The 55,894-nt window shown below is 63.7% G+C and carries 55 protein-coding genes and 1 pseudogene (2 of these 56 cut by a window edge); 27 read left to right on the top strand and 29 right to left on the bottom strand.

What is annotated here, in order from left to right; all coding sequences use genetic code 11:
- The 4 genes from JQ624_RS02675 to JQ624_RS02660 form a co-directional block, all read left to right on the top strand.
- On the top strand, nt 1-897 hold the 3' portion of the coding sequence (locus JQ624_RS02675) for an aminotransferase class I/II-fold pyridoxal phosphate-dependent enzyme (RefSeq protein ID WP_212417264.1). Its footprint begins 327 nt before the window's first position; 897 of the gene's 1,224 nt are visible here — the last part of the coding sequence; its start codon lies off the left edge, out of view; it ends in the stop codon at nt 895-897.
- A 12-nt stretch (nt 898-909) separates the two neighbouring features.
- Nucleotides 910-3,351 carry a DNA translocase FtsK gene (locus JQ624_RS02670; RefSeq protein WP_212417263.1) on the top strand — a complete coding sequence of 814 codons (2,442 nt, stop codon included), beginning with the start codon at nt 910-912 and terminating at the stop codon, nt 3,349-3,351.
- Between the two features lie 122 nt (nt 3,352-3,473).
- Nucleotides 3,474-4,280: an outer membrane lipoprotein carrier protein LolA gene (locus JQ624_RS02665; RefSeq protein WP_212417262.1), complete on the top strand. Its 807-nt coding sequence runs from the start codon at nt 3,474-3,476 to the stop codon at nt 4,278-4,280.
- A 74-nt stretch (nt 4,281-4,354) separates the two neighbouring features.
- Nucleotides 4,355-5,170 carry an exodeoxyribonuclease III gene (locus tag JQ624_RS02660; RefSeq protein ID WP_212417261.1) on the top strand — a complete coding sequence of 272 codons (816 nt, stop codon included), beginning with the start codon at nt 4,355-4,357 and terminating at the stop codon, nt 5,168-5,170.
- 3 nt (nt 5,171-5,173) lie between these two features.
- Here JQ624_RS02660 and JQ624_RS02655 read toward each other — a convergent pair whose 3' ends face one another.
- A complete protein-coding gene (locus JQ624_RS02655) occupies nt 5,174-5,614 on the bottom strand; it encodes a cyclic nucleotide-binding domain-containing protein (RefSeq protein ID WP_212417260.1) in 441 nt (146 codons plus the stop codon).
- Between the two features lie 51 nt (nt 5,615-5,665).
- The gene (locus JQ624_RS02650; RefSeq protein ID WP_212417259.1) at nt 5,666-6,352 is read right to left on the bottom strand and encodes a response regulator transcription factor; all 687 of its coding nucleotides are present in this window, start codon (nt 6,350-6,352) and stop codon (nt 5,666-5,668) included.
- Nucleotides 6,353-6,621: 269 nt separating this feature from the next.
- Here JQ624_RS02650 and JQ624_RS02645 point away from each other — a divergent pair, with 269 nt between their 5' ends.
- Together JQ624_RS02645 and JQ624_RS02640 are read left to right on the top strand one after the other, a co-directional pair.
- Entirely contained in the window at nt 6,622-7,191 is a 570-nt protein-coding gene (locus tag JQ624_RS02645) for a L,D-transpeptidase (RefSeq protein ID WP_212417258.1), read from the top strand.
- Between the two features lie 13 nt (nt 7,192-7,204).
- Nucleotides 7,205-7,990 carry a 2-keto-4-pentenoate hydratase gene (locus JQ624_RS02640; RefSeq protein WP_212417257.1) on the top strand — a complete coding sequence of 262 codons (786 nt, stop codon included), beginning with the start codon at nt 7,205-7,207 and terminating at the stop codon, nt 7,988-7,990.
- 48 nt (nt 7,991-8,038) lie between these two features.
- On the opposite strand, the gene JQ624_RS02635 is transcribed toward JQ624_RS02640, so the two are convergent.
- Complete coding sequence (locus JQ624_RS02635; protein WP_212417256.1) at nt 8,039-8,716, bottom strand: YggS family pyridoxal phosphate-dependent enzyme; 678 nt, start codon at nt 8,714-8,716, stop codon at nt 8,039-8,041.
- A 115-nt stretch (nt 8,717-8,831) separates the two neighbouring features.
- On the opposite strand from JQ624_RS02635, the gene JQ624_RS02630 reads away from it, so the two are divergent.
- The 4 genes from JQ624_RS02630 to holA all read left to right on the top strand — a co-directional run bounded on the left by JQ624_RS02630 (nt 8,832) and on the right by holA (nt 14,850).
- Complete coding sequence (locus tag JQ624_RS02630) at nt 8,832-10,523, top strand: diguanylate cyclase domain-containing protein (RefSeq protein ID WP_212417255.1); 1,692 nt, start codon at nt 8,832-8,834, stop codon at nt 10,521-10,523.
- Nucleotides 10,524-10,653: 130 nt separating this feature from the next.
- On the top strand, nt 10,654-13,278 hold the full coding sequence (gene leuS / locus JQ624_RS02625) for a leucine--tRNA ligase (RefSeq protein ID WP_212417254.1): 2,625 nt from the start codon (nt 10,654-10,656) through the stop codon (nt 13,276-13,278).
- The gene (gene lptE / locus JQ624_RS02620) at nt 13,265-13,816 is read left to right on the top strand and encodes an LPS assembly lipoprotein LptE (protein ID WP_212417253.1); all 552 of its coding nucleotides are present in this window, start codon (nt 13,265-13,267) and stop codon (nt 13,814-13,816) included. The genes leuS and lptE overlap by 14 nt, the downstream gene beginning before the upstream one ends.
- A gap of 5 nt (nt 13,817-13,821) precedes the next feature.
- Nucleotides 13,822-14,850: a DNA polymerase III subunit delta gene (holA, locus tag JQ624_RS02615; RefSeq protein ID WP_212417252.1), complete on the top strand. Its 1,029-nt coding sequence runs from the start codon at nt 13,822-13,824 to the stop codon at nt 14,848-14,850.
- Nucleotides 14,851-15,003: 153 nt separating this feature from the next.
- Here the strand turns inward: holA and JQ624_RS02610 are convergent, their stop codons facing one another.
- The 7 genes from JQ624_RS02610 to hemJ all read right to left on the bottom strand — a co-directional run bounded on the left by JQ624_RS02610 (nt 15,004) and on the right by hemJ (nt 23,386).
- The gene (locus JQ624_RS02610; protein ID WP_212417251.1) at nt 15,004-15,891 is read right to left on the bottom strand and encodes a ParB/RepB/Spo0J family partition protein; all 888 of its coding nucleotides are present in this window, start codon (nt 15,889-15,891) and stop codon (nt 15,004-15,006) included.
- 165 nt (nt 15,892-16,056) lie between these two features.
- Nucleotides 16,057-16,908, bottom strand: a complete 852-nt coding sequence (locus tag JQ624_RS02605) for a ParA family protein (protein WP_212417250.1) — start codon at nt 16,906-16,908, stop codon at nt 16,057-16,059.
- Nucleotides 16,905-17,603 (bottom strand): 16S rRNA (guanine(527)-N(7))-methyltransferase RsmG, encoded by a 699-nt coding sequence (gene rsmG, locus JQ624_RS02600; protein WP_212417249.1) that lies wholly within the window; start codon nt 17,601-17,603, stop codon nt 16,905-16,907. The genes JQ624_RS02605 and rsmG overlap by 4 nt, the downstream gene beginning before the upstream one ends.
- 172 nt (nt 17,604-17,775) lie before the next feature.
- Nucleotides 17,776-19,659 carry a tRNA uridine-5-carboxymethylaminomethyl(34) synthesis enzyme MnmG gene (mnmG, locus tag JQ624_RS02595; RefSeq protein ID WP_212417248.1) on the bottom strand — a complete coding sequence of 628 codons (1,884 nt, stop codon included), beginning with the start codon at nt 19,657-19,659 and terminating at the stop codon, nt 17,776-17,778.
- Nucleotides 19,660-19,789: 130 nt separating this feature from the next.
- Complete coding sequence (mnmE, locus tag JQ624_RS02590; protein WP_212417247.1) at nt 19,790-21,127, bottom strand: tRNA uridine-5-carboxymethylaminomethyl(34) synthesis GTPase MnmE; 1,338 nt, start codon at nt 21,125-21,127, stop codon at nt 19,790-19,792.
- A gap of 287 nt (nt 21,128-21,414) precedes the next feature.
- A complete protein-coding gene (gene rho / locus JQ624_RS02585; protein WP_108520089.1) occupies nt 21,415-22,680 on the bottom strand; it encodes a transcription termination factor Rho in 1,266 nt (421 codons plus the stop codon).
- A 259-nt stretch (nt 22,681-22,939) separates the two neighbouring features.
- Nucleotides 22,940-23,386 carry a protoporphyrinogen oxidase HemJ gene (hemJ, locus tag JQ624_RS02580; protein ID WP_212417246.1) on the bottom strand — a complete coding sequence of 149 codons (447 nt, stop codon included), beginning with the start codon at nt 23,384-23,386 and terminating at the stop codon, nt 22,940-22,942.
- 454 nt (nt 23,387-23,840) lie between these two features.
- On the opposite strand from hemJ, the gene JQ624_RS02575 reads away from it, so the two are divergent.
- The 4 genes from JQ624_RS02575 to dnaQ are packed head-to-tail and all read left to right on the top strand — an operon-like array spanning nt 23,841 to nt 26,660.
- Entirely contained in the window at nt 23,841-24,680 is an 840-nt protein-coding gene (locus tag JQ624_RS02575; protein ID WP_212417245.1) for a pyruvate, water dikinase regulatory protein, read from the top strand.
- A gap of 13 nt (nt 24,681-24,693) precedes the next feature.
- Nucleotides 24,694-25,302 carry a nucleoside triphosphate pyrophosphatase gene (locus JQ624_RS02570; protein WP_212417244.1) on the top strand — a complete coding sequence of 203 codons (609 nt, stop codon included), beginning with the start codon at nt 24,694-24,696 and terminating at the stop codon, nt 25,300-25,302.
- Nucleotides 25,303-25,329: 27 nt separating this feature from the next.
- Nucleotides 25,330-25,929 (top strand): dephospho-CoA kinase, encoded by a 600-nt coding sequence (gene coaE / locus JQ624_RS02565; RefSeq protein WP_212417243.1) that lies wholly within the window; start codon nt 25,330-25,332, stop codon nt 25,927-25,929.
- A gap of 20 nt (nt 25,930-25,949) precedes the next feature.
- Nucleotides 25,950-26,660 (top strand): DNA polymerase III subunit epsilon, encoded by a 711-nt coding sequence (gene dnaQ, locus JQ624_RS02560; RefSeq protein WP_283816895.1) that lies wholly within the window; start codon nt 25,950-25,952, stop codon nt 26,658-26,660.
- A gap of 145 nt (nt 26,661-26,805) precedes the next feature.
- On the opposite strand, the gene secB is transcribed toward dnaQ, so the two are convergent.
- Nucleotides 26,806-27,294, bottom strand: a complete 489-nt coding sequence (gene secB / locus JQ624_RS02555; RefSeq protein ID WP_212417241.1) for a protein-export chaperone SecB — start codon at nt 27,292-27,294, stop codon at nt 26,806-26,808.
- A gap of 439 nt (nt 27,295-27,733) precedes the next feature.
- On the opposite strand from secB, the gene JQ624_RS02550 reads away from it, so the two are divergent.
- The 3 genes from JQ624_RS02550 to JQ624_RS02540 are packed head-to-tail and all read left to right on the top strand — an operon-like array spanning nt 27,734 to nt 30,592.
- Nucleotides 27,734-28,438 carry a Tim44/TimA family putative adaptor protein gene (locus tag JQ624_RS02550; protein WP_212417240.1) on the top strand — a complete coding sequence of 235 codons (705 nt, stop codon included), beginning with the start codon at nt 27,734-27,736 and terminating at the stop codon, nt 28,436-28,438.
- Nucleotides 28,416-29,999, top strand: a complete 1,584-nt coding sequence (locus JQ624_RS02545) for a murein transglycosylase A (RefSeq protein WP_249129253.1) — start codon at nt 28,416-28,418, stop codon at nt 29,997-29,999. The genes JQ624_RS02550 and JQ624_RS02545 overlap by 23 nt, the downstream gene beginning before the upstream one ends.
- Nucleotides 29,996-30,592 carry a Smr/MutS family protein gene (locus JQ624_RS02540; protein WP_212417238.1) on the top strand — a complete coding sequence of 199 codons (597 nt, stop codon included), beginning with the start codon at nt 29,996-29,998 and terminating at the stop codon, nt 30,590-30,592. Before JQ624_RS02545 ends, JQ624_RS02540 begins: the two co-directional genes overlap by 4 nt.
- On the opposite strand, the gene JQ624_RS02535 is transcribed toward JQ624_RS02540, so the two are convergent.
- From JQ624_RS02535 to hslV, 5 genes are all read right to left on the bottom strand, one after another.
- The gene (locus JQ624_RS02535) at nt 30,589-31,719 is read right to left on the bottom strand and encodes a hypothetical protein (RefSeq protein ID WP_409334295.1); all 1,131 of its coding nucleotides are present in this window, start codon (nt 31,717-31,719) and stop codon (nt 30,589-30,591) included. The genes JQ624_RS02540 and JQ624_RS02535 overlap by 4 nt on opposite strands.
- A gap of 206 nt (nt 31,720-31,925) precedes the next feature.
- The gene (hslU, locus tag JQ624_RS02530) at nt 31,926-33,227 is read right to left on the bottom strand and encodes an ATP-dependent protease ATPase subunit HslU (RefSeq protein WP_212417237.1); all 1,302 of its coding nucleotides are present in this window, start codon (nt 33,225-33,227) and stop codon (nt 31,926-31,928) included.
- A 54-nt stretch (nt 33,228-33,281) separates the two neighbouring features.
- Entirely contained in the window at nt 33,282-33,893 is a 612-nt protein-coding gene (locus JQ624_RS02525; RefSeq protein ID WP_212417236.1) for a DUF2585 domain-containing protein, read from the bottom strand.
- A complete protein-coding gene (locus JQ624_RS02520; protein WP_212417235.1) occupies nt 33,890-34,375 on the bottom strand; it encodes a GNAT family N-acetyltransferase in 486 nt (161 codons plus the stop codon). Before JQ624_RS02520 ends, JQ624_RS02525 begins: the two co-directional genes overlap by 4 nt.
- A gap of 14 nt (nt 34,376-34,389) precedes the next feature.
- Entirely contained in the window at nt 34,390-34,941 is a 552-nt protein-coding gene (hslV, locus tag JQ624_RS02515) for an ATP-dependent protease subunit HslV (protein WP_171578775.1), read from the bottom strand.
- Nucleotides 34,942-35,122: 181 nt separating this feature from the next.
- On the opposite strand from hslV, the gene hisB reads away from it, so the two are divergent.
- The 7 genes from hisB to coaA all read left to right on the top strand — a co-directional run bounded on the left by hisB (nt 35,123) and on the right by coaA (nt 39,831).
- Complete coding sequence (hisB, locus tag JQ624_RS02510) at nt 35,123-35,716, top strand: imidazoleglycerol-phosphate dehydratase HisB (protein ID WP_212417234.1); 594 nt, start codon at nt 35,123-35,125, stop codon at nt 35,714-35,716.
- A 39-nt stretch (nt 35,717-35,755) separates the two neighbouring features.
- Nucleotides 35,756-36,289: a DUF2628 domain-containing protein gene (locus JQ624_RS02505; protein WP_212417233.1), complete on the top strand. Its 534-nt coding sequence runs from the start codon at nt 35,756-35,758 to the stop codon at nt 36,287-36,289.
- Nucleotides 36,286-36,936, top strand: coding sequence for an imidazole glycerol phosphate synthase subunit HisH (hisH, locus tag JQ624_RS02500; RefSeq protein WP_212417232.1), 651 nt, complete (start codon nt 36,286-36,288; stop codon nt 36,934-36,936). The genes JQ624_RS02505 and hisH overlap by 4 nt, the downstream gene beginning before the upstream one ends.
- A complete protein-coding gene (hisA, locus tag JQ624_RS02495) occupies nt 36,933-37,676 on the top strand; it encodes a 1-(5-phosphoribosyl)-5-[(5-phosphoribosylamino)methylideneamino]imidazole-4-carboxamide isomerase (protein WP_212417231.1) in 744 nt (247 codons plus the stop codon). Before hisH ends, hisA begins: the two co-directional genes overlap by 4 nt.
- The gene (gene hisF / locus JQ624_RS02490; protein ID WP_108520051.1) at nt 37,676-38,452 is read left to right on the top strand and encodes an imidazole glycerol phosphate synthase subunit HisF; all 777 of its coding nucleotides are present in this window, start codon (nt 37,676-37,678) and stop codon (nt 38,450-38,452) included. Before hisA ends, hisF begins: the two co-directional genes overlap by 1 nt.
- Nucleotides 38,453-38,535: 83 nt before the next feature.
- The gene (locus tag JQ624_RS02485) at nt 38,536-38,859 is read left to right on the top strand and encodes a phosphoribosyl-ATP diphosphatase (RefSeq protein WP_212417230.1); all 324 of its coding nucleotides are present in this window, start codon (nt 38,536-38,538) and stop codon (nt 38,857-38,859) included.
- 15 nt (nt 38,860-38,874) lie between these two features.
- Nucleotides 38,875-39,831 carry a type I pantothenate kinase gene (gene coaA, locus JQ624_RS02480; protein ID WP_212417229.1) on the top strand — a complete coding sequence of 319 codons (957 nt, stop codon included), beginning with the start codon at nt 38,875-38,877 and terminating at the stop codon, nt 39,829-39,831.
- Between the two features lie 111 nt (nt 39,832-39,942).
- On the opposite strand, the gene JQ624_RS02475 is transcribed toward coaA, so the two are convergent.
- From JQ624_RS02475 to rsmI, 9 genes and pseudogenes are all read right to left on the bottom strand, one after another.
- Entirely contained in the window at nt 39,943-42,177 is a 2,235-nt protein-coding gene (locus JQ624_RS02475) for an ATP-binding protein (RefSeq protein WP_212417228.1), read from the bottom strand.
- A 220-nt stretch (nt 42,178-42,397) separates the two neighbouring features.
- The gene (locus JQ624_RS02470) at nt 42,398-42,865 is read right to left on the bottom strand and encodes a hypothetical protein (RefSeq protein WP_212417227.1); all 468 of its coding nucleotides are present in this window, start codon (nt 42,863-42,865) and stop codon (nt 42,398-42,400) included.
- Nucleotides 42,866-43,646: 781 nt separating this feature from the next.
- A pseudogene (locus tag JQ624_RS38350) lies at nt 43,647-45,184 on the bottom strand (YifB family Mg chelatase-like AAA ATPase).
- A 196-nt stretch (nt 45,185-45,380) separates the two neighbouring features.
- A complete protein-coding gene (locus JQ624_RS02455; protein ID WP_212417224.1) occupies nt 45,381-45,692 on the bottom strand; it encodes a hypothetical protein in 312 nt (103 codons plus the stop codon).
- Nucleotides 45,693-45,934: 242 nt separating this feature from the next.
- The gene (locus tag JQ624_RS02450) at nt 45,935-46,750 is read right to left on the bottom strand and encodes a hypothetical protein (RefSeq protein ID WP_212417223.1); all 816 of its coding nucleotides are present in this window, start codon (nt 46,748-46,750) and stop codon (nt 45,935-45,937) included.
- 209 nt (nt 46,751-46,959) lie between these two features.
- Nucleotides 46,960-47,343 (bottom strand): nuclear transport factor 2 family protein, encoded by a 384-nt coding sequence (locus tag JQ624_RS02445; RefSeq protein WP_212417222.1) that lies wholly within the window; start codon nt 47,341-47,343, stop codon nt 46,960-46,962.
- A gap of 45 nt (nt 47,344-47,388) precedes the next feature.
- Complete coding sequence (gshB, locus tag JQ624_RS02440; protein WP_212417221.1) at nt 47,389-48,336, bottom strand: glutathione synthase; 948 nt, start codon at nt 48,334-48,336, stop codon at nt 47,389-47,391.
- A 91-nt stretch (nt 48,337-48,427) separates the two neighbouring features.
- Entirely contained in the window at nt 48,428-48,841 is a 414-nt protein-coding gene (locus JQ624_RS02435; protein ID WP_212417220.1) for a YraN family protein, read from the bottom strand.
- A complete protein-coding gene (gene rsmI / locus JQ624_RS02430; protein ID WP_212417219.1) occupies nt 48,828-49,781 on the bottom strand; it encodes a 16S rRNA (cytidine(1402)-2'-O)-methyltransferase in 954 nt (317 codons plus the stop codon). Before rsmI ends, JQ624_RS02435 begins: the two co-directional genes overlap by 14 nt.
- 224 nt (nt 49,782-50,005) lie before the next feature.
- Between rsmI and JQ624_RS02425 the strand changes: the two genes are divergently transcribed.
- Nucleotides 50,006-51,214 carry a penicillin-binding protein activator gene (locus JQ624_RS02425; protein WP_212417218.1) on the top strand — a complete coding sequence of 403 codons (1,209 nt, stop codon included), beginning with the start codon at nt 50,006-50,008 and terminating at the stop codon, nt 51,212-51,214.
- Between the two features lie 66 nt (nt 51,215-51,280).
- On the opposite strand, the gene hemW is transcribed toward JQ624_RS02425, so the two are convergent.
- The 3 genes from hemW to rph are packed head-to-tail and all read right to left on the bottom strand — an operon-like array spanning nt 51,281 to nt 53,800.
- Nucleotides 51,281-52,453 carry a radical SAM family heme chaperone HemW gene (gene hemW, locus JQ624_RS02420; protein WP_212417217.1) on the bottom strand — a complete coding sequence of 391 codons (1,173 nt, stop codon included), beginning with the start codon at nt 52,451-52,453 and terminating at the stop codon, nt 51,281-51,283.
- Nucleotides 52,446-53,075 (bottom strand): RdgB/HAM1 family non-canonical purine NTP pyrophosphatase, encoded by a 630-nt coding sequence (gene rdgB / locus JQ624_RS02415; protein ID WP_212417216.1) that lies wholly within the window; start codon nt 53,073-53,075, stop codon nt 52,446-52,448. Before rdgB ends, hemW begins: the two co-directional genes overlap by 8 nt.
- Nucleotides 53,076-53,086: 11 nt before the next feature.
- Complete coding sequence (gene rph / locus JQ624_RS02410) at nt 53,087-53,800, bottom strand: ribonuclease PH (protein WP_212417215.1); 714 nt, start codon at nt 53,798-53,800, stop codon at nt 53,087-53,089.
- Nucleotides 53,801-53,956: 156 nt separating this feature from the next.
- On the opposite strand from rph, the gene hrcA reads away from it, so the two are divergent.
- Both hrcA and grpE read left to right on the top strand, forming a co-directional pair.
- Nucleotides 53,957-55,045, top strand: coding sequence for a heat-inducible transcriptional repressor HrcA (hrcA, locus tag JQ624_RS02405; RefSeq protein ID WP_212417214.1), 1,089 nt, complete (start codon nt 53,957-53,959; stop codon nt 55,043-55,045).
- 217 nt (nt 55,046-55,262) lie between these two features.
- Nucleotides 55,263-55,868 (top strand): nucleotide exchange factor GrpE, encoded by a 606-nt coding sequence (gene grpE / locus JQ624_RS02400; RefSeq protein WP_212417213.1) that lies wholly within the window; start codon nt 55,263-55,265, stop codon nt 55,866-55,868.
- An 18-nt stretch (nt 55,869-55,886) separates the two neighbouring features.
- Here grpE and JQ624_RS02395 read toward each other — a convergent pair whose 3' ends face one another.
- A protein-coding gene (locus JQ624_RS02395) for a VOC family protein (RefSeq protein WP_312014369.1) crosses the window boundary here: on the bottom strand, nt 55,887-55,894 show its 3' end. 418 nt of this gene lie beyond the right edge of the window; only the last 8 of its 426 coding nucleotides appear in the window; its start codon lies beyond the right edge, outside the window — the gene reads right to left on this strand; the stop codon is at nt 55,887-55,889.

Below are 55,894 nucleotides of genomic sequence, written 5' to 3'. Positions count from 1 at the left end.
GGCAGCCGCGAGGGGCTTTTTTTCGCGGCGATCACCGCCGCCCGCTATGTCGGCCCACGCAAGGGCAGGCCCGCGATCCTGATGCCCAACCCGTTTTATCCGGCCTATGGCGCAGGCGCCCGCGCCGCCGGTTGCGAACTGGTCTACCTGCCGGCCACGCTCGCCAACGGATTTTTGCCGGATCTCGATGCGCTCGACGAGGTGACGCTGGCCAGAACCGTTGCGATGTTCATCGCCTCGCCCGCCAATCCGCAAGGCGCCGTCGCCTCGCGCGACTACTTCATCCGCTTGAAGAAACTCGCCGACCGCCACGGCTTCATGATCCTGAGCGACGAGTGCTATTCGGAAATCTACACCAGGCAGGCGCCGGGCAGCGCGCTGGAATGCGCCGGGCCCGACTTCACCAACGTCGTTGCGTTCCAGTCGCTGTCGAAGCGCTCGAACCTGCCCGGCATGCGCGTCGGCTTTGCCGCCGGCGACCGAAAGTTTCTCTCGGCCTTTCACGAATTGCGCAATGTCGCCGCACCTCAGGTGCCGGTGCCGCTGCAGCATGTCGCGGTCGCCGCCTATAGCGACGAAAAGCACGTCGAAGAAAATCGCCGGCTCTACCGTATCAAGTTCGATCTCGCCGACCAGATTCTCGGCAGCCGATACGGCTATGTGCGGCCCGCCGGCGGTTTCTGCGCCTGGCTCGACGTCTCCGGGCGCGGCGGCGACGAGGCGACGGCTATCAAACTCTATCGGGACGCGGGCGTCCGCGTGATCCCGGGAAGTTATCTGTCGCGGCCGCAGAACGACGGTTTCAATCCCGGCGCAGGCTACATCCGTCTCGCGCTGGTCTCCGACAGTGAATCAACGGCCGAGGCGCTGCACCGGCTGGTCGAAATTCTGGATTAGTCGCAGGGCCCCATGAGCATGCCAGCGATCGAACGTGTCATTCCCCTGGTCGGCCATCTGCCGGTCTCAATCCGCGACGCCCTCGCACGGCGCCTGCGCGAGCTTGCCGGCCTCAGCCTGATCGCGCTGTCCGGCGTGGCGGCGGCGGCGTTGATGACGTGGTCGGTGCAGGATCCGAGCCTGAGCCACGCCACGTCGCGTCCGATCCGCAACGTTCTCGGCTACCCCGGCGCGATCGGCGCCGATCTGCTGATGCAGATTCTCGGCCTCGGCGCGATCATGCTGATCCTCCCCGTCGCGGTGTGGGGCTGGCGCATGCTGACCCATCGCACCTTCGATCGCGAAGCGCTGCGCCTTGGATGCTGGATTCTCTGCGCGGTGCTCGCGGCAGGCTTTGCAAGCTGCTGGCCGCATGGCGGAGCGTGGGCGCTGCCAACCGGCCTTGGCGGCGTCGTCGGCGACGCGCTGGTGCGGGCGCCGGCCGTGGTATTCGGTCCGGCCGGCTTCACCTATCGTCTCGTGCTCGGCATCATCCTGTTCGCGGCGATGTGCACGGCCTTCCTGTTTGCCAGCGGCTGGGGCTCGCGCCCAAGAGATGAAGAGCTGACACCGATCGAGGACGATGACACGCCCTTCGAGGAAGAAGGCGATCGCAGTTCGGTTTCGCTCGGATGGGTGTATCACGCGCTGATGAGCGCGAAGGCGCGGCTCGCCTGGCTGATGAGCGCGGCCTATCGATCGCTGGTGTCGAGTTCGCCGCCGCCTCGCACGGCCTCGTTCGAACGTCAGGAACCGAGCCTCCGCGGCCGTGCTGCGCCGGCACTGGTCCCGCGGGACGAAGAATTGGAGGACGAGGAAGAAGAGGAAGACGAGGACGAGGAAGTCCCGGCCGCCCGCGCCCCGCGCAAGAAGGCCGCGCCGCGCGCCGCGGCGCGCAAATCGGAGAAATTCGAGCTGCCTTCGGTCTCGGTGCTCACGGCGCCCAAGGCGTCGGACCGGCAGCCCCTCAGCAAGGCCGAACTGGAGGCCAATTCGCGTGCGCTGGAAGGCGTGCTCGGCGATTTCGGCGTCCGCGGCGAGATCGTCAAGGCCAATCCCGGCCCGGTCGTGACGCTCTACGAACTCGAACCCGCGCCCGGCATCAAATCCTCGCGCGTGATCGGCCTTGCCGACGATATCGCCCGCTCGATGAGCGCGCTCTCGGCCCGCGTCGCCGTGGTCGCCGGCCGCAACGCCATTGGCATCGAACTGCCGAATGCGCATCGCGAAAAGGTTTACCTGCGCGAATTGCTGACCGCAAAGGACGAGTCGCACGCGAAGCTGCCGCTCTGCCTCGGCAAGAACATCGGCGGCGAGTCCATCATCATCGATCTGGCGCGCACGCCCCATATGCTGATCGCCGGCACCACCGGCTCCGGCAAATCGGTCGCGATCAACACCATGATCCTGAGCCTGGTCTACCGCTTGCGGCCGGATCAGTGCCGCCTGATCATGGTCGATCCAAAAATGCTCGAACTCTCCGTCTATGACGGCATCCCGCATCTCCTCACGCCGGTCGTGACCGATCCGAAGAAGGCGGTGGTCGCGCTGAAATGGGCCGTGCGCGAGATGGAAGAGCGCTACAAGAAAATGGCCAAGCTCGGTGTGCGCAACATCGACGGCTACAACCAGCGCCTCGTCGAAGCCAAGGGCAAGGGCGAAGAGCTGACGCGCACGGTGCATACCGGCTTCGACAAGGAAACCGGCAAGGCGATCTACGAGGAAGAAAAGCTCGACCTCGATCCGCTGCCCTATATCGTCATCATCGTCGACGAAATGGCCGACCTGATGATGGTGGCCGGCAAGGACATCGAAGGCGCGGTGCAGCGTCTGGCACAGATGGCGCGCGCCGCCGGCCTGCACGTGATCCTCGCCACCCAGCGTCCGTCGGTCGACGTCATCACCGGCACCATCAAGGCGAACTTCCCGACCCGCATCTCGTTTCAGGTCACCTCGAAAATCGACAGCCGCACCATCCTCGGCGAAATGGGCGCCGAGCAACTGCTCGGCCAGGGCGACATGCTCTATATGGCCGGCGGCGGACGCATCAGCCGCGTGCACGGGCCGTTCGTTTCCGACGAGGAGGTCGAGAAGGTCGTGCGTCATCTCAAGACGCAGGGCCAGCCGGAATATCTGGAGGCGGTCACGGCGGAAGAGCCGACTGATGAAGACGGCGCAGTATTCGATTCCACCGGCATGGGCGGCGATGGCGGCGGCGACCTGTTCTCGCAGGCGGTTGCGATCGTCAAGCGGGACCGCAAAGCCTCGACTTCCTACATTCAACGCCGCCTGCAAATCGGCTATAACCGCGCCGCGTCGTTGATGGAGCGGATGGAACTCGAGGGCATCGTCGGGCAGGCAAATCACGCCGGCAAGCGCGAAATTCTGGTCGCGGAGGAAGAGGGCGGATTCTAGATGTCGGCGCCGAACGGGCTCGGCGCAACGATTTCACGGAAAAACGATACCTCCTTTGGTCGAAAGCACGATAAAATGGTTGGTAGCGGGATGCCTCGTCTAATAGAGATCCGAAATACCTGATGACACAACAACCCACCCATCGCGGGCTGCGCTCCGGACTGGCCCTTTTGATCGCCACATCCATCGCAGGCTTCGCGACGCAGGCTCTCTCGCAGACCGTCCCGGTTCCGAAGCCCGCGCCCAAGGCCCGCGACGGCGGCGTGCAGATGAGCGCGCAGGACAGGGCGCCGATGACCACCGGCGCTACCCAGGCGCCGCCAAACCCGGTGATTCCCGACCCGCACCGCAATGTCCCGGCCAATATTTTTGCTACCTTCGACGCCAACCAGAAGGCGCAGGCTGCCCGGGTCAGTTCCTACCTGTCCTCGCTGCAGACGCTGGTCGGAAATTTCGTCCAGGTCGGCCCCGACGGCAGCAAGACCAAGGGCGATTTCTACATCCAGAAGCCGGGCAAGGTGCGTTTCGAGTACGATGCGCCCAGCCCGATCGCGATCATCGCCGACGGCTCGTCGCTGGCGGTGCGGGATACGAAGCTTGCGACCCAGGACATCTATCCGCTGTCGCAAACGCCGCTGCGCTTCCTGCTGTCGGACCGGATCGATCTGCTGAAGGACACCAATGTCGTCAACGTCATGGCCGATGACGTCTACATCAGCGTCACCATCGAGGAGAAGCAGGCCCTGATCGGCACCAGCCGGCTGATGCTGATGGTCGGCACCAAGGACGGCCAGCTCAAACAATGGACGGTGACCGACCCGCAGGGCTACGACACCACGGTTGCGGTCTACAATCTGGACTCGACCAAGAAGGTCGACCCCGGCATCTTCAAGATCGACTTCACCAACTACACTACACCGGCGAACTGAGCGGCGCGCCTTCTCCATTCTTTCTGTGGAGAGACGGAAATCCGCGTCGGGAACCGTGGTAATACACGGACCTCATGCGTTTTTCCCTGACAACGTGGAATATCAATTCGGTGCGCCTGCGCATCGACATCGTCGCCAAATTCCTCAAATCGGCGCGGCCGGACGTGCTGTGCCTGCAGGAAACAAAATGCATCGACGACGCTTTCCCGTTGAAGCGATTCAAGCGCCTCGGCTATGAGCATGTCGCGCTGAACGGGCAGAAGGGTTATCACGGCGTTGCCATCGTCTCGAAACTGCCGTTCGAGACCACCGATGTCAGAACCTTCTGCGACAAGATCGATTCGCGCCACATCTCGGTGGCGTTCGGCGAGAAGGCGCAGCTTGCAAAGCCGCTCGTGCTGCATAATTTCTACGTTCCGGCCGGCGGCGATATTCCCGATCCCGCGCTCAATCCGAAGTTCGATCACAAGCTGAAATTTCTCGACGAGATGAAGGCGTGCGAACCGCTGCATCCGCGCGGCGGCGACCGGCATATCCTGGTCGGCGACCTCAATGTCGCTCCGCATGAGAACGACGTGTGGTCGCACAAACAGCTTTTGAAGGTCGTTTCGCACACGCCGATCGAATGCGAGAAGCTCTTGGCGGCGCAGGCCCATGGCGAATGGTTCGACGTCGCGCGCGAGCGGATCCCGCTGTCGGAAAAGGTCTATACTTGGTGGAGCTACCGCGCCGCCGACTGGACGGTGGGCGACCGCGGCCGGCGGCTCGACCACATCTGGGTCTCGCGCGCGCTAAAAGACGGTGTCAGCGATTTCAAGATTACCCGCGACGCCCGCGGCTGGGAGCGCCCGTCCGACCACGTGCCGGTGACGGTGACGCTGGAAGTATAGCGATCAGATACTCAGCTTTGCGCCGGCCATCAAAATATCGCTGGCGAGCTGGCTGGTGCGGGTGGCGAGTTCGTCGCGCAGGCGGCGCGCGGCGCCGGGATCGCTTTCGAGCACGCGTTGAAACAGGCTGCGCGCCACCCGGATGACCGAGGAATGATCAAGCGCGACCGCGCTGGACGGCCGCTTCATCGCAACGATCAGCGCCAGTTCGCCGATCAGGGCACCGGGGCCCGCAACGACTTCGGCGCCGCCATCCTCGACGCGGATCGCGCCGCGCTGGACGATATAGCCGGCATCCGCATCGTCACCGGCGTTGAACAGATAATCGCCGGGCGAGAAATCGCGCTGCTCCGAGCCGATCGCCAGCATGCGCAGAGCGGTCGTTCCCAACAGGCGCAATGTCGGGACCCGCTCAAGCAGGGCTACATCATCTTCGATCGACATGGACCTGTGACCGGGATGCGCAAAAATTACGAATCGTGGCTGCGAATCGTATCACGGCACCAGCTTGTAGCCACCGGCTTCCGTCACCAGGATTTCCGGATTGGCCGCATCCTTCTCGATCTTCTGCCTGAGACGGTAGATATGGGTTTCCAGCGTGTGCGTGGTAACGCCCGAATTGTAGCCCCAGACTTCCTGCAACAGCGTCTCCCGCGACACCGGCAACTGGCCGGCCCGATACAGGAAACGCAGGATCGCGGTTTCCTTCTCGGTCAGCCGCACTTTTCTGGCATTGGCGGCGGTCAGCATCTTGGAGCCCGGCCTAAAGCTGTAGGGGCCGACGGAAAACACCGCGTCCTCGCTGGCCTCATGCTGGCGGAGCTGCGCCCTGATCCGGGCGAGCAGGACGGCGAACCGGAACGGTTTTGCGACGTAATCATTGGCGCCTGATTCGAGCCCCAAAATGGTATCCGAATCGGTGTCGTGGCCGGTCAGCATGATGATCGGCGCCTTGAAGCCGCCCTTGCGGAGGCTGCGCACGACTTCCCTTCCGTCGGTATCCGGCAAGCCGACATCCATCAGCACCAGATCGGGCGAGTTGGCCTTGGCGGCGCTGACGCCCTTGGCGCCGGTATCGACTGCGGAAGCTTCAAACTCTTCGTGAAGCGATAATTGTTCGACCAGCGTGTCGCGCAGATCGGTGTCGTCATCCACGATCAGGATCTTGCGGGCGTTAGGCATAGGATACGATCCTCTTGAGGCAGGCGGCGGACACAGGGGGAAGCGTCTCAAGCCGGGTCTTGGTCGATGACAATCTGATTCGCTGGCAAACTTCGCTAGCAAGCCGGGTCGTCAGGCACTGATTCGCATTGAGGTAAGAAATTGTTACAGATTCACAAGCCGAACCGAAGTCTATCCCAAATTTGAGCCGCGTTTGGATGAATGTCCTGTAATGGCGTCAAATAGGGCAGTTATGGCCGGACAGGCAACCCCAGGATTCGGGCATTGGCATGGAAAGCAACGCCATTTCAATCACTTATAAGACAGCTGCGCGTGATCGGCCGTTTGCGGCAATTCGGGTTCACAGGGCTGCCGGCGACCCGCGCCGTGGCTGGCTGACGGCGGACGGCTGGACCGTACCGGTGGCACTTGGTCGCGGCGGCATCCTCGCCAACAAACGGGAGGGCGACGGCGGCACCCCGAGGGGCACGTATCGTCCGCTGCAATTGTGGTGGCGCGCCGACCGCTATCCTCGACCGCGCACCTATCTGCCGGTCCGGCCGATCCGGCCCGAAGACGCCTGGTGCGAGGACCCGCGGGACCGCCACTACAATCAGCCGATCCGCCTGGTCCGCGACCAGCCCGGCGACCGGTTGACCCGCGAGGACCACCTCTACGATTTCATCGTCGAGATCGATCACAACGCCCGCCCACGAATTGCCGGCCGCGGCAGCGCCGTGTTCCTGCATCTGGCGCGCTCCAATTTCTCGCCAACCGCCGGATGCGTTTCAATGACGAAATCCGCCATGCTGCGGCTGTTGCGGCGAATGGGCCCGCAGACGAAAATCACGATCGGCTGATGGGGGATCAAACATGCTCGACAAGAACGCGATAGCAGCCGCATCAAAGACGCTGCACGACCACTGGCGCGCCGGCACCAAATTCTCCGACCTCGACGATCAGCTGCGGCCGCGCGACCGCATCGAGGCCTATGCGATCCAGGCGCAAATCGAAAAATATTCGTCCGATAGTTTGTTCGGCTGGAAGATCGCGGCCACCAGCGAGGCCGGCCAAAAGCACATCAACGTCGACGGCCCGATGGCCGGGCGCATCCTTGCCGAGACCGTAATCCCCGACGGCGGAACGGCTTCGATGGCGGGCAACGAAATGCGCGTCGCCGAACCGGAATTCGCCTTTCGCATGCGCGTCGATCTGCCGGCGCGCACCACGCCCTATACGATGCAGCAGGTGCTCGATGCCGTCGATACGCTGCATCCGGCCATCGAGATTCCGGATTCGCGGTTTGCCGATTTCGTCAGCGCCGGCGCCGCGCAGATCATTGCCGACAACGCCTGCGCGCATCTGTTCGTGTTGGGGCCTGCCGCAACCGCTGACTGGCGTTCGATGAACCTCATCGAGGAACGGCCCGTCATTACGATGCGCGGCCAGCAATTCACCGGTCACGGCAAGAACGTGCTCGGCGATCCCCGGATCGCACTGACCTGGCTCGCCAATGAGCTGCGCCAGCTGGGCGTGACGCTGAAGGCCGGCCGTGTCGTCACGACCGGCACCTGCCACGCACCGCTGCCGATTCAATCGGGTGATTTGTGCACCGCCGATTTCGGTTCGCTCGGAAAAGTGTCGGTCGGGTTCAAGTAGATTCTCCCCCCGTCATTGCGAGCGAGGCGAAGCGAGTGAAGCGCGCGTTCAGCGGTGTCCGAAAATCGCCGACCCCACGCGCACATGCGTGGCGCCGAGCTGGATCGCCACCGCGAAATCGGCGCTCATGCCCATCGACAGGTTTTTCAGCCCGTTGCGCGCGGCGATCTTGGCCGTCAACGCGAAATGCGGCGCCGGCGCCTCGTTGACCGGCGGGATGCACATCAGGCCGGAAATGACCAGGCCGTATTTGTCGCGGCAGCTCGCGATGAAGGCGTCGGCCTCGCCGGGCGCGACACCGGCCTTCTGCGGCTCCTCGCCGGTATTGAGTTGAACGAACAATTCCGGCCGTTTGTTCTGGGAATTGATTTCCTTGGCTAACGCTTCGCAAATGCTGGGACGGTCAACCGAATGGATAGCGTCGAACAGCGCCACGGCCTCCTTTGCCTTGTTGGATTGCAGCGGTCCGATCAGATGCAACGTAATCCCGGGACAGGCCGACACCAGCGCCGGCCACTTCGCCTTGGCTTCCTGCACGCGATTTTCGCCGAACACGCGCTGCCCGGCATCGATGACAGGCGAAATGGCCGCGGCGTCGAACGTCTTCGACACCGCGATCAGCGTCACCGACGCGCGCTCGCGGCGCGCTTCCTTGCACGCGCGCGCGATGTCCTGCTCCACCTGAGCCAGACCGCTTGGTAAAGACTTGGTTAGCGGCGTCGCCATCTCTCTCGCATCATGCTGGATTCCGGCCGGAAATTTTACGGCATTTCCTCTAATTTTACCAAGTTCGGGAAAGGCTTTTTGAAACCTTCGCTCTACCTTCCGGCAGGGGGGCAGGATGGCTGGCGTTACTTTCAACCGCAATCGGGTCAAACTCAAGAAGCTTCTGGGAATCCGGGCGCGGCTTGCGATGCTGGCCGTGATGCTGGTGGCGCCCTTGATGCTGGAGCGCGTCCGCTCGCTCGAAGACACGCGCGCCAAGCAGATCGCGATAGCTTCGGAAGAGTACGCCAATATCACCCACCACAGCGCCGAGACCCAGCGCGAGGTGATCTCCTCCGTCGAGACGATGCTGAAATCCGCCGCCTATATCCGCGCCTCCAGCGGCATCGGGCGCAGTTGCGAGATCCTGCGCGCCAGCCTGCCCGCCAACCTGCCCTGGATCCGCAGCATCATGCTCGTGAGCAAGGAAGGCGTGGTGCAGTGTTCCACGCTGAACGTTCAGGTCGGCCTCAACATCGGCGATCGCGACTACTTCAGGAAGGCGCAGGAAACCCTCGATTTCGTTTTCAGCGACTATCTGTTCGGCAAGACCAACAACCGGCCGATGATGATGGCGGCCTACCCGGTCTCCGCGATCAATCCGGAGGAAGATTCGGTAGCGGTCGCCGGCATCAATCTCGACTGGCTGTCGAAGATCATGGCCAATCTCGGCGGACGGCCGGGCATTTCAGCTCTGTTGATCGACAGCACCGGCGTCGTGCTGGCGGCACCGCCCGACCAGGCCAGCATGATCGGCCGGCCGCTCGACAACGTGCCGCTGCTGTCGGCCATCACCTACAAGGCGCTCAGCTCCAACTCCGATACGGGCTCGCTTTCCTTTACCGCTAACGACGGCTCCAAGCGCGCCATCAGTTTCGCGCGCATTCCCGGAACGCAATCGCGCCTGGTCGTCAGCGTCGAGGAGGCCAAGGTGACGGCCGCAATCAATCGCGAGATCCGCACCGCCTATCTGCAATTGGGATTCGTCTGCCTGTTCGTGCTGCTCGGCGCGCTGATCGGGGCGGAGAAGCTCATCATCAATCCGATCGAGCTCATGACCGGCATGGCCAAGCGGTTCGGCGAAGGCGACTGGTCGGCCCGCGTCGCGCGCAGCCGGCTGCCGTTGGAATTCATGCCGCTGGCCCGCGCCTTCAACGCGATGGCCGCGCAACTCAGCCAGCGCGAGCGCGAACTGGTCGCCACCAATGACCGGCTCACCGTGATGGCCTCGATCGACATGCTGTCGGGCCTCGCCAACCGCCGCGGCTTCCAGAGCCGGCTCGATTTCGAATGGATGAAGGCGCAGCAGTATCATTGCGAGCTGTCGCTATTGATGATCGATGTCGACCACTTCAAGCTTTACAACGACACCTATGGCCACCCGGAGGGCGACGCCTGCCTCACCCGGATCGGCGAAGCGCTGGCCGGCATTGCCGGCGACACGCTGGGCTTTGCCGGGCGCTATGGCGGCGAGGAATTCTGCCTCCTGCTGCCGAACACGAGCCCGCAGAGAGCGCTCGAGATCGGTGAAACCGTGCGCGCGACCGTGCAAGACCTCGGCCTGCCGCACATCACCTCCAGCCACCGCACCGTCACCGTCAGTGTCGGCGTGGCCGCAACGCTTCCGAGCGACGCCCAAACCCCCGGCGAGCTGATCGAGGCCGCGGATGCCGCCCTCTACGCCGCCAAACACCGCGGCCGCAACACCGTCGTCGAGCACGGCTTTGCCAAGCTGGTCGACGAGGCCGGCATGGCGATGGCGGGGTGAGCGGACGCTCCGCGCCTCCGGTCAAATGGCCGTTCTTACCTCCCCAACCCGTTGACCCCGCAGCCGCTTTTGTGGCCTAGTCCGCCGTCCTCTGGACGGGACCCGAATCCACAAAAAGCCCTGCGATTTCATGACCTCCGAACGTTACAACGCCCGTGATTCCGAGCCGCGCTGGCAACGCCAGTGGGACGAAAAGGCGATATTCGCCTCGAAAAACGACGACCCGCGGCCGAAATATTACGTGCTCGAGATGTTCCCCTACCCGTCCGGGCGCATCCATATCGGGCACGTCCGCAATTACACCCTGGGCGACGTGCTGGCGCGGTTCATGCGCGCCAAGGGGTTCAACGTGCTGCACCCGATGGGCTGGGACGCGTTCGGGCTGCCGGCCGAGAATGCCGCGATTGAGCGCAAGGTCGCGCCGAAGGCCTGGACCTACGACAACATCGCCGCGATGAAGAAGCAGCTGCGGTCGATCGGGCTGTCGCTGGACTGGTCACGCGAGTTCGCGACCTGCGACCCCAGCTACTACAAGCATCAGCAGAAGATGTTTTTGGACATGCTGCGCGCGGGGCTGGCCGAACGCGAGAAGCGTAAACTGAACTGGGACCCCGTCGACATGACCGTGCTCGCCAACGAGCAGGTGATCGACGGCCGTGGCTGGCGCTCCGGCGCTGTCGTCGAGCAGCGCGAGATGAGCCAGTGGGTCTTCAAGATCACAAAATACTCGCAGGAACTGCTGGAAGCACTGGACGGGTTGGATCGCTGGCCGGACAAGGTGCGGCTGATGCAGCGCAACTGGATCGGCCGTTCGGAAGGCTTGCTGATCCGCTTCGCGCTGGACCCGGCCACCACGCCGGCCGGCGAGAGCGAGCTGAAGATTTTCACGACGCGGCCCGACACGCTGTTCGGCGCCAAATTCATGGCGATCGCGGCCGACCATCCGCTGGCGATAGCTGCGGCCGCGAAGAACCCGAAGCTCGCCGAATTCATTGCGGACGTGAAGAAGATCGGCACCGCGCAGGAAATCATCGACACCGCCGAGAAGCAGGGTTTTGACACCGGCATCAAGGCCGTCCACCCCTTCGACCCGAACTGGAAGCTGCCGGTCTATGTCGCAAACTTCGTGCTGATGGAATACGGCACCGGCGCCATCTTCGGCTGCCCGGCGCACGACCAGCGCGACCTCGATTTCGTCAACAAATACCATCTCGGCAACGTCCCGGTGGTCTGCCCCGAGGGCCAGGACCCGACGACGTTCGTCATTACCGACACCGCCTATGACGGCGACGGCCGCATGATCAACTCCCGCTTCCTCGATGGCATGACCATCGAGCAGGCCAAGGAAGAGATCGCGAAACGGCTGGAAAAGGAAATGCGCGGCAATGCGCCCGTCGGCGAGCGGCAGGTGAACTTCCGCCTGCGCGACTGGGGCATTTCACGGCAGCGCTACTGGGGCTGTCCGATCCCGGTGATCCACTGCCCGAAATGCGACGTGGTGCCGGTGCCCGACGCCGATCTGCCGGTGACGCTGCCGGAGGACGCGACCTTCGACAGACCCGGCAACGCGCTCGACCATCACCCGACCTGGAAGCACGTCACCTGCCCGAAATGCGGCGGCAAGGCGCAACGTGAAACCGACACCATGGACACCTTCGTGGATTCGTCCTGGTACTTTGCGCGCTTTACCGATCCCTGGAACGAGAAGGCGCCGACCACGCCCGAGGTGGCCAACCGGATGATGCCGGTCGACCAGTACATCGGCGGCGTCGAGCACGCGATCCTGCATCTGCTCTACAGCCGCTTCTTCACCCGCGCGATGAAGGCCACCGGCCATATCGGCATGGACGAACCGTTCGCCGGCATGTTCACGCAGGGCATGGTGGTGCACGAGACCTATCAGAAGGCGGATGGATCCTACGTCACGCCGGCCGAAGTGAAGATCGAAGCCGGCGGCAACGGCAAGCGTGCCGTCCTCCTTGAAACCGGCGAAGACATCACCGTCGGCCCGATCGAGAAGATGTCGAAGTCGAAGAAGAACACTGTCGATCCCGACGACATCATCGCGACCTATGGCGCCGACGTCGCGCGCTGGTTCATGCTGTCGGATTCGCCACCCGACCGCGACGTGATCTGGAGCGACGAGCGGGTGCAGGGCGCCTCGCGCTTCGTTCAGCGGCTGTGGCGGCTAGTGAACGAATCAGCCGAGATCGCCAAGTTGGCTCCGGCCGGCCGGCCGGCCGCGTTCGGCGCGGACGCGCTCGACCTGCGCAAGGCCGCCCATGGCGCGCTGGACAAGGTGTCGTCCGGGATCGAACGGCTGCATTTCAACGTCTGCCTCGCGCATATTCGCGAATTCGCCAACGCGCTGGCCGAGGTATTGGGGAAGGACGGCGAGCCGGCCGCGGACACCGCCTGGGCGGTTCGGGAAGCCGCAATCATCCTGGTTCAGCTTTTCGCGCCGATGATGCCGCATCTGGCCGAGGAGTGCTGGCAGGTCCTGGGGCAGTCCGGGCTGATCTCGGAGGCTAACTGGCCCCAAATCGAACGCGATTTGCTGGTTGAAGACACCGTGACGCTGGTGGTCCAGGTCAACGGCAAGAAGCGGGGTGATGTTACCGTGCCACGGGTCGCCCAAAATCCGGAAATTGAGGCTGCCGTTTTGGCGCTCGATGCGGTAAAACTCGCTCTCGGCGGCAAGGCCGTCCGCAAGGTAATCGTAGTTCCCATGAGGATCGTGAATGTCGTTGGCTAGGACCCGGATCGCCGTTCGGCTCATCGCCGTCGCCGCTCTGGCGGCGCTCACGGCCGGCTGTTTCCAGCCGATGTATGCCGAACGTAATGACGGCAAACCCGGCCTGCGGGAAAAGCTGATGGGCGTGGAAATCCCGCCGGTTGAAAAGGCCAACGCGTCGCGGGAAGCTCGGATCCAGGTGGAGATCCGCAACGCGCTGGCGTTCAAGCTCTACGGCAACGCCACCGGCATGCCGCCGACCCATCGGCTGGTGCTGCGCTTTACCACCTCGCGTTCCTCGCTGATGCTCGATCCCGCCACCGCGCTGCCGTCGAGTGAAAACTACGGCATCGACGCGCAGTACAATCTGATCGACCTTACCACCAACAAGTCGGTCATGACGGGCACGACCTTCTCCCGCGTGTCCTATGACATTCCCGGCCAGTTGCAGCGCTTCGCCCGCGCCCGCGCCTTCCGCGACGCCGAGGATCGCGCCGCCAACGAGATCGCGGAAAACATCCAGACCCGGCTGGCGTCGTTCTTCTACGCCGGCACCTGATCCCGTTGGTCGCGCTCCGCGGAAAAGACATCGACGCTTTTCTCGCCCGGCCCGATGCCGGCCGCCCCATCATCCTGCTTTACGGTCCGGATGCCGGCCTGGTCCGCGAGCGCGCCGACGCGCTGATCGCCTCCGCCGTCGACGACCCCAACGATCCCTTTTCGCTGGTGCGGCTGGACGGCGACGAACTGTCGGCCGAACCGTCGCGGCTGGTCGACGAGGCCATGACGATCCCGATGTTCGGCGGACGCCGCGCCATTCGCGTGCGCGCCGGCTCCCGCAATTTTGCCAGCGGCGTCGATACGCTGGCCGATTCGGCCGTGAAGGACTGCCGCATCGTGATCGAGGCCGGCGAGCTGCGGCCGGAGTCGCCGCTGCGCAAGGCCTGCGAGCGCGCCAAGACCGCGGTCGCCATCGCCTGCTATCCCGACACCGAGCGCGACCTTGCCAGGCTGATCGACGAGGAACTACGGACTTCCAATTTACGGATCGCCGCTGACGCGCGCGCCGTGCTGATGTCATTGCTCGGCGGCGACCGCCAGGCCTCGCGCAACGAGCTTCGCAAGCTGGCGCTCTATTCCCACGGCAAGGGCGAGATCGCGCTCGACGATGTCATGACCGTCGTCTCCGATGCCTCCGAGCTGAAGCTGGACCCGATCGTGGATGGCGCCTTTGCCGGCAAGCCGGACCTGGTCGAAAGCGAGTTTGCCAAGGCGATGGTCGCCGGCACCTATCCCGGCGTGATCATCTCCGCCGCGCAGCGCCAGGCGGCATGGCTGCACAAATCGGCGCTCGCGGTGGCCGAAGGCACGCCCGTCTCGACCCTGCTCGAAAGCGGATATCCGCGCCTGCATTTCTCGCGCAAGGGCGCCGTCGAAATCGCGCTGCGCAATTTCAGCGTGGCGCGGCTGGCTGGGATCATCGATCAGCTCGGAACCGCCGCGCTGGATATGCGCAAGCAGGCCTCGCTGGCGTCCGCGATCGCGCAGCGCACGCTGCTCTCGATCGCGGTCAATGCGAAGCGGCGGGGGTAAGCGAACAGTACTTCAGCAGCCGTCATTGCGAGCGAAGCGAAGCAATCCATAGCTCCGCGAGCGGAGGAATGGATTGCTTCGTCGCTTCGCTCCCTTGCGCAAACGCTTCGCGTTTGTCGCAGGCAATGACGAGGAGAGAGAGGCTTTATTAATTCAGCTCCCCTTCGCCAGCCGTCGCATCACCTCATCGAGCTGTTCGAGGTTGCGGTAGCTGATCTGGACGGTGCCGCCGGGGTCGCGGTGGTTGACGGTCACGGCAAGACCTAGTGCGTCGCTGACGCGCTTCTCCAGCGCGATCGTGTCGGGATCCTTGACCTTCCCGCCGCCACTGCTCCGCGCCTTCTGCGGCTTGCGTTCTGGCACGCCTTCTTCATGCGCGAGCGCCTCGGTCTGGCGCACGTTGAGGCCCTCCTCGACGATGCGCTTTGCCGCGGCCAGCGGATCCGGCACGCCGATCAGGGCGCGGGCGTGGCCCGCCGTCAATTGGCCGTTGGCGATAAAAGCCTGCACCTCCGCCGGCAGTTTCGTCAGCCGCATCATGTTGGCGACGTGGCTGCGGCTCTTGCCGACTTCCTTGGCGATGTCTTCCTGGCTGCGTTTGAACTCGTCGGCCAGCGCGTGATAGCCCTGCGCCTCTTCCATCGCGTTGAGATCTTCGCGCTGCACGTTCTCGATGATCATGATCTCGAGCGCGTCCGAGTCGCTGACGTCAACGGGAACGATCGGGACTTCGTGCAGGCCGGCGAGTTGCGCGGCGCGCCAGCGGCGTTCGCCGGCGATGATCTCGTAACGGTCCTGCGCGCCCTTCACCGGCCGCACCACGATCGGCTGGATCACACCATGCTGCTTGACGGAGGCCGCGAGCTCACCGAGCTCGGTATCGGAAAAGGTCCGGCGCGGGTTGCGCGGATTGGGCTTCAGGAACTCGATCGGCACCTTGCGCTGATTGCGCGGCCGGTCGACATGCGCGGCCTCGCCGCCGACGTCCCCGATCAGACTTGCAAGGCCGCGGCCCAGTCGCGAACGCGTTTCGTCGGCCATCGCCGCCAACTCCCTAGGATTCACTTACGCCACTCCGGAACTAGAAATTCGACTCTGTTGGTCCGATCGTAGAGTGGGCAAAGGCGCGCTTGCGCCGTGCCCACCTCGGTCCAACCGCGAAACAAAGCTGGTGGGCACGCTTCGCTTTGCCCACCCTACGCCCGACTAATGCGTCCTCAGCTCGCGCTCGCGCTGGATCACTTCCGTCGCCAGCTTCAGGTAGGCTTCGCTGCCGACACATTTGAGATCGTAGACCAGCACCGGCTTGCCGTAGGACGGCGCCTCGGAGATGCGCACGTTGCGCGGGATCATGGTGTCGTAGACCTTGCCGCCCATGAACTGCCGCACGTCGGCGACGACCTGGTTGGACAGGTTATTGCGGGAGTCGAACATGGTCAGCACAATGCCGTGGATCGACAGGTTCGGATTGAGCGTCGAGCGTACCTGCTCCACCGTCTGCAGCAATTGCGACAGACCTTCGAGCGCGAAGAACTCGCATTGCAGCGGCACCAGGATCGCGTCGGACGCCGCCATCGCGTTGACGGTGAGAAGGTTGAGCGACGGCGGGCAATCGATCAGCACATAGGTGTAGTCGGTGTCCGGCGCCGCGTTCTTGTTCAGCGCAGCGATCGCGTCGCGCAGGCGGAAGGCGCGGCCGGGTGTCGTTCCGAGTTCAAGCTCGAGGCCCGACAGATCCATGGTCGAGGAGGCGATGTGCAGCCGCGGCACCGCGGTGGCAACCACCGCCTCGCGCAACGGCGCTTCGCCGATCAGCACATCGTAGGTCGAGCAGTTGCGGCTGCGGCGATCGATGCCGAGACCGGTCGAGGCATTGCCCTGCGGATCGAGATCGACGATCAGCACGCGCTCCCCAATCGCGGCGAGTGCCGTGCCCAGATTGATCGCCGTAGTAGTCTTGCCGACGCCGCCCTTCTGGTTGGCCAGCGACAGGATGCGTGGATGAGGCGGTGGAGTGGGATCCCTATCCTCTTGATATAGTTCATCTAATTCGTTCATGCCCGATCGCCATATGTGATCGCGGAGGGGTTGCGCCGCTCGATCCGATCGAGTTCGACGATCCAGCCGTGCCCGCCCGTGCGGCTGGAATGGAGTCGCGGTTTAATATTCCAATATTTAGTGGCTTCGGTCAATTCAGCCTCTACATCTTGGCCTTTGAGAAACAACGCTTTTGCGCCACTGCTCACAAACGGCTCCGCGAAACCGACAAGCTGATGTAACGGAGCCAGCGCCCGCGCAGTGACGCAATCGACGCGACCGCCAATTCTATCCACAATATCCCCGATTCCCGCCAAATGCACGGTCGCTGCTGCGGAAGTTACGCGCACCGCTTCGCGCAGAAAGGCCGCCTTCTTGGCGTTACGTTCGACCAAATGGACATTGGCGCCTGGCGTCTCAGCCAATGCGCAGGCGAGAACCACACCCGGAAAGCCGCCACCACTGCCGAGATCGACCCAGATCTTCGCCGTCGGGGCCAGGTCCAGGAGCTGCAGCGAATCGGAGATGTGTCGAGTCCAGAGATGCGGGAGGGTCGAGGGCGCGACGAGATTGGTCTTGGCCTGCCACTCCACCAGGAGGCTGACGTAGCGATCAAGCCGCGCCTCCGTTTCACGTGAAACGGGGGTGAGGGCGAGCGCCGCCGCTCTGTCATCGGCGGAGGGGGAATGACCTATCTGCGTCGTTGCTTTTGCCATGCTTGGATGCTGCCTGCGTTCGGCCGTCATTGCGAGCGAAGCGAAGCAATCCAACTGGCCGCAAATGCGCAGAGTGGATTGCTTCGTCGCTTGCGCTCCCTTGCGCAAACGCTTCGCGTTTGTCGCAGGCAATGACGATGGGGTCCCGCCCCGTTTCACGTGAAACAGATTCTTAACCCGTCGCCTTCGCCGTCTTCCGCCGAGCTTCGCGACGCAGATAGGCCGCGAGAATTCCCAGCGCCGCCGGCGTCAGACCATCGAGCCGACCCGCCTGCCCCACTGTCCGCGGCCGCGCCGCCTCAAGCTTGGCGCGCGCCTCGTTGGAAAGCCCGGGCACATCGGCGTAGTCGATATCGGTCAGGACCAGCCCCTCGTCCCGCCGGAAGGCATCGACGTCGGCGGTCTGGCGCTTGAGATAGACATCGTACTTAGCGTCGATCTCGAGATGCACGGCGATGGATGGATCGACGGCCGACAGCTCCGGCCAGATGCCGCGCAACACATCCCACTCGATCTCGGGATAGGCCAGCAACTCAAACGCCGTACGCCGATGGCCATCCCGGTTGAGAGCCAGGCCATGTCTGGCGGCTTCGTTGGGAGTCATCGTCAGGGACTTCGCCAGTGCCTTGGCCGCAGCTAGCGCGGCCATCTTGTCGCGATGGCGCTCCGAACGAGCCTGCCCAACGCAGCCCAGAGCGATCCCCTTGTCAGTCAGGCGCTGGTCGGCATTGTCCGCCCGCAGCGTCAAACGGTATTCGGCCCGCGAGGTGAACATCCGATACGGCTCGGTGATCCCTCGGGTCACGAGGTCGTCGATCATCACTCCGAGATAGCCATCCGCACGGTCGAACACGATCGGATCAGCGGCGCCCGCTGCCAAGGCCGCGTTGAGGCCAGCGACAATTCCCTGCGCCGCAGCCTCTTCGTAGCCCGTCGTCCCGTTGATCTGTCCGGCCAGGAAAAGACCCGGCAGACGTCTGGTCTGCAATGTCGGCTCGAGTTCACGGGGATCGACATGGTCGTATTCGATGGCATAGCCCGGCCGCACCATCTTCACTCGCTCGAGCCCGGGAATGGTCGCGAGGATCGCGAGCTGAACCTCTTCCGGCAGCGAGGTCGAAATGCCGTTGGGATAGACTGTGGAGTCGTCGAGGCCCTCGGGCTCCAGGAAGATCTGGTGGCCGTCGCGATCGCCAAAGCGGACGATCTTGTCCTCGATCGAAGGACAATAGCGCGGGCCACTGCTCTTGATCTGGCCGGAATACATCGGCGAGCGGTGCACGTTGGCCCGGATTACTTCGTGGGTTGCCGGGATCGTACGAGTGATGCCGCACTGGATCTGCGGGGTGATGATCCGGTCGGTCATGACCGAGAACGGCTCCGGCGGGTCGTCGCCGGGCTGCATTTCAACGGCGGACCAGTCGATGGTCGTGCCATCAAGCCGCGGCGGCGTGCCGGTCTTCAATCGTCCGAGTGTAAAGCCAACCCTCTCGAAGGAGGCCGAAAGCCCCATCGCCGGCGCCTCCCCGACCCGTCCGGCCGGCCAATTCTTTTCGCCGAGATGGATCAGGCCTCGCAGGAAGGTCCCTGTGGTGATGACCACGGCACCGGCCTTCAACTCACGGCCGTCGCCCAAACGGATTCCGGTGACCCGGCCATTCGAGACGATCAACTCATCCGCCTCGCCCTCGATCACACAGAGATTGGCGGTCTCCCGGATCGCGCTCTGCATGGCGGTGGCGTAAAGCTTGCGGTCCGCCTGGGCCCGCGGTCCGCGGACGGCCGGACCCTTGCGGCGGTTCAGCATCCGAAACTGGATCCCACCGGCATCGGCCACCCGGCCCATCAGGCCATCCAGGGCGTCGACTTCGCGGACCAGATGTCCCTTGCCGAGCCCCCCGATGGCAGGATTGCAGGACATCGCCCCGATGGTCGCAAAACGATGGGTCACCAAGGCAGTCTTCGCACCCATCCGCGCAGCCGCGCTCGCGGCTTCGCAGCCGGCGTGGCCGCCACCGATAACGATGACGTCGAAGGGGTCCGCTTGGGAAAGCATGCGGGGAGTTCTATCCCGGAGTTGCCGGTCCCGAAAGCAGAAGTTTGTGGAAAGTGTTTCACGTGAAACACGGGTTACGACTGGGTTCCATGTTTCACGTGAAACATGGTTAGCAAAAGGTAAGGAAACTTCACTTACCTACACAGAACTCCCGGAAGATGACGTCGAGAATGTCTTCGACATCCACCCGCCCGAGCAACCTTCCCAGTGAATGTGCCGCCGCCCGGAGTTCTTCTGCCGCCAGCTCCTCTCCCTGCCCGATCACCGCGATACAGCGCTGTAGCGAAGCCGCGGTCTCCTGCAAGAGTTTCCGTTGACGGGCCCGGCTGATCAGTCCGCCCTCGGTGCCGCCAAAGTAGCGTTGGGCGAAACCGACCAATGCAGCGATCAGCTCCGGTACTCCATCGCCGCGGCTCGCCGATATCTGGAAGCTTCCTTGCTTCAGCGTTTCGACCTCGGCCAATGGCCGACCCGCCGCTTCGAGATCGATCTTGTTTCGCACCGTCCAGATTGGCGCAGCGCCATCGTGCTCGATCCCTACTTGCGGCGCGTCGGAAAGCCACAACACGAGATCCGCATCCGCCGCCCGGGCGCGGGCGCGCCGTACACCCTCCTGCTCCACCGGATCATCGGTCTCCCGAATGCCTGCGGTATCGATCACGGTCACCGGATAGCCGTCGAGATCAAGCTGCACCTCGATGACATCGCGCGTAGTGCCGGCATGCGGCGATACGATCGCGACCTCACGGCGCGCGAGCTGATTCATCAGCGTCGACTTGCCGACATTCGGCGGCCCGGCAATCGCGACGACGAGACCGTCGCGAAGCCGTTCGCTCCGCCCCTGCCCCGCCAGGACTTCCTCGATCTCGGCAAGCAGCACTTTGACCTTTGCCAAGGCCGGCGCGATCAACTCCGCCGGCACATCGCCCTCGTCCGAAAAATCAATGCCGGCCTCGATCAACGCAGACGCTTCGATGATCCGCGCGCGCCAATCGCGCGCTCTGTCGCCAAGCAGTCCCTTCAATTGGCGCAGCGCCTGGCGTCGCTGCCGATCGGTGTCGGCATGGATGAGATCGTCGAGACCTTCGGCCTCCGTCAGATCGAGCTTGCCGTTCTCGAAAGCGCGCCGGGTAAATTCCCCGGGCTCGGCCGGGCGAACCTCTTCGAATGCGGACAGCGCGGTGAACAAAGCCGCCAGCACCGCACGCCCGCCATGAACGTGAAATTCCGCGACATCTTCCCCGGTCGCGCTGGCTGGACCCGGAAACCACAGCACCACCGCATCGTCTATCGGCCGCTGGCCGACATCCCTGAGCAGCGCGCGGGTAGCCATTCGCGGCGACGGCAATTTGCCGGCAAGCGCCGTCACGATCTTTCCAGCGTGCGGACCCGAGACGCGCACCAAGGCAATCGCGCTCGGCAGCCGGCCCGACGACAATGCGAAGATGGTCTGATCCCGTGGATGCATGGCCTATTTGTGCGGGAGGTTTTGAAAAGGCAACGCGATTCGATTCGGGGCCTGAACGCGCAGGCGGCATCGCGTGACAGGTGCGGCAAGAATGCTGCAAAATCCGGAGAGGTACCCTCCCCCTGACACCCGGATCCAAATAAATTATATAAAAATCAAGATGTTATATAGTTAACCAATTGCTAAGGCGGATTTTCCAATGCTGCATTCGCATCGCAGCGACGACCGCAGCATGAAAAAGGCGCCCCGCTTCCACGAGGCGCCCTCTTCAATCCTGGCCTGACGGCTCAGGTGTTCATGGAATCGAAGAATTCCGAGTTGTTCTTGGTGTTGCGGAGCTTGTCGAGCAGGAAGTCGATCGCATCCATGGTGCCCATCGGATTGAGGATCCGACGCAGCACGTACATTTTCTTCAGGAGCTGCGGATCGGTAATCAGCTCTTCCTTGCGGGTGCCGGAGCGCGAGATGTCAATCGCCGGGAAGGTCCGCTTGTCGGAGACCTTGCGGTCGAGGATCAGTTCGGAGTTACCGGTGCCCTTGAATTCTTCGAAGATCACTTCGTCCATGCGGCTGCCGGTATCGACCAGCGCGGTCGCAATGATCGTGAGCGAACCGCCCTCCTCGATGTTTCGCGCCGCGCCGAAGAATCGTTTCGGCCGCTGCAGCGCGTTGGCGTCGACACCGCCGGTGAGCACCTTGCCGGATGACGGCACGACGGTGTTGTAGGCGCGGCCCAGACGCGTGATCGAGTCCAGCAGGATCACCACGTCGCGGCCGTGTTCAACGAGCCGCTTGGCTTTCTCGATCACCATCTCGGCGACCTGGACGTGACGCACCGCCGGTTCGTCGAAGGTCGACGACACCACCTCGCCCTTCACCGAGCGCTGCATGTCCGTGACTTCTTCCGGACGCTCGTCGATCAGCAACACGATCAGATAGCATTCCGGATGATTGGCGGTGATGGAGTGCGCGATGTTCTGCATCAGCACCGTCTTGCCGGTGCGCGGCGGCGCTACGATCAGCGCGCGCTGGCCTTTGCCGATCGGGGCGACGATGTCGATAACCCTTGCAGAAAGGTCTTTTCGCGTCGGGTCCTCGAGCTCGAGGCGGAAGCGCTGATCCGGAAACAGCGGCGTCAAATTGTCGAAATTGACCTTGTGCTTGGATTTTTCCGGATCCTCGAAATTGAGGGTATTGACCTTGAGCAGCGCGAAATAGCGTTCGCCTTCTTTCGGGCTGCGGATGTGGCCTTCGATGGTATCGCCGGTGCGAAGGCCGAAGCGGCGGATCTGCGAGGGCGAGACGTAGATGTCGTCAGGGCCGGGCAGGTAGTTGGCATCGGGCGAGCGCAGAAAGCCGAAGCCGTCGGAGAGAACCTCAACGACGCCTTCGCCGATAATATCGATTTCCTGGATCGCGAGCTGCTTGAGAATGGCGAACATCAGCTCCTGCTTGCGCATGGTGCTGGCATTTTCGACCCCGTTCTCTTCCGCGAACGAGACGAGCTCGGCCGGCGTTTTCGATTTGAGGTCCTGGAGTTTCATTTCCCGCATTGGGGTGGTCCTGTGGAGTGTTCTTTAGGGAAGGGGTGCGAGGTGGCTTGAAGAAAAAGCGGACACGAAAAATGGAAGGTCCGCAGGTCTAAGCAAGGAAAGCGCCGGTGAGGCTTCAAACCTGATGCGGCGGCCGGTCCAATGAAGGAGCCGGAACGCAACCACATCCGCCTGCGTGGGGTGGGATTTGGACAATATAGAAAATCGCCCGGCGCTTCGCAAGCAGGTGGAAAACCGGATCATCGTTGAAAGCTCAGGCCTAGAACGGCTTCACGATCACCAGAATGACGATGAAGACCATCAGGACGGTCGGCACCTCATTGATAATACGATAGAATTTCTGGCTTCTGGTATTCCGGTCGGCGGCGAAATCCTTGACCCAGCGGGAAAAAAAACCGTGGACACCCGACAGGATGAGCACCAGCGTCAGTTTGCCGTGAAACCAGCCGGACGTGTACCAATGCCCGCTCCAGGCCAGATAAAGCCCGGCCAGCCAGGTGACGATCATCGCCGGATTGATGATCGCCTTCAGCAAACGCCATTCCATCACCTTGAAGGTTTCGGACTGCTTCGATCCGACCTCGGCGTCGCAATGGTAGACGAACAGCCGCGGCAAATAGAGCATGCCGGCCATCCAGGAGATGACAGCGATCACGTGCAGCGCCTTGATCCACGGATACGCCGTGATCGTGATCCACTCGTACATTGCAGTCGCCCGACCTTGCTCGTCCCTGAAACCTTCCGACGCTCGCAGCGTTGCGAAGAAGCGCTGCCAGCCAGGGGACGCAAGACATATCCGCAAAGCACCGCTTCTCTAAACTAATAATTTTAGAATCTTAGGTTTGAGTCTAAGTGGCGGTGATTATGACTCACGCAAAACGATGCCGCATGTTTGCGAGGCTTGTTCACAGCCGTCCCCATTTTCGGCCGGACATTGCCCCATCCCGATAACGCCACGCGCATCAACTGCTTGCGTCGTTTCGTGGCCAGCTTATGAAGAGACAAATCCACACCTTCCCACTATCATGGCGATGAGCCGGCGGACTTGTCCTCTCGCGGGGCCCTGTGAAGAAAAGTCCGGGTTATCCCTGACGTGACGACCCAGGGCGAAATATCTTGGTTAAGCTCCACAGGGATTCACAGGATACACAGGGGTTCTGGTGCCCACGACCGGCAATTATTTTCATCTTCATCTGGTCTCCGATTCGACCGGCGAGACGCTGATTACGGTGGCGCGCGCGGTGGCCGCGCAATACGCCAATGTGACCGCGGTCGAACATGTCTATCCGCTGGTGCGCAGCCAGAAGCAGCTCGACCGCGTGCTCGACGAGATCGAGGAGGCGCCGGGCATCGTGCTGTTCACGCTGCTGGAGAAGGATCTGGTCGGCCGGCTGGAGGCCAAGTGCAGGGACATCAACATCCCGAGCCTGTCGATCATCGGACCGGTGATGCAATTGTTCGAGGCGTATCTGGGCGCAGCAACGACGGGCAGGGTAGGCGCCCAGCACGTTCTCAATGCGGAATATTTCAAGCGCATCGACGCCTTGAACTACACCATGATCCATGACGACGGCCAGCACGTCGAAGGTCTGGAAGATGCCGACGTGGTTCTGGTCGGCGTGTCCCGCACATCGAAGACGCCAACCTCGATCTATCTCGCCAACCGCGGCGTCCGCACCGCGAACGTACCGCTGGTGCCGGGCATTCCGCTGCCGCACCAGCTGGAGACGTTGAAAAAGCCGTTGGTCGTCAGCCTTCATGCGACGCCGGAGCGATTGATCCAGGTCCGGCAAAACCGGTTGCTGAGCATGGGCGCCGATACCCCCAACGATGATTACATCGATCGTCAGGCGGTGGCCGATGAAGTCGCCTACGCCCGGAAACTGAGTGCCAAATTTAGTTGGGCGCAGCTCGACGTGACGCGCCGCTCGATCGAGGAAACCGCCGCGGCCGTGCTGAAACTGTTCACCGATCGCCAGCGGCAACGATTACTGGAATGATGAAACGCCCGCGATGACCATCTGGCGTGGAAAATATCGACTGATTCTGGCTTCGCAGAGCCGGGCACGGCAGGTCCTGCTCGCCAATGCCGGTATTCCATTCGACGCCGTTCCCGCCCGTATCGACGAACGCGCCGTGCAGGAGGATTCCGGCCTTTCGGCGCCGAGTGAAGTTGCAGGCCTGCTGGCGCGCGAGAAGGCACTGTTTGTGTCGTCAAGAAGCCCCACACGCTATGTCGTCGGCGCCGACCAGACGCTGGCGTTTGGAAACCGGCTGTTCAGTAAACCCGGCGGCCGGGCGCAGGCTGCAGAACAATTGCGCACGCTGGCTGGCAATACGCATGAACTTCACTCGGCTGTTGCCGTTGCGCACGACAGCAAGATAGTGTTTGCCGATGTCAGCATTGCCAGGATGACCATGCGGCGCTTGGGTGAAGGCGAGATCGAAGCCTATCTGGACCAAGCCGGAGAGGCGGTCACGACCAGCGTCGGCGCCTATCAGCTCGAAGGGCTGGGCGTGCATTTGTTCGAACGCATCGAGGGCGACCACTTCACTATTCTCGGCCTGCCGCTGTTGCCGCTGCTGGCGTTCCTGCGCGGCGAGGGGCTGCTCAGTGTCTAGAATGATCACTTTGGAAACGGCGATCTGATGCGCATTCTCGGACTGACCGGCTCGATCGGGATGGGAAAATCCACCACCGCAAAGCTGTTCGCTGAGGCGGGCGTGCCGGTTTACGACGCCGATGCGGCCGTCCACAAAATCTATGAAGGCGAGGCGGCGCCCGCGATCGAAGCGGCATTTCCCGGCACCACCGTCGATGGCAGGGTTGATCGCGCCAAGCTATCCGCCAGAGTGGTCCATGATCCCGCGGCCATCAAGCAGCTCGAGCAGATCGTTCACCCGATGCTCGGCGCGTCCCGCCAAAAATTCCTCGAAGAAGCCGAACGGTCCGGCGCGCCGGTCGTAGTGATGGATATCCCGCTATTGTTCGAGACCGGCGGCGAGAAGCGCGTCGATGCCGTGGTCGTGGTCACGACCTCGCCGGAAGCACAGCGCGAGCGAATCCTGGCGCGCGGTACCATGACATCAGAGGCGCTCGACGCCATTCTGGTGCGGCAATTGCCCGATGCCGAAAAGCGCAAACGCGCGGATTTCGTGGTGGATACATCGCACGGACTGGACCCGGTGCGCACGGCCATCCGCGACATTCTGGCCGAGGTCGTTAAGATGCCGCAGCGGCGAACCTGATTCGCCTTAAGCTCCGGTCCCTGAAATCCATGCGCGAAATCGTTCTCGATACCGAAACCACTGGCCTCGATCCGCTGCGCGGCGACCGGCTGGTCGAGATCGGCTGCATCGAGATCTACAACCGGATGCCGACGGGGCAGACCTTCCACCGCTACATCAATCCCGAGCGCGAAATGCCGGCGGAAGCGTTTGCCGTGCATGGCCTGTCCAGCGAGTTCCTTTCCAGCAAGCCGCTGTTCACGGAAGTGGTCGAGGAGTTCCTCGAATTCATCGGCGATGCGCCGCTCGTCATCCACAACGCCTCGTTCGACATCAGCTTCATCAATGCCGAACTCGACCGCATCAAGCGGCAGGCGATTTCGCGCGATCGCCTGGTCGACACATTGTTGTTGGCGCGCCGCAAGCATCCCGGCGTGTCGAACCGGCTGGACGATCTCTGCTCGCGCTATGCGATCGACAATTCCCGCCGCACCAAGCACGGCGCGCTGCTCGACGCCGAACTGTTGGCCGAAGTCTATATCGACCTGATCGGGGCGCGGCAGTCGCAACTGATCCTGGCGTCAGAAACCCGCGTCACCGTCAGCAACGGATTTGGCGAAACGCCCCGGCGCCAGCGCGAGGTGCCGCTGGCGCCGCGAATCACCGATGCCGACCGCGAGGCCCATCGCGCCTTCATCGCCACTTTGGGCGACAAGCCAATCTGGAACGATTTTCTGCCGGCGGCTAGCTAGCGCAGGCCAGGCTCATGTCGGGCCGTGAAGGCGGACCCTCTCGTTTCCCCGACACCAGCGGCGTGAATGCTGCAAGCCAGGCCCCATTCTACTTTGTATGGGGTTGTTTTCACGATTTGGAGTCTGCGCCCTGTGTTCGCTTGCTTTAGCTTGGCTTTGCGCCGGAAGCGGCCTGTGCCGCGGCCTGCCGCTCCATGTTCTGGCGGTACAGGCCGACGAAATCGACGGGATCGAGCATCAGCGGCGGGAAACCGCCGTCGCGCACCGAGGTCGCGATGATTTCGCGCGCGAACGGGAACAACAACCGCGGGCATTCGATCATGACCAGCGGATGCAGGTTTTCCTTCGGCACATTGACGATGCGGAACACGCCGGCATAGGCCAGTTCGAAGCTGAACATCACCTTGTCGGCGTTTTCAGCCTTGCCCTCGATCGAAAGCGTCACTTCGAACTCGTTTTCCGAGAGATTGTTCGCGGAAACGTTGATCTGGATGTTGATCGCCGGCTGCTGCTGCTGCGGCGCCAGGGAGGAGGGGGCGTTCGGATTTTCGAACGACAGATCCTTGGTGTACTGGGCCAGCACGTTGAGCTGGGGAGGGGCCTGTTCGGGAGGTGCGCCGTTGCCGTTGGTCATGAAACTCTCTCCTGAAGCTGGCGAGCGGAGCCCGTTTTCGTCTGAATTCGCTCGATGGGCGGGATGCCTTTTCCGGGCGAGTGGCTATCATAGCCCCGCCTCGTTCCACAAGGACGACGGACCGGCCGACTGGACCCTCGGCGAAATGTGGCAGATATGCCTAATGGGCCCTGCCGGCCGCCCAATACGTGCCCTAAATAATTGAATATGCGTGATTTCCGGACACGATCGGGTTTCCCCTCGCCCCCAAAACGCGCTACAATTCACCCGCGCCAAAACGCGCCATTGGCCGGGCGTAGTTTCATGCCTACATGCTGCAGTCTCAATCGATGATGTAATCTCTGCCGTTCCCAGGGAAAACTCGTAAGAGAGCTTCTTATCAGGGAACGCTCGACCGCCGGGCCCGTTGCCGGCGTTAGAACCAGAAAGCGAATACGACGTGGATATTTACACCATCATCTTCCTGGCGCTGGCGGTCTTTATCTTCCTGCGCCTGCGTAGCGTCCTTGGACAGCGCACCGGAAGCGAACGGCCGCCCTACGATCGCGCCGCGCCCAACGTCGTGCAGCGTACGCAGGACAACAATAATGTCGTTCCGATGCCGGGTGCGGTGATCGACCAGGCGCCACTGGCGCCGAGCGCCGATGTCGCGCCGGCCGACCGCTGGAAGGGCATTGCCGAGCCGGGTACGCCGCTCGCCACAGGCCTTGATGCCATTGTCGCCCAGGACTCCTCGTTCGATCCGCGGCATTTCATCTCCGGCGCCCGCAGCGCCTACGAGATGATCGTGCTGGCCTTCGCCAATGGCGACCGCCGCGCGCTGAAGGATCTCCTGTCGAGCGAGGTCTATGACAGCTTCGATGCTGTAATCAAGGATCGCGAGAAACACGAGCAGAAAACCGAAACGCGGTTTGTTTCAATCGACAAGGCCGAACTGGTGAGTGCGGACGCCCGCGACCGGTCGGCGCAGCTGACGGTTCGTTTCGTGTCGCAGATGATCTCGGTCACCCGCGACAAGACCGGCGCCATTGTCGATGGCAACCCCGATAAGGTCGCCGATATCACCGATGTCTGGACATTCGCCCGCGACACGAGCTCTCGCGATCCGAACTGGAAGCTGGTTGGCACCGGAAGCGCTGCCTGAGGCGCGACGCCTTGCGAGGCTCGCGTTTGGCGTGATCGCTTTGGCGTGTTCGCTGGCTCCGCTGGATGCCGTTGCGGCACGTCATGCGCGCTCGCAAAAGCCTTCGCATCCGCCGTCCGTCCGTCACCTGCCATATCCACAGCTTGAATTCCCGTTTCAGATTAGCGGCGGCCAGTATGCGCCGGTCGCCTGGTCCGAGATCGCGGGCTGGAGCGAGGACGATCATCTCGCCGCCTACAAGGCGTTTCGCGTGAGCTGCAGGCCGATATCGGCGCAACGAACGCTGCCGGCCGATCCGAAGGCGCTCGGCACCTCGCTGCGCGATCCCTGCCAGATCGCGAGAGGCCTCGAACTGTCCGACGGCCTGAAGGCAAAAGCTTTCTTCGAGGCGCATTTTCTCCCCTTGCGCATTTCGCGGCTTGGCGAAGGCGAGGGTTTTGTCACCGGCTATTACGAACCCATCGTCGACGGCTCGCGGACGGAGAACGAGGTCTACAAGGTGCCGGTCTATCGCCGGCCGTCCAATCTGTTCGTCCGCGGCACCACCCAGAGTTCGGCCGGTCTGCCCAACAAGGGCCAGGTATTCCGCAAGATCGGCCGCCGCAAGCTGGTGCCGTATTACGATCGCGCCGAGATCGAGGATGGCGCGATTGCCGGCCGCGGGCTCGAAATCTGCTGGCTGAAGGAACAGACCGACCTGCTGTTCTCGCAGATCCAGGGTTCGGCGCGGGTCAGCCTCGACGACGGCTCGACCGTTCGTATCAATTACGATGCCCATAATGGCTATCCCTATACGGCGGTCGGCCGCATCCTGATCGAGCGCAACATCGTCCCCAAGGATCAGATGTCGATGCAGAAGATCCGGGAGTGGATGAAAGAGAATCCCAATGAGGCCGACGAGCTGCGGCGGCAGAACAAGTCCTACGTCTTCTTCCGCGAGGTGCAGCTTGCCGACAAGGACGAGGCGGTCGGCGCCCAGGGCGTGCCGTTGACGCCGGGCCGCTCGATCGCGGTCGACAAATCGCTGCATGTCTATGGCACGCCGTTCTTCATCGAGGGCGAGCTGCCGATCGAATCGGCGGTATCGAAGACGCCGTTCCGCCGTCTGATGATTGCGCAGGACACCGGCTCCGCCATCGTCGGTCCCGCGCGCGCCGATCTCTATTTCGGCGCCGGTCTCGAAGCCGGTAAGGTTGCCGGCCGCCTCCGTCACAATGCGCGCTTCGTGATCCTGGTACCGAAGAGCCTCGATCCGCTCGCGCGCGGCCGCAAGATGCCGGTGCCCGACGCCCGGCCGTCGGAGACGATCGCAAAACTGTTCCCGCAAGCCGATCCGTTGAAGGACCAGAAGAACGCCGCGAAGCCGCCGGAGGTGACCTCGGCGACCAACACCAGGCCGTCGGCGGCGGCGGCACCGCCCGCAGCCGGGCCTTCGCAAACCGCGGCTATCCAGGCGCCCGTGGCGAAGCCGGTGCCGCTTCCCGAGCCGCGGCCCAAGGTTGAAGCGGTCTCCGTAAAGCCGCATCAGCGTCACCTGCACCGATATCGACATCGTCGATGAAACGCCGGCGGCCTGATTTGATTCCCGAATTGCCGGAGCCGCCGCGACGCAAGCGCGGCCTGAGCGAAGAGGACCGCGCGCTGTGGGAGAGCGTCGCCAAGCAGGTCAAGCCGTTGCGCAAGCGGCCTCGCGCTTCGAAGCCGTCGGTCGCCTCGACGGAAGCCGATAGCAAAGTCGCGCCGAAACCCGCCGCTTCGCCGAAGCACGTCGCGCCGGCGCGAATCGTTGCTCCCTCAAAACCGGAGCCGCCGCCGCTGGCGCCGATCGGCCGCCGCGAGCGCTCGCATCTCTCGCGCGGGCGCAAGGAGATCGATGCCCGGCTCGACCTGCACGGCATGACGCAGACGCGCGCGCATCGCGCGCTGTTCGGCTTCCTGCAGCGCGCCCATCATGACGGGCTGACCTTCGTGCTCATCATCACGGGCAAGGGCAAGATCGGCGCTGAGTCCGAGCGCGGCGTGTTGCGCCGTCAGGTGCCGCAATGGCTCGGCCTGCCGGAATTCCGCGCTCTGGTGGTCGGTTTCGAGGAAGCGCATACCGGCCATGGCGGCGAGGGCGCCCTGTACGTCCGGGTGCGGCGGGCGCGACTTTAAAATGGCCGCACGATCCCGACGCGCGGGATCAGCGTCACGATCCAGCCGAGCACCGTGGTCTTCCGGTCAGCCGCCGAAATCAGCTCGACTTCCTTTGAAGCCGGCAGCGCCTTCACCGCATGCAGGATCAGGAACAGGCACACCGCCCAATTCGAAATCCAGCGGGAATAATCGAACACGATCGCAAACATGACGAGATAGCCGAGGCTGACCATGATGACCGCGGCGGTGATGATGCGGCGATGGGCGTCAACGGAAAGTGCGGCGACCAGATTGCGAAAATATCGCCACACCGGCGTGTGCAGCCAGATCAGTAGCGCAAACACCGGCACGCCGAGCAGGTTGTGCGGCAGGCGAGCCCAAGTATCCCAAATTTCCTTCGAGAGCGGCTGGTACCAGATGTATCCGAAGCTCAGCAGGTTCGTTTGCGACGGGTCGGCCATCCGGCCGTGCAGATGCGCGACAAATTCCGCCTCCGGCACTGGAACGGTACCGTAGAACTGCGCGGCAACGAAAAGCGCACCCACCGCTCCGAGCGATGCAATGCCGACGGCGACGTTCTGCCGGCTGGTTCCGTGAACAAGATAATGGCGCAACGCCACGATGGCGGCGATCGTCGGCACATACATCAGGAGATGAATATGGTGGATCAGAACGAGCACGATCGAGAACATCGCGGCAAGCATCACATAGGCAAGCGAGCGCGCCGGAATCAGCAGCAGGCAGATCGCCAACAGGCATCCGTAGATGTCGAAATGCCCGAGCGTGTGCATGAAATTTTTCAGGAAAAACGGCGAGGCCGCCATGAACACGAACAGCGGCAAATGCCTTTGATCAAAACCGAACGTTCGGCGGAATAACTGGACGAATAGACCGGCCGTCACCAGCCACACCATGCCGCTGAGCGCAAACACCAGCCACACCGGCACCTTGGCCGTAAACAGCGAGACGATCGCACCGATCAGGGCGCGCTTGGTGAAGCCGAAATGATAGTCGACCAGCAGATGGATGTAGGGGACGTAAGGGGGCAGCGCGATCTTGTGCCAGAAGATCCCGATCAGCACGGCGGCATTGACGGCAAGCATCAAGCGCCAGGGGTTTTCCCATAGCCGCAAATTCAGGTTCATCGTCGTCCCGGCTAAGCGATAGCGCGAGCCGGGACCCATAACCACAGGCCGGCGTTACAGACGGGATAGCGGCCCCAGCCTGAGGGCACAATGAAGATTTGTGGCCATGGGCGTAGCCGGATGGAGCGCAGCGCAATCCGGCCTTGCCGCAAGCGGATTCACCTTTCCCGGATTTCGCTAACGCTCCATCCGGGCTACGAAATTCACTACAGAATAAACCGGCTCAAATCGGCGTTCTTGGCGAGATCGCCGACGTGTTTCTGCACGTAATCGGCATCGACCTTGATCGTCTCGCCATGACGGTCCGGCGCGGCGAACGAAATCTCGTCGAGCACCCGCTCCATCACCGTCTGCAGCCGCCGCGCGCCGATGTTCTCGACCGTCGAATTGACGGCGACTGCGACGTCGGCCAGCGCGTCGATGGCGCCGTCGGTAATGTCGAGCGTCACGCCTTCGGTCTGCAGCAGCGCGACATATTGCTTGATCAGCGAGGCCTCCGGTTCGGTCAGGATCCGGCGCATGTCGTCGCGCGTCAGCGCTTCCAGCTCGACGCGGATCGGTAGCCGCCCCTGCAATTCCGGCAACAGGTCCGAGGGCTTTGCGATATGGAACGCGCCGGACGCGATGAACAGGACGTGGTCGGTCTTGACCGCGCCGTGCTTGGTCGAGACCGTGGTGCCTTCGATCAGCGGCAGCAGGTCGCGCTGCACGCCTTCGCGCGAGACATCGCCGCCAGTACGGCCGTCGCGCACGCAGATTTTGTCGATCTCGTCGAGGAACACGATGCCGTTGTTCTCGACCGCGTTGATCGCTTCCAGCACCAACTGGTCATTGTCGAGCAGCTTGTCGGATTCCTCGTTAATGAGGATTTCGTGCGAGCTTTCGACCGTCAGGCGGCGGGTCTTGGTTCGCCCGCCCATCTTTCCGAAGATATCGCCGATCGAAATCGCGCCCATCTGCGCGCCGGGCATGCCCGGGATTTCGAACATCGGCATGCCGGCGGACGATTGCGTCTCGATCTCGATTTCCTTGTCGTTAAGCTCGCCGGCGCGCAGCTTCTTGCGGAAGGAATCGCGGGTGGCGGGGCTCGACGCCGGTCCGACCAGCGCATCCAGCACGCGGTCTTCGGCGGCCTGCTGCGCGCGGGCCTGCACGTCCTTGCGCTTGCGCTCGCGGACCTGCACGATCGCGACCTCGACGAGGTCGCGGATGATCTGCTCGACGTCGCGGCCGACATAGCCGACCTCGGTGAACTTGGTGGCTTCGACCTTGATGAAGGGCGCGTTGGCAAGCTTGGCCAGCCGCCGCGCGATCTCGGTCTTGCCGACGCCGGTCGGCCCGATCATCAGGATGTTTTTCGGCAGCACCTCTTCGCGAAGCGAGCCGGTGAGCTGCAGCCGCCGCCAGCGGTTGCGCAGCGCGATCGATACCGCGCGTTTGGCGTCGGCCTGGCCGACAATGAAGCGGTCGAGTTCGGAGACGATTTCACGGGGGGAAAAGTCGGTCATGTGTCCTAGGTAGGCGTCCAATGTTGCGAGAACAAGTCGTGGATGAGGGGCACCTCAAATGATCGGCGGCCCACCCTGCCATAGCTTGATCGCGTCGAAGGGGTGAATCAGCATGATGATGTTGAGCGTCAGATTGTCGCGAATGTGGAACGCCATCGCGAGCTCGAACAGCAGTGCGAGCGCGACGGTGATGGCGACCGGAAGTCTTTTTGCCAACAGGAACCCGCCGATCATCGCGAGCGTGTCGGAAATCGAATTGACGATGGTGTCGCCAAAGTAATCCAGCGAGATCGTGCCGGCGCGATAGCGGTTGATGATCCAGTCGGAATTTTCGACCAGTTCCCAGCCGCCTTCCAGCAGCATGGCAAGGATCAGGCGGCCTTGCCAGGCGAGGCGAGGGAAGGCGAGGAAGGCCGCGCCATAGAACAGGATGCCGTGCAGGATGTGGGACAGCGTGTACCAGTCGGCAATGTGCTGCGAGTTTTCCGAACTCTGCACCACGCCGTGCCAGAGTTTTACGTAGCCACAGGCGCAGATCGGCAGGCGGCCCATCGCATACAGGATGGCGGCCTGCGTTGCGAGAATGCCGGCCGCGATCAGCGTCCAGTGCCAGGTCGAAAGCGTGCGGAACGCCGGAGCCTTGTCGAGACTGCTGGTCGAGGTCATGCGTTGCGGACCATCAATAGAGCGGGGCCATCAGGTGTATCGACCATACCAGCTTTTTCAAAGCCCGCTTTCTGGTAGGCACGAACGGCCCGGGCGTTGGCTGGATCGGGATCGGTGACAATGCGCGGCGCACCATTCCTTAAGCGCTCGTCGACGAAGGCGCGAATGAAGGCCGAGCCATGCCCGCGTTCGATCATGTCGGGCTCGCCGATGAACTGGTCGATCCCGCGGGTGCCGCGCGGGTGTTCGCCAAAGCCCGAATTCCACGCGGTCAGGTCGTAGCACTGCAGATAGGCGAAATCGCTGCTCCCTGCCGAGACGATGAACTGGTCCATCGCGGGTTCGTCGAGATCGCCGCTGACGAGATCATATTGCTCGGCCGGATCGCCCCACCATTGCACGACATGCGGCTCCGCCAGCCAGCGCCGGACCAGCGGTAGATCTGCCGATGTCATCGGGCGGAAGACATAGTCCGGCGCCATGACCGGCAGCTCCTTCAGAGCGTTTCGATCGTGACGTTGCGGTTGGTGTAGACGCAGATGTCGGCAGCGATATCGAGCGCGCGGCGCACGATGGTCTCGGCGTCCTTGTCGGTGTCGACCAGGGCGCGTGCGGCGGCGAGCGCGTAATTGCCGCCGGAGCCGATCGCCATCACGCCCGCTTCCGGCTCCAGCACGTCGCCGGTGCCGGTCAGGACCAGCGACACGTCCTTGTCGGCGACGATCATCATCGCCTCCAGGCGGCGCAAATAGCGGTCGGTCCGCCAGTCCTTGGCGAGCTCGACCGCCGCCCGGGTCAACTGCCCCGGATATTGCTCGAGCTTGCTTTCCAGCCGCTCGAACAGGGTAAAGGCGTCGGCGGTGGCCCCGGCAAAGCCGCCGATCACGTCGCCCTTGCCGATTTTGCGGACCTTTTTGGCGTTGGCCTTGATGACGGTCTGGCCGATCGAGACCTGGCCGTCGCCGCCGATCACCACCTTGCCGCCCTTGCGGACCGTCAAAATCGTGGTGCCGTGCCAGATCGGCAGGTTGTTTTCAGATGCTTGCATGAATTGCCCTCGTTCCCGTCAGATTTAGGGGCTGACGGGGAGGGTTACAATCGCGGGATTCCGGTCACCATAGGCCAAAGTTCAGCCGCCAAAAGCGTCATCCCGCAGTAGCGAAGGTGACATCGGCCTGTTAAAAGGGCCGCGTTTTCGGCCCCCAAAGCGGCCAAAGGGAAGCAGTTTCATGCGGACGGCGTCCATCAAGCGCAAGACCAAGGAAACCGACATCGAGGTCGCGGTGAACCTCGATGGCACGGGCGTGTCCAAGGTTTCGACCGGTATCGGCTTTTTCGACCATATGCTCGATCTGCTGGCCCGGCATTCCCGCATCGACATCACGGTGAAGGCGGACGGCGACCTCCATGTCGATCACCACCACACCACCGAGGACGTCGGCATCGCGCTCGGGCAGGCCGTGAAGCAGGCGCTCGGCACCATGGCCGGCATCACCCGCTACGCCTCGATCCACATGCCGATGGACGAGACGCTGTCGCGCGTCGTGATCGACATTTCGGGCCGGCCGGTGCTGGTGTTCAAGGTCGATTTTCCGCGCGACAAGGTAGGCACATTCGACACCGAGCTGGTGCGCGAATGGTTCAACGCCTTCACCATCAACGCCGGCGTGACTTTGCACGTCGAGACCCTATATGGCGAGAACAGCCATCATATCGCCGAATCCTGTTTCAAGGGTCTGGCGAGGGCGCTTCGTGCCGCAGTTGCGATCGATCCGAGCGCGGCCGGCGAAGTGCCTTCCACCAAGGGTCAGCTCGGCGGTTGATTTCTTGTTTGCGTTTTTCGTTCGCGGCGGAGAGGTTCGATGCCGGTCTACACAGTGCATGCTCCCGTAGCCAACGGCGCCGATTTCGCGGCGACCGACAAGTTCGTCTTTGTCCGTGACGGCTTCCATTTCTGGGCTGCGGTCGCGAGCGTGATCTGGCTGTTGTGGCATCGGCTGTGGCTGGCGCTGATCGGCTGGATTGTCCTGATGATCGCCATCCAGTTCGGGATGTCGGCGCTGGGCGCCGGACGCGGCACGATCTTCGCCGTTGACGTCCTGATCGCCATCCTGATGGGTTTCGAGGCGGCCAGCCTGTGGCGCTGGACCCTGTCGCGGCGCAAATGGCGCCAGCTCGATATCGTGGTCGGCGACGACGAGGAAGCGGCCGAGCATCGCTTCTTTGAACGCTGGACGGCCCGGCAGCGTGGCCTGACCAACGACCAATGGGCGGTCGATCGCGGCGCGCCGCCGCCGACGCGTCACATTCCGGGCCAGCCCTTCTCCAAACCGCCGCCGCCGCTGCCGCAAGGTGGGATCATCGGCCTGTTTCCGGAACCGGGAGGGCCGCGATGACCGTTGCGATCGTCGATTACGACTCCGGCAATCTGCACTCGGCGGCGAAAGCGTTCGAGCTTGCCGCGCGGAGCATGCAAGATCCGCAGAAGATCATAGTGACGCGCGATCCCGAAGCCGTGTACCGCGCCGATCGCATCGTGCTGCCCGGCGTTGGCGCCTTCGCCGATTGCCGCAAGGGTCTCGACTCCGTGAACGGCATGCTAGAAGCGATTACCGAAGCGGTGCGCGTCAAGGCGCGGCCGTTCTTCGGCATCTGCGTCGGCATGCAGTTGATGGCGACCCGCGGCAAGGAGCACGTCGTCACCGAAGGATTCAATTGGATCGCGGGCGACGTCGAGAAGATCTCGCCACGCGAGGAAAACCTGAAGATTCCGCACATGGGCTGGAACACGCTCGACATGATCCGCGAGCACCCGGTGCTGGAGCGGCTGCCGCTCGGGCCGAAGGGCCGTCATGCCTATTTCGTGCACTCCTATCACCTCAACGCCGCCAGCGAGGCGGACGTGCTGGCGCGCGCCGATTACGGTGGGCCGGTGACGGCGATCGTCGGCAAGGACACCGCGATCGGAACGCAGTTTCACCCCGAGAAGAGCCAGCGTTTTGGATTGGCCCTGATCTCGAACTTTTTGAAGTGGAAGCCGTGATCCTCTTTCCCGCCGTTGACCTGAAAAACGGCCAGTGCGTGCGCCTCGAACAGGGCGACATGGCGCGTGCGACCGTGTTCAACCTCGATCCCGCGACGCAGGCGCGGTCGTTCGCCGAGCAGGGGTTCGAATATCTGCACGTTGTCGATCTCGATGGCGCCTTTGCCGGCAAGCCGATGAATGCGCACGCCGTCGAGGCGATGCTCAAGGCCGTCACCATGCCGGTGCAGCTTGGCGGTGGCATTCGCGACCTCAAGACCGTGGAAGCCTGGCTCGACAAGGGCATCGCGCGCGTGATCATCGGCACCGCCGCGGTGCGCGATCCGGAGCTGGTAAAGAGCGCCGCGAAAAAATTCCCGGGCCGCGTCGCGGTCGGGCTCGACGCCCGCGACGGCAAGGTCGCGGTCGAAGGCTGGGCCGAGACTTCGCAGGTGACTGCGCTCGAGATCGCAGAGCGGTTCGAGGATGTCGGCGTCGCCGCGATCATCTTCACCGACATCGCCCGCGACGGCCTCTTGAAGGGCCTCAACCTCGATGCGACGATCGCGTTGGCCGAGCGCATCTCTATCCCCGTGATCGCTTCCGGCGGTTTTGCCTCGATCGAGGACGTCAAGGCGCTGCTGCAGCCGCGCGCCAAAAAGCTCGCCGGCGCCATTGCCGGCCGTGCGCTCTATGACGGCCGGCTCGATCCCGCCGCGGCCCTGACGCTGATCCGCAACGCGCGCGCTGGAGTATTGTGATGTTCAAGGTTCGCGTGATCCCCTGTCTCGACGTCAAGGACGGAAGGGTGGTCAAGGGCGTCAACTTCGTCGACCTGCGCGATGCCGGCGATCCCGTGGAAGCGGCGATTGCATATGACGCGGCTGGCGCCGACGAATTGTGCTTCCTCGACATTACCGCGACCCACGAAAACCGCGGCACCATGCTCGACGTGGTCCGCCGCACGGCGGAGGCCTGCTTCATGCCGCTGACGGTAGGTGGCGGGGTCCGCACCATCGATGACATCAAGACGCTGCTGCGGTACGGAGCCGACAAGGTCTCGATCAATTCCGCCGCCGTCTCTAACCGCGAATTCGTCAAGCAGGCGGCCGAAAAATTCGGCGAGCAATGCATTGTGGTCGCGATCGACGCCAAGCGGGTCAAGCGCGCCGGCGGCGGCGAGCGCTGGGAGATTTTTACCCATGGCGGGCGCAACTCCACCGGGATCGACGCCATCGAATACGCGCAGGAAGTGGTATCGCTCGGCGCCGGCGAAATCCTGCTGACGTCGATGGACCGCGACGGCACAAGGCAGGGGTTCGACCTGCCGCTGACGCAGGCCATCGCCGACAGTGTCCCCGTACCGGTCATCGCCTCCGGCGGCGTCGGCAATCTCGACCACCTGGTCGACGGCATCCGCCAGGGCCACGCCACCGCCGTGCTGGCGGCCTCGATATTCCACTTCGGCGAATTTACCATACGCCAAGCCAAGGAGCACATGGTGCGCGCCGGACTGCCGATGCGGCTCGATCCCTGACGACTCCCTGTCACAAAAGTGCTAAGCCCTTGATCGGGACGGCGCCGCGGCCTTTGGCCGGGCGCGAGTGTTGAGTTCGGTTGATGTCGCGTTTCACGATCCATGATCTGGCCGCCACCATCGATGCACGGGCCGCATCGGGAGGAGAGGCGTCCTACACCCGCAAATTGCTCGACAAGGGCGCGGAGCACTGCGCCAAGAAGCTGGGCGAGGAAGCGGTCGAGACCGTGATCGCGGCGGTCGAGAACGATCGGGACCATCTGATCGCCGAAAGCGCCGACCTGCTGTTTCACCTGCTGGTGCTGTTGAAGGCGCGCGGCGTCAAGCTCGACGAGGTCGAGGCCGCGCTGGCGCAGCGGACGTCGATGTCCGGGCTCGAGGAAAAGGCGTCGCGCAAGTGCGACTAGCGGAAGGGGCAGTTCATGGATATCCGGACCACCGAACAGCAATACAATCCCTACCGCATCTTCACGCGCGAGCAGTGGGCGCGGTTGCGCGACGACACGCCGATGACGCTGGAGCCGGGCGAGTTCGAGCGGCTGCGTTCGATGCACGATCGCCTCGACATGCTGGAGGTCGAGGACATCTACCTGCCGCTGTCGCGTCTGCTGTCGATCTATGTCGACGCCACCCACCGCCTCTACCAGGCGCAGCGCCAGTTTCTTAACATCCGGGACCGCAAGGTGCCCTACATCATCGGCGTCGCCGGGTCGGTCGCGGTCGGCAAATCGACCACCGCGCGCGTGCTGCAGGCATTGCTGGCGCGCTGGTCGCCGCGGCCCAAGGTCGACCTGGTGACGACAGACGGCTTTCTGTTTCCCAATGCCGTGCTCGAGCGGCAGGGCCTGATGCAGAAGAAGGGCTTTCCCGAGAGCTACGATCTGCCGATGCTGCTGTCGTTTCTCTCCGACATCAAGGCCGGCCGCCGGCCGGTGCGCGCGCCGGTTTATTCGCATCTGGTCTACGACATCGTGCCGAACGAGTGGATCGAGATCGACCGCCCGGACATCCTGATCGTCGAGGGCGTCAACGTGCTGCAGACCGGCCGCCTGCCGCGCGACGGCAAGGCGGTGCCCGTGGTGTCCGACTTCTTCGATTTCTCCGTCTATATCGATGCCGAGGAGCCGGTGCTGCGCGAATGGTATGTGCGGCGCTTCCTCGCGCTCAGGGATACCGCGTTCCACGATCCCAAATCGTATTTCCATCGCTACGCCGTCTTGTCGGACGAGGAGGCCACGGCGACCGCGATCGCGATCTGGGAACGCACCAACCTCGCCAATCTCGAGGACAATATTTTGCCGACCCGGCCGCGCGCGACGCTGATCCTGAAAAAGCGCGCTGATCACCTGGTCGAGACGGTGGCGCTGCGGCGGCTGTAGCATCAACGTCGGTTTCGTAGGGTGGGCAAAGGCGTAGCCGTGCCCACCATCGCGACCTCGCTCTTGATGGTGGGCACGCTGCGCTTTGCCCACCCGAGTTTTGTTGCACCCTCACGCCGCGATGTGCCGTGACGCGACGAGGCCGGCGAGCGCATCGGCGAGTTTTTCGCGGTCGAGCGGCTTGATCAAAAATCCGTCCATGCCGGCTTCGAAGCAGGCGTAGCGGTCTTCCACCAGCGTGTTGGCGGTGAGAGCGAGGATCGGCGTCCGGCCGCCCGGCTCGCCGGCCTCGAGAGTGCGCATCCGCTTGGTGGTTTCGATGCCGTTGAGCTGCGGCATTTGGATGTCCATCAGGACGAGGTCATAGGGGGTCCCAGCGGCTTTCGCCGACAGCCAGGACTCCAGCGCCTCGGCGCCGTTGGTGGTGATGACGGCGTGATGGCCGAGCCGGCCGAGAAGCGAGCGGATCAACAGCGCATTGATCTGATTATCCTCGGCCACCAGGATCGACAGGCCCTTGGCCGTCGGCGCGGCGGGAGTCGCGATCGTGTCGATGGCCGGCTCCAGGCTCGGCGCGGCCACCTCCGGCGCGGTCGTCAGGCGGGCCGCGAGCGAAGCCGCGCGCAGCGGCTTGACCAGATAGCCGGTGAGGGCCGATGTGCCGGACGGCTGCAATTCCTGCCGCGTCGCCGGCGTGAACATCACGATACGTTGGGTGGCATACAGGCGCGCGGCTGCGCCGAGCCGTTCGATATCGGACAGCCCCAGCGCGTGATCGATCAGCACGGCATGCCACGGCCGCTCGGGCAGCAGGGCTTCCGCGACATCGGCGTCCGATACCATGCAGGTCTGTCCGCCCCAGCGCTGCAGCCGCCGCGCGGTCAGCGAGGCCTCGATGCTTTGTGGCGAGACCAGCATGATCGACTGGCCGGAGAGATCGGGCGCTGCGAAGGACGTCTGTTCGCCGTCGGCGGCGGTGAGCGGGATCGACACTTCGAAGGTCGAGCCGGCGCCGGGCTGGCTCTCCAGCGTGATGCGGCCGCCCATGCGCTTGACGATGCGGTCGGAGATGCTGAGGCCAAGCCCGGTGCCGCCATAGCTGCGGGCGATCTTGTCGTCCGCCTGCTCGAACTCGCGGAAGATCCGCTCGCGCGCCTCGGGCGCGATGCCGATGCCGGTGTCGCGCACCAGGAAACTGACTTCATTGGGCCAGATGCCGGGCTCGACGATCAGCGCGACGCCGCCTGCCGAGGTGAACTTGATGGCGTTGCCGGCGAGATTGAGCAGCACCTGCCGCAACCGCGCCGCGTCGCCGATCACGCGCATCGGCAGCCGCTCGTCGACATAGGCGGCGATCTCGATCTTCTTGGCCTCGGCGCGCGGCGCCAGCAATTCGGTGATGTCCTCGATCATGCCTGACAGGGCGAACGGGCGATGTTCGAGATCGATCTTGCCGGCCTCGATCTTGGAATAGTCGAGGAGTTCCTCGATCAGCGAGAGCAGCGCGTCGCCGGAAGTCTTCACCGCCTTGACATAGGTCGCCTGTTCCGGCGTCAGCGGGGTATCCATCAACAGCCCGCTCATGCCGATGATGCCGTTGAGCGGCGTGCGGATCTCGTGGCTCGCCATCGCGAGGAAGCGCGACTTGGCGCGGCTTGCCGCATCGGCCTGGTCGCGGGCCTCGGCCAGCGCGCGCTCGCTTTCGGTGCGATCGGTGACGTCGCGGCCGACGCTTTGCATTTCCGCCGGTCCCCCGGCGTCGTTGCGGACGAGGCCCTCGCGCCACGCGATCCAGCGCGGGCCGAGCGGACCCGAGATCTGCTGGTCGTGAACGCGGGTGCCGTTCGGTTCGAGCGCGGTGTCGCCCTGCTCGAGGACTTCAAGCGCAAAGCGGGTGCCGATCAGCTTCTCGCGCGGCATTTGTGCGAGTTCGCAATAGGCGTCGTTGGCATAGGTGATGCGGGCCTCGGCGTCGCGCAGCACGATCAGATCGCCCTGCGATTCGAACAGGCGGCGGGCGCGCTGCTCGGCTTCCTGCAATTCCCAGTTCCGGTCGGCCAGCGCTTCATTGTGCAGAGCCACCTTGCGCATCTTCTTGCGCATCATGCGGAGCCGGACGCTGAGAGTGGCGAGCGCGACGCAGGCGATCGCAAACAGGAAGGCGACGCCGATCGCAAAGGCGTGCGGGTCATAGCCGGAATTTTCCGTCTTGCTTCCGGTGATGAATCCATAGGCGGCGCCGAACACGACCGAGAAGATCATGAAGGAGCGAAACGCGAAGGTCAGCCAGGGATGCCGGCGGCCGAAACGGCGAAAGCGAAGTTTGATCCGGAAGGTCCGTCCCATCGCCAATGACCCCGAGATTGCTGTTGAACCAGGCCGGCGGTCGCCGTCTGTCTTGGACAGACGATGCGTCGCCGACATTGCAAAGTGCTTGAGGCTCTCGGCGCGTTAGGCCCGCGATGAGAACATGGTGAATGAAGTGTTAACCGAGCATGGTCCGGACCCGGAGCGCCGCGTTCGCGCAAAGTGGGAACCGGTTTTCCGAAAAGACCATGCTCAAACCTTAAAGCAACGCCGCTTCGACGCGGTGGCGCTCGCCGCGGGCGCCGACGATCAGGGCTGCGGCATCGAGCAGCGAAAAGCTCTTCGAGGACACGAAGATCCGGTAGTCGGCCGGTCCATCCCGCGAAAGATAGATCACGGGATCGGAGGGCGAGAGATTGCGGGAGATCGCGACCAGCCGCGGCGGCGAGTTGCTTTCGCAGGCGCCGGCTTCGACTGTGTCGATGTCGTCGATCACGGTGAGGTCGGCCGCTTCCGCGGTGTCGGAAATCTGGACCCGCACCGTCGCGCGGGAGGGATCGTTGGTGAAACTGACGTGCCGGTGCGCCTGCCAGGAGAGGGCGGCGATTTGGACGGAGGTGCCTGAGATCTCGATGCAGGGCCGAGGCCCGGCCAAAAACTCGCCGCGCGCGAACAGGGTGGCAATCGCTAGCGGAACAGCCGAGGCCAGGATCTTCATACGCAACATGACACGCTACCCGCTCACCATAAGCCCGCGACAGGGGGCTTATGGTTGGCAGAGGGTAAAGGAAACTAGTTACCGCCGTATTGACAGGGGTTGTTTTTGTGCGGCTCGGCATCCCTGGTGCGAGTGGGGTCATCGGGGCCTCGTAGTTCGAGACGCGCGGCTTTGCCGCGCTCCTCACCATGAGGGTCTCAGACCTCATCCTGAGGAGGCGCGAAAGCGCCGTCTCGAAGGATGTGCCACGCAATGACTCTCTCCAAATACACGTTCGCGATCTCGCGGCGCTGATCGCCCGAGCTTTGCGTCTTCGTTGCCCTCTCATTCAGAGGGCGCAGGGAAGACCGGGTGCTTGCTGCACCCGCGGTCCCGCGTGCGATTTGCGCTAACAAAAATGCACACGAGCATACAGGGCAGCGGGAGCATTCCGGCCTTCCCTGCGCAATGGCCTTACGGCTTACTTCGTGCTCTTCCCGGAGAACGGCTCTTTTGCCTCCGTCGCTGGCGAGACAGATCCCGCCAACTTAGCGCCAGCACCGCGGCGCCCGAACCACACGACTTCGCCGTACGCTTCCGGCGCGTACGTCTATCGCACCGTTTGCGTCCACCGCATCTCACCGCGCGTTCGTGACGATGGCCAACGCCCCTCATCTGCCGTGAGACGGGACGAGTTGTGCAACTGATTTGGGTGAGAACGAAAGCAGAATATTTTTGATTTGCGGGCTTGACACGATTTCGGAAAATCAGAAGTGATTTGCCCGTCGAGTTGATTTGTCGCGGTTGCGCATTACGCCGCCCTTCTCAAATCCTCTGCCAGCACGCGATAGGACAGCGCCTCCGCCAGATGCAGCCGGCCGATCTTTTCCGCGCCGTCGAGATCGGCGAGCGTGCGGGCGACGCGGAGCACGCGGTGATAGCCGCGCGCGGTCAGCTTCATGGTTTCGGCAGCGTCGCGCAGCAGCTTCTGGCCCTGCGCATCCGGCTGCGCGATCGTTTCCAGGAGCGAGGCCGGCGCTTCCGCGTTGGTGCGGACATGCGGCATGCCGGCGGCGGCATAGCGCGCGAGCTGGAGGTCGCGGGCCGCCGCAACGCGGGCTGCGACTTCCGCAGAGCCTTCGGAAGGCGGCGGCAGGATCAGGTCGGCGGCGGTCACCGCCGGCACCTCGATGCGCAGGTCGATGCGATCCATCAAGGGGCCGGAGATGCGCATCTGGTAATCCGACGTGCAGCGGTCGACCGGTGCGCGCTTGCAGGAATAGCCGGGCTCATAGGCGTGGCCGCAGCGGCAGGGGTTCATCGCCGCGACCAGCATGAAGCGGGCCGGATAGGTGACGCGGTGGTTGGCGCGGGACACCGAGACCTCGCCGTTCTCCAGCGGCTGGCGCAGCGAATCCAGCACGCGCGGATCGAACTCCGGCAATTCGTCGAGGAACAGCACGCCCTGATGCGAAAGCGAGATCTCGCCGGGTTTGGCGCGCAGGCCGCCGCCGGTCAGCGCGGCCATGCTGGCGGAATGATGCGGCGCGCGAAACGGCCGCCGTGCCGTCAAGGCGCCGTCGCGGATCTCGCCGGCGACGGAGGCGATCATCGAGACTTCCAGAAGCTCGGATGGCGACAGCGGCGGCAGGATCGACGGCAGCCGCGCCGCCAGCATCGATTTGCCCGCGCCGGGCGAGCCGATCATCAGCAAATGATGTCCGCCGGCCTGGCGATCTCCAGCGCGCGCTTGGCGCTTTCCTGGCCCTTGATGTCGCGCAGGTCGAGATGCGTCGCCTCCGGCTCGTGCACTTTCGGCTGCGGGCGCGACAGCACCTGCGTGCCTTTAAAATGGTTGGCGATCTGGATCAGCGACTTTGCCGCGATGATCTGGATATCGGGGCTTGCCCAGGCGGCCTCCGTTCCGCACGCCGCCGGACAGATCAAACCTTCCTCGCGCGCATTGGCGCCGATCGCGGCCGGCAAGACCCCGGCCACGGGGGCGATCGAGCCATCGAGCCCGAGCTCGCCCAGTACCGTAAAGCCGTTGAGCGCGTCCGGCGGGATCGCGCCGATCGCAGCCATCAGGCCGAGCGCGATCGGCAGATCGTAATGGCTGCCTTCCTTCGGCAGATCGGCCGGCGCGAGGTTGACGGTGATCCGCCGCGCCGGCAGCGCCAGCCCCGAGGCGATCAGCGCCGAGCGCACCCGCTCGCGCGCCTCGGAGACCGCCTTGTCCGGGAGACCGACAATGGCAAACGCCGGCAAGCCGGGAGCGACCTGCACCTGCACGTCGACCGCGCGGGCCTCGATCCCCTCAAAGGCTACGGTAGAAACCCGCGCAACCATGCTGCCCCTCGTGACGCAATCGAAGGTAGCGGGGAACCTTGGGGCAAGTCAAGAACATTAAGGGAACAAGAGGGCAGGCTTTAATTCCGTGCGTGTGCGAATGGGACGGCGCGACAACCTCCAGCTGCTTATCGTCGTCACCGAATGCACTCCCGACGGTCTCCAAATAAGAGCTTACGGAAACAAGGGCCGCCGCTCAATTCAGCTGCCCCGCCGCAATCGCCGCCGCGCTACCCTGCGGCTGCTCCAGCATCTTCAATGCCGCATCGAGGCCATTGCGCAGATTGATGGCGGCGTTCGCGCTGCAGCGCAGGCGGCCGGAGGAGATGAATTTGACCTCGGTCGATCCGTCCGGCTTCGGCACCAGAATGCGGGTCGCCAGCTCGACCTCGACCGCACCGTTCATGGTGCCGTGAGCGCCGACGATGTCGAAATAGACCAGCGGGGCCGCGGCCCCGGTGTCCTCGTAAATCAGATCGGACGGCTTGGCGGGCGGTTGGTCGGTCAATGGGCTTTTCCGAGATCGTGCGCAGCGATGGTTCGCTGACCACCCCTAACGCTATTCGAACGTCCGCCCCTCATGATCGACGGCGCCGTTCAGTCAGGGCACCCGTGCCGGCATCTCGGGGCAACCTGCTTTTCTGACGTTTCCTGACGTTGAGCCATCCGACGATTGCCGGTTGCCGGTGGAACACAAAGCCCGGTGGGACGCCGAATGTGCCACACGCGCGATGATCACCGCATCGACGGCTACCAATCGTCGTAGATCCACTCCCTTCGGAATCGAGGCCGCGCTCTCGCCTGCGGCCGCTCAAGCGTCCGCTCGGGCTTGCGCAAGGTCGGCGCCGGCTGTGTCGGAGGCGGAGGCTGTGATGTCTTGGGCGGGTTCTGCTCGGAAGCCCTCGCGAGCACGCGTTTCATCTCTTCCTGGCTCGCCTTGAGCTCCGCAATGGCTTTTGAATTGTCGCTGGCGATTTGCTGCTGGTTCGCCTTGAGCTGTTCGATGGTTCGCTCCAGATTTGCGAGATCGCGCGCGATCGTTTGCAGCAGCTGCGCCTGATCGGGAAGCGCTGCGGGTGCCGTCGGCGCGGCGTCTTGCGGTGCGGTCTGAGCCAGGAGCGTTGCTTGTGGGGGTGTTGCTTGCGGTGGTGCTGCCTCCGCCGCGGCCACTTGAACGGCAGATGGAGCGGGCTGCGCGGCAAACGGCGGATTTTCCGGCGGCAATGATGGAGCAGAAGCGAGCTGCGGCGCCCAGCGGTCCCCGCCGCCAGAGGGCAACTGCCAAACCAGGGCAGCGACAATGATGCCCGCCGCCAGCAGCAAGCCCGCGGGGACCCCGAGCGCCGGCCTGCCAGGCGGTGATTGCGCAAGTGGTGATTGCGGGCCAGGTCCGGCCGGAGGCGGGCGCGCGGCATCGCGCTCCAGTTTTGCAAGCTGTTCACTCAAACGCGAGAGCTGTTCATCCGCGCGCGTGATCTGTTCGTGGGCGTGCGCGAATCGTTCATCCGCGCGCGCGGTCAGGGCATCGTGGGGTTCAATTTCTTTCGGACCAGGTGTGGAGTTCATTGGCGTTTCCCTTTTCCGTCCAATGTCATCCGAAGGTGGCGGTCGACCATCCGCCGGCGCTCCGTCCAGTCTTGTCCAAAGAATGGCTGCATGATGGTAGAATATTGGATCGCATGGCGATAGCGCCCTTGAATCCCGCCGGCACTGCCGGCGGCACAGCCTAACGGCGCGGCGGCTCTCCTGTTCGGTCCGGTTCAGTCGGCAGGATGTTATTCACCTGCTCGCTCAACAAGATGCGCACGCGAGGGTGCAGGGTCAAACCGATCGGCGAAATATTGCGTTTCGTTGGCCACCAGTCCGTCGCGGAACTCCATGATGCTCACCGCGTAAGATGGTATGCCGTCATAGGTAAGTACGAATTCAGTGACCCAGAGATCGCCGCTGCCGATCATTCGCCGGACCGCAAAACGCTTGTTGTTTGGCTGGACCGATCGGCTCTCCTGAATGTTGTGCCGGCCGCGGATCCGCTCGCCCGATTGCGGATAATCAAGCACGGCATCCTCGCGGTAGATTTCATGTTCGACCTTGAAATCGCTCGCGTCCGAAGCATCCCAGTGGCGCTGCAACGCTGCCCGCACGGTGCGATCATCCATCTCGATCTCCCGCCTGCGCTTCCGGCTATCGTTTCGGGACTGAAACTACTTCCCGACGCGCTTCGCCTCGATGGTGTCCCAGATTTTTGCCGCCACATCCGGCCCGCCGAGCCGCGCAATCGCGCGGATGCCGGTCGGGCAGGTCACGTTGATCTCGGTGAGGTTGCCGTCGATCACGTCGATGCCGACGAACAGCAGGCCGCGTTCGCGCAGCGCGGGACCGAGCGTGTCGCAAATCTCGCGTTCGCGCGCGGAGAGGTCGGTGGCCTGTGCTGCACCGCCGCGAACCATGTTGGAGCGCAGATCGTCCGGGGCCGGCACACGGTTGACGGCGCCGGCGAATTCGCCGTCGACCAGGATGATGCGCTTGTCGCCGTTCTTCACTTCGGGGAGGAAGCGCTGGATCACCCAGGGCTCGCGGAAGGTGACCGAGAACATGTCGAACAGCGAGCCGAAATTCATGTCCTGCGGCATCACCCGAAACACCGCCGCGCCGCCATGGCCATGCAGCGGCTTCATGACGACCGCGCCATGCTCGTCGCGGAACGAATTGATTTCGTCGAGATCGCGTGAGATCAGCGTCGGCGGCATCAGCTGCGGAAAGTTCAGCACGAACATCTTTTCCGGCGCGTTGCGCACGCTGGCAGGATCGTTGACGACCAGCGTCCTGGGATGGATGCGTTCCAGCAAATGCGTCGAGGTGATGTAGGCGATATCGAACGGCGGCTCTTGCCGCAACAGGATGACGTCGAAGTCGTTCAGCGCCTGGCGCTTGGGCTCACCGAGAGTGAAATGATTGCCGGCCTCGTCGCGCACGGTGATCGCCTGCACCGGCGCCACCAACTCCTCGCCGCGCAGCGACAGCTGGTCCGGCGTGAAATAGGAAAGTCCATGGCCGCGCCTTTGCGCTTCCAGCATCAGGGCAAAGGTCGAATCGCCGCGGATGTTGATACGCGCGATAGGGTCCATCTGGACGGCGACATTCAGTTTCATATTGGGGGTCCGGGTCTCTGGAGGGGTTATAGCGTTTTCAAGCGAAGTGGGTACCGGTTCGCGTTAAGAAAACGCGTCCAAAACAAGAGCCTTATACGCTGGCGTCGAATGCCGCTAACAGATGGCGTGGCAGACGCCGCGGCGCAATCAGGATGGCGTCAAAACGGAGCTCAAATTCGGCATGCTCGGGATGCGCCATCAACCACCCTTGAGCGGCGTCGATGATGCGGGCCTGCTGGCGCGGCGTGACGGCATAGGCGGCATCATCGAGGCTGGCTCTGGCCTTGACCTCGATGAAGGCGACCAGATTGCGCTTCCTCGCCACCAGGTCGATCTCGCCATAGGGGGTGCGGAAGCGTTTGGCGAGGATGCGGTAGCCCTTGGCCATCAGAAAGGCGGCGGCGCGGCTTTCGGCCGAAAGTCCGGTGCGGAAGGCCGCGATCCGCTCGGGCGCGGCGGGCTTTGCCGCAGCGTCCGGCGGCGACGTGCCGTCAGTCTTCGCCATGCCCGCCTCTGGCTTCTTTTGCGAGCTCCAGCGCGCGGGCATAGACTTCGCGGCGCGGCCGCCCGGAAAGCTCGACCGCATGCGCCACGCTGTCCTTGACGCTGTCGCGTGCCAGCGAGGCTCGCAGAAGGTCGTCGAGATCGTGCTGCGTCATGACCCCTTCCTCGGCGCGGGGCGGGCCGACGACGAGCACGAACTCGCCGCGGGTTTCCAGCGTGCCGGCGGCCTTCGCCAGCTCCGTGACTGGCGCGCGCGTGATGTCCTCGTGCAGTTTTGTGAGTTCGCGGCAGATCGCGGCGTCGCGCCCGCCCATGATGTCAGAAAGATCGGCCAGCGTATCCTGCACGCGGTTGCCGGATTCGAACATCACCAGCGTGGCGTCGATCCGGGCAAGTTCAGCGAGCCGCGTCCGCCGCGCGACTTGCCTGGCCGGCAAGAATCCTTCGAAGAAAAACCGGTCGGTGGGGAGGGCTGCGACCGAAAGCGCCGTCAGCACCGCGGAGGCGCCCGGCACCGCGATCACGGCGTGGCCGGCGGCGCAGACCTCGCGCACCAGCTTGAAGCCGGGGTCTGATATCAAGGGCGTGCCGGCATCCGACACCAGGGCAATCGAGGCGCCCTGCGCCAGCTTTTCCAGGATTTTCGGCCGCGCCATCGCCGCGTTATGTTCGTGATACGGCTTGAGCTCCGCCGAGATCGCATAGCGCTCGGTCAGGCGGCGGGTGATGCGGGTGTCCTCGCAGGCGATGATGTCGACGCCGGCCAGTGTCTCCAGCGCGCGCAGGGTAATGTCGCCGAGATGGCCGATCGGGGTCGCTACCAGATAGAGGCCGGGAACCGGCTTCGGGGCATTCAGGACGTGGCCCTGAATCAAAAATGTTCTGTTGGCCGAACCCGGCTCGGTATCAGACCCGTAGTTCGAACTGGGTTTTGCGCGCATAATGCCAATCTAAAGGGGTCTTGGTGCAAGCGCTATATCCGGCGCGATGGCGGCAAGACCGAAGTTCCCGGCGACCTGCGGCGGTGCCGTAATCCTTTTGTTTTGGTTAACTAATTCTCGACAATATTGCAGAATCCCGCATTTGGGTTCAGTAGCGGTTCAGGTGCCTCGGCTCAGAAAGCCGGAATCCTGGCCGACGGCGGTCGGTCAAGAGAAGAGACAAGATGGTAGGCCCGCTCAATCGCAAGCCCGGATCTCCGGATCCTCGGCCGTCAGGACCAACCCGGCGGGCGGCAGTTGGCCTTATTCTCGGCGCGCCCCTGCTTGGCGCCTGCTCCGGCACCCAGATTTCCAACCCGTTTGGCCCGTCCCAGCCCGAGGGACCGGCTGGTCCGCAGCAGCAGCCGCTCGCGGTCGGCAACGGGCAGGTCAAGGTCGGCCTGATCCTGCCGCTCTCGGCCGCCGGCAATGCCGGCGTCGCCGCGCAATCGATGAAGAGCGCGGCCGAGATGGCGCTGGCGGAATTCCAGAATCCCAACATCCAGCTTCTGATCAAGGACGACGGCGGCAGTCCGCAAGGCGCGCAACAAGTCACCCAGGAGGCACTCGGCGAAGGCGCGGAAATCATTCTGGGTCCGTTGTTTGCGGCCTCGGTGCCGGCGACCGCGCAACTGACGCGCGCACGGGGCGTTTCGGTGATCGCGTTCTCGACCGACTCAAGCGTGGCCGGACGCGGCGTCTATCTGCTCAGCTTCCTGCCCGAATCCGACGTCAACCGGATCGTCGATTACTCCGCCAGCATCGGAAAGAAATCTTTCGCGGCGCTATTGCCCGACAACGCCTATGGCAATGTGGTGGAGGCAGCCTTCAAGCAGGCGGTCGGCCGCAAGGGACGTATCGTCGCCTTTGAGAAATATGCCTCCGACCGTTCCGCGGCGGCGCGGACGGTGGCGCAATCGCTGGGCTCGGCGGACGCGCTGTTCATCGCCGACGACGGCGAATCGGTCGTGGCGGCGGCGGATGCCTTGACCGCGGCGGGCGCGAATTTGCGCAACATCCAGTTGCTCGGTACCGGCCTGTGGGACAATCCGCGCGTCTATGCGAGCCCCGTGCTGCAGGGCGGGCTCTATGCCGCGCCGGATCCGTCGGGTTTCCGCGCCTTCTCCGGCCGCTACCGCGCCAAATACGGCGCCGATCCCGTGCGCACCGCAACGCTGGCCTATGACGCGGTCGCGCTCGTCGCCGCGCTGTCGAAGCAGGGCGCCCAACGTTTTGCGCCGGAGACGCTGACCAACCCGTCGGGCTTTGCCGGCATCGACGGCCTGTTCCGGTTCCGCTCCGATGGCTCCAACGAGCGCGGCCTTGCGGTGATGAAGGTCGCCAGCGGCGGCAGCACGCCGGTTGCGGGATCGCCGAAGAGCTTTGGGGCGTAGGTTTCCCGACGAGCCGCAATCAACGTCGGTGGTTATGGGTTTCTGCTTTCGCAGGAACGACAGCCTTCACGCCGCGAGGTCCGCCACGACCGCATCCAGCACCGGGAATCCGGCCTGCGTCACGCGCAGCCTGCCGTCGGCGTCGACGATGATGGCGCCTTCCTCGCGGAGCACGGCGATCCGGCTCGGGTCGAGCGCGCGGCCGGACAAGGCCGCATAGCGTTTGGGGTCGATGCCCTCGGCGAGCCGCAATCCCATCAGCAGGAATTCGTCGGCGCGCTCTTCGCTGTTGAGAAAATCGTCTGTGATGACGCCGTGGCCATTGGCCTCGACGCGCATCAGCCAGGCCTCAGGACGTTTTTCGGTCGCGATCGCGTGCCTGATACCGTCGATGTCGAGGCGGCCATGCGCGCCCGGGCCGATGCCGGCATATTCATCGCCGCGCCAGTAGACCAGATTGTGCTGGCATTCGGCGCCTGCGCGGGCGTGGTTGGAAATCTCGTAGGCCGGCAAGCCGTGATGCGCGCAGACTTCCTGCGTCACATCGTAGAGCGCGCGGGCAACCGCCTCGTCCGGCGTTTTCAGATTGCCCGCCGCGTGCAGGCCGAAGAACGGCGTGCCTTCCTCGATCGTGAGCTGGTAGAGCGAGAGATGTTCGGCGGCTTCCGAAATCGCGAGCTTCAATTCGTCCGCCCACATCTTTGGCGTCTGGTCGGGACGGGCGTAGATCAGGTCGAACGAGTAGCGGTCGAACGCGCTGCGCGCGATCGCGACCGCGTCCAGTGCTTCGCGCGCGGTGTGCAATCGTCCGAGCGCCTTCAGCGAGGCGTCATCGAGCGCCTGCACGCCGAGCGAGACACGGTTGACGCCGGCTGAGCGATAGCCGCGAAACCGGGTCGCTTCCACGCTGGTCGGATTGGCCTCCAGCGTGACCTCGACATTGTCGGCGACGTGCCAATGCTTGCCGATCGAATCCAGGATGGAGCCTACGGTTTGCGGCTGCATCAGCGACGGCGTGCCGCCGCCGAGAAAGATCGACGTGACGGTGCGTCCCGGCGCGCGCGCCGCTGTGGTTTCGATCTCGCGCGCAAACGCACGGGCAAATCTCTCCTCGTCGATCGGCGCGTGGCGGACGTGGCTGTTGAAATCGCAATACGGGCATTTCGACAGGCAGAATGGCCAGTGCACGTAGACGCCGAAGGCGGCTTGCTTCGGGTAGTGGCGTTCGGCGCTAGCCAAGACAAATCTCCGCCAGTTTGACGAAGGCACGCGCCCGGTGCGACAGGCCGAGGCCGAGCGGCGGCAGGCCGTGTTTCTCGATCGAGGTCATCTCGCCAAAGGTCCTGACGTGCCCATCGGGCAGGAACGCCGGATCATAGCCGAAACCGGCGGTGCCGCGCGGCGGCCAGACCAAAGTTCCATCGGCGCGGGCCTCGACCTCTTCCAGATGACCGTCGGGCCAGGCGACGCACAGGGCCGAGACGAAATGCGCCTTGCGCTTGTCGGGCGTGGCGGCGCCGCGCTCCTGCAGCAGGCGCTCGATCCGCGCCATCGCCGTCATGAAATCCTTGCCCTCTCCGGCCCAGCGCGCCGAGTAAATGCCGGGAGCGCCATCCAGCGCATCGACCACAAGGCCGGAATCGTCGGCAAAGGCCGGCAGCTGCGCCGCCTTCGCCGCCGCGATCGCCTTGATCGCCGCATTGGCGCGAAACGTCTGGCCGCTTTCCTCCGGTTCGCCGAGGCCCAGCTCGCCCGCGGAAACGGCCTCGACGCCATGCGGCGCCAGCAATTCCCGCATCTCGGCGAGCTTGCCGGGATTGTGGGTCGCGATCACGAGGGCGCCGGTGATTCGACGGTGCATGTGCGATCAGACTACGCGACGGCCATCTTCTGCAAGTCCACCAGACGCGCGACACCCTTGCGCGCCAGTTCCATCAGCGCGAGGAACTCGTCTTGCGAGAACGGCGTCTTTTCGGCAGTGCCCTGCACCTCGATGATGCGGCCGTCGCCGGTCATGACGAAATTGGCGTCGGTCTCGGCCTGGGAATCCTCGGCATAATCGAGGTCGAGCACCGGCGTGCCGTTGTAGATGCCGCAGGAGATCGCGGCGACATTGTCGCGCAGCACATTGGTCTTCAGCATGTTGCGGGTCTTCATCCACGAGATGCAGTCGGCCAGCGCCACCCAGGCGCCGGTGATCGAAGCGGTGCGGGTGCCGCCATCGGCCTGGATCACGTCGCAATCGACGGTAATCTGGCGCTCGCCGAGCGCTTCGAGGTCGACGGCTGCGCGCAGCGAGCGGCCGATCAGCCGCTGGATCTCGACGGTGCGGCCGCCCTGCTTGCCGGCGGCGGCCTCGCGGCGGGTGCGTTCCAGCGTGGCCCGCGGCAGCATGCCGTATTCGGCGGTGACCCAGCCGCGCCCCTGGCCCTTCAGCCAGGGCGGCAGCCGTTCTTCCAGCGTTGCCGTGACCAGCACATGGGTGTCGCCGAATTTCACCATGCAGGAACCTTCGGCATATTTGACCACGCCGCGTTCCAGCGACACGGGGCGCAGCTCATCGGGCGCACGGCGGCTTGGCCGCATGGGAAATCCTTTCGAAATCGAGCGAAATTCGTTTGCGGTGCTTGTAGGTGGGGGCGTGCGCAGCGGCAAGGGCTTTTGGCCCTGTTTGGAGGGAAAGGGACGCTTGTCATTGGCCCGCCGGAGCGACAAGTTAGGGGCTGTCCAAGGAGTTAAGCCGTGGCCCACCACGATCCGATTGGCCTGATCGCGCCGCATGCCGGGCTCGCCCAGCTCAACGAGCGCTCGCGCGACATTTTTCGTCAAATCGTCGAGAGCTATCTCGCGACCGGCGAACCTGTCGGCTCGCGCAATATCTCCCGCCTGATCGCGGTGCCGCTGTCGCCGGCTTCCGTCCGCAACGTGATGTCGGACCTCGAAGCGCTTGGCCTGATCTATGCGCCGCATACCTCGGCAGGCCGGCTTCCGACCGAACTCGGCCTGCGTTTCTTCGTCGACGCCCTGATGCAGGTCGGCGACCTCACCGAACCCGAGCGGGAATCGATCCAGAACCAGCTTGCCTCCGTCGGACGCGCGCAATCGGTCGAGGCGGCGCTCGGCGAGGCGCTGACGCGGCTCTCCGGCCTGACCCGGGCCGCGGCCGTGGTGCTGACCGCCAAATCCAATTCGCGGCTCAAACACATCGAATTCGTCCGGCTCGAGCCGGAGCGCGCGCTGGTGGTGCTGGTCGGCGAAGACGGCCAGGTCGAAAACCGCGTGCTGGCGCTGCCGCCCGGCGTTCCCTCGTCCGCACTGACCGAAGCGACCAACTTCCTCAATTCGCGGATTCGCGGGCGGACGCTTGCGGAAGCGCGGCTTGAACTCGAAACCGCGCTGTCGCAGAGCCGCGCCGAACTCGATCAATTGACACAGAAGGTGATTGCGGCCGGCATCGCGAGCTGGTCCGGCGGCGAACACGAGGACCGGCAATTGATCGTGCGCGGCCATGCCAATTTGCTCGAAGACCTGCACGCGCTGGAGGATCTCGAACGCGTCAAGTCGTTGTTCGACGATCTCGAGACCAAGCGCGGCGTGATCGATCTGTTGGGCCGGGCCGAGCGCGCCGAAGGGGTGCGGATTTTCATCGGATCGGAGAACAAGCTGTTTTCGCTGTCCGGTTCCTCCACCATCATCGCGCCTTACAGCGATGCTACCGGCAGCATTGTCGGCGTTCTCGGCGTGATCGGGCCGACGCGGCTGAACTACGCCCGGGTCATCCCGACGGTGGACTACGCCGCCCGGATCGTCAGCCGCCTGCTGGGCGGCTGATCGGCCCGAATAGGGCCCCAATCCCGGACGTTCTTGTTTTGACGCGTTTTCTACCGCAGATAAGTCTACGCAATCTGCGCAAGCTTGATTGCTATGCGAACCGGTACCCACTTCGCTCGAAAACGCTATGGAAAGCTTGATTTTCGGCCCCTAAAGCACGATATCCCCGGCAGCAAATCCCCATCGAACCAGATCCGTTTTTTGAGAAGGCAGTCTTATGACCGATCCCAACCGGCCGAATGATGATGCGGTGAACCCGGCCCAGACCGGCGAGCCCGTGGTCTCAAAACCCTACATCATGCCCGACGATCCCGAGGAAGGATCGAATGAGGCGCTGACCAGGGAACTGGCCGAGTCGCGGGACAAGATGCTGCGCACGCTGGCGGAAATGGAAAACCTGCGCCAGCGCACCAGGCGTGAGGTGGCCGATTCCAAGATGTACGGCATCACCGGTTTCGCGCGCGACATTCTCGATATCGCCGATAATCTGCAGCGCGCGCTCGACGCCATTCCACCCGAAGCCCGGGAGACCGCCGATCCCGGCATCAAGGCCTTCATCGAGGGCGTGGAACTGACCGAGCGTTCGCTGCTCAACACGCTGGAGAAGAACGGCGTCAAGAAGTTCGATCCGTCGGGCGAAAAGTTCGATCCCAATTTCCAGCAGGCGATGTACGAAGTGCCCGATCCGTCCGTTCCGTCCGGGACGGTGGTCCAGGTCGTGCAGGCCGGCTTCATGATTGGCGAGCGCGTGCTGCGCCCGGCGCTGGTCGCCGTTTCCAAGGGCGGCGCGAAGGCCGCGCCGGCGACCGACGTCGCGAGCTGAGCCGGCTTCGAAAACGCTCTATGGCT

The sequence above is a fragment of the Bradyrhizobium sp. AUGA SZCCT0283 genome (assembly GCF_018130385.1).
Classification (GTDB): domain Bacteria; phylum Pseudomonadota; class Alphaproteobacteria; order Rhizobiales; family Xanthobacteraceae; genus Bradyrhizobium.
The sequence above is the reverse complement of the archived record's forward strand: the minus strand, read 5'-3'. Positions and strand labels throughout refer to the sequence as shown.

Bases quoted from the DNA above. Each gene is read 5' to 3' on its own strand.
- JQ624_RS02670 (WP_212417263.1), top strand. From the start codon at position 910: ATGAGCATGCCAGCGATCGAACGTGTCATTCCCCTGGTCGGCCATCTG.
- JQ624_RS02665 (WP_212417262.1), top strand. From the start codon at position 3,474: ATGACACAACAACCCACCCATCGCGGGCTGCGCTCCGGACTGGCCCTT.
- JQ624_RS02660 (WP_212417261.1), top strand. From the start codon at position 4,355: ATGCGTTTTTCCCTGACAACGTGGAATATCAATTCGGTGCGCCTGCGC.
- JQ624_RS02655 (WP_212417260.1), bottom strand. From the start codon at position 5,614: ATGTCGATCGAAGATGATGTAGCCCTGCTTGAGCGGGTCCCGACATTG.
- JQ624_RS02650 (WP_212417259.1), bottom strand. From the start codon at position 6,352: ATGCCTAACGCCCGCAAGATCCTGATCGTGGATGACGACACCGATCTG.
- JQ624_RS02645 (WP_212417258.1), top strand. From the start codon at position 6,622: ATGGAAAGCAACGCCATTTCAATCACTTATAAGACAGCTGCGCGTGAT.
- JQ624_RS02640 (WP_212417257.1), top strand. From the start codon at position 7,205: ATGCTCGACAAGAACGCGATAGCAGCCGCATCAAAGACGCTGCACGAC.
- JQ624_RS02635 (WP_212417256.1), bottom strand. From the start codon at position 8,716: ATGGCGACGCCGCTAACCAAGTCTTTACCAAGCGGTCTGGCTCAGGTG.
- JQ624_RS02630 (WP_212417255.1), top strand. From the start codon at position 8,832: ATGGCTGGCGTTACTTTCAACCGCAATCGGGTCAAACTCAAGAAGCTT.
- leuS (WP_212417254.1), top strand. From the start codon at position 10,654: ATGACCTCCGAACGTTACAACGCCCGTGATTCCGAGCCGCGCTGGCAA.
- lptE (WP_212417253.1), top strand. From the start codon at position 13,265: ATGTCGTTGGCTAGGACCCGGATCGCCGTTCGGCTCATCGCCGTCGCC.
- JQ624_RS02610 (WP_212417251.1), bottom strand. From the start codon at position 15,891: ATGGCCGACGAAACGCGTTCGCGACTGGGCCGCGGCCTTGCAAGTCTG.
- JQ624_RS02605 (WP_212417250.1), bottom strand. From the start codon at position 16,908: ATGAACGAATTAGATGAACTATATCAAGAGGATAGGGATCCCACTCCA.
- rsmG (WP_212417249.1), bottom strand. From the start codon at position 17,603: ATGGCAAAAGCAACGACGCAGATAGGTCATTCCCCCTCCGCCGATGAC.
- mnmG (WP_212417248.1), bottom strand. From the start codon at position 19,659: ATGCTTTCCCAAGCGGACCCCTTCGACGTCATCGTTATCGGTGGCGGC.
- mnmE (WP_212417247.1), bottom strand. From the start codon at position 21,127: ATGCATCCACGGGATCAGACCATCTTCGCATTGTCGTCGGGCCGGCTG.
- rho (WP_108520089.1), bottom strand. From the start codon at position 22,680: ATGCGGGAAATGAAACTCCAGGACCTCAAATCGAAAACGCCGGCCGAG.
- hemJ (WP_212417246.1), bottom strand. From the start codon at position 23,386: ATGTACGAGTGGATCACGATCACGGCGTATCCGTGGATCAAGGCGCTG.
- JQ624_RS02570 (WP_212417244.1), top strand. From the start codon at position 24,694: ATGACCATCTGGCGTGGAAAATATCGACTGATTCTGGCTTCGCAGAGC.
- coaE (WP_212417243.1), top strand. From the start codon at position 25,330: ATGCGCATTCTCGGACTGACCGGCTCGATCGGGATGGGAAAATCCACC.
- secB (WP_212417241.1), bottom strand. From the start codon at position 27,294: ATGACCAACGGCAACGGCGCACCTCCCGAACAGGCCCCTCCCCAGCTC.
- JQ624_RS02540 (WP_212417238.1), top strand. From the start codon at position 29,996: ATGAAACGCCGGCGGCCTGATTTGATTCCCGAATTGCCGGAGCCGCCG.
- JQ624_RS02535 (WP_409334295.1), bottom strand. From the start codon at position 31,719: ATGAACCTGAATTTGCGGCTATGGGAAAACCCCTGGCGCTTGATGCTT.
- hslU (WP_212417237.1), bottom strand. From the start codon at position 33,227: ATGACCGACTTTTCCCCCCGTGAAATCGTCTCCGAACTCGACCGCTTC.
- JQ624_RS02525 (WP_212417236.1), bottom strand. From the start codon at position 33,893: ATGACCTCGACCAGCAGTCTCGACAAGGCTCCGGCGTTCCGCACGCTT.
- JQ624_RS02520 (WP_212417235.1), bottom strand. From the start codon at position 34,375: ATGGCGCCGGACTATGTCTTCCGCCCGATGACATCGGCAGATCTACCG.
- hslV (WP_171578775.1), bottom strand. From the start codon at position 34,941: ATGCAAGCATCTGAAAACAACCTGCCGATCTGGCACGGCACCACGATT.
- hisB (WP_212417234.1), top strand. From the start codon at position 35,123: ATGCGGACGGCGTCCATCAAGCGCAAGACCAAGGAAACCGACATCGAG.
- JQ624_RS02505 (WP_212417233.1), top strand. From the start codon at position 35,756: ATGCCGGTCTACACAGTGCATGCTCCCGTAGCCAACGGCGCCGATTTC.
- hisH (WP_212417232.1), top strand. From the start codon at position 36,286: ATGACCGTTGCGATCGTCGATTACGACTCCGGCAATCTGCACTCGGCG.
- hisF (WP_108520051.1), top strand. From the start codon at position 37,676: ATGTTCAAGGTTCGCGTGATCCCCTGTCTCGACGTCAAGGACGGAAGG.
- JQ624_RS02485 (WP_212417230.1), top strand. From the start codon at position 38,536: ATGTCGCGTTTCACGATCCATGATCTGGCCGCCACCATCGATGCACGG.
- coaA (WP_212417229.1), top strand. From the start codon at position 38,875: ATGGATATCCGGACCACCGAACAGCAATACAATCCCTACCGCATCTTC.
- JQ624_RS02475 (WP_212417228.1), bottom strand. From the start codon at position 42,177: ATGGGACGGACCTTCCGGATCAAACTTCGCTTTCGCCGTTTCGGCCGC.
- JQ624_RS02470 (WP_212417227.1), bottom strand. From the start codon at position 42,865: ATGTTGCGTATGAAGATCCTGGCCTCGGCTGTTCCGCTAGCGATTGCC.
- JQ624_RS02450 (WP_212417223.1), bottom strand. From the start codon at position 46,750: ATGAACTCCACACCTGGTCCGAAAGAAATTGAACCCCACGATGCCCTG.
- JQ624_RS02445 (WP_212417222.1), bottom strand. From the start codon at position 47,343: ATGGATGATCGCACCGTGCGGGCAGCGTTGCAGCGCCACTGGGATGCT.
- gshB (WP_212417221.1), bottom strand. From the start codon at position 48,336: ATGAAACTGAATGTCGCCGTCCAGATGGACCCTATCGCGCGTATCAAC.
- JQ624_RS02435 (WP_212417220.1), bottom strand. From the start codon at position 48,841: ATGGCGAAGACTGACGGCACGTCGCCGCCGGACGCTGCGGCAAAGCCC.
- rsmI (WP_212417219.1), bottom strand. From the start codon at position 49,781: ATGCGCGCAAAACCCAGTTCGAACTACGGGTCTGATACCGAGCCGGGT.
- JQ624_RS02425 (WP_212417218.1), top strand. From the start codon at position 50,006: ATGGTAGGCCCGCTCAATCGCAAGCCCGGATCTCCGGATCCTCGGCCG.
- rdgB (WP_212417216.1), bottom strand. From the start codon at position 53,075: ATGCACCGTCGAATCACCGGCGCCCTCGTGATCGCGACCCACAATCCC.
- rph (WP_212417215.1), bottom strand. From the start codon at position 53,800: ATGCGGCCAAGCCGCCGTGCGCCCGATGAGCTGCGCCCCGTGTCGCTG.
- grpE (WP_212417213.1), top strand. From the start codon at position 55,263: ATGACCGATCCCAACCGGCCGAATGATGATGCGGTGAACCCGGCCCAG.